This is a genomic window from Propioniciclava sp. LT432, from assembly GCF_059515965.1.
In genome coordinates this window covers 1-54,949 of the sequence record NZ_JCAKNE010000006.1, presented here as the reverse complement: position 1 = coordinate 54,949, position 54,949 = coordinate 1, and the positions used below count along the sequence as shown (strand labels likewise).

Below are 54,949 nucleotides of genomic sequence, written 5' to 3'. Positions count from 1 at the left end.
GATCGTCGGTGCTAATCGGCACGAGACCGAGCACCTCGCGCGAGCGGTAAGCGCCGAGCGGACCGTCTACATCCTGCACAGTCAGGCGTGCCGGGACGCGAACTCGGACCTCCGAGAGTGTGCCTTCTCGGTCGCCCTCGACCGGGGGATTGATCACCACATCCCATGGTCTGGCTGGCGCCGAGTCCCGGACCTTCCTGTGCGGGTCCAGATCTTCCGCGGCTGGCTCGTCCCGGACTTGCTCGCGGTCCGCCAGGCGGGAGGCGAGTCGTGATCCGCATCCCCCCGCAGACCCCAACCGAACCGACGTTCAAGGCGGAGGGCACCGTCGTGGGCATGGACTTCGAACCCGACGGCACCGTCCTCCGGGTCCGCGTCGACGGGCAGGTACGCGTCGACCGGGCGTGCCAGGTCACGATCGCTGAGGTGCAGCGGTGAGCAGTCGTCTGTACGTAGCGTTCGCCCAGTGGCGCCACCCGCAGGGCTACGACCACGGCTGGTGGGAAGGCGTCACCAAGCGCGAAGGCAACAAGCGCCGCACTGACATCTGCCGACACCGGCACGACACCCGTGAGGCCGCCCAGGAGTGCGGAAGCATGATGGCCATCCTCCGTAACATGAAGGCTGCGTGATGCAGCCGTGACGGCCATGGGATCGCCAGACTTCTTTGGCGCCAGACGGCCGCGACGGTGGCTGGTCGTCTACCTCGACGGGAGCGAGGTCATCGAGGCCGACACCTACAGCTGGAACGAGGACGGCAGCGCCACCTTCCGGTCCGGATACACTGAGCAGGTCGTGACCGGATGGCGGCGCCTCGTCATCCTGGGCAAGCCGATGAGCCAGGCCGACGCCGCCCACCTCCTCGGCGTGACATCGCGCACGATCCGCCGGTGGGCGAACGCTGGCCGCGTCCAGACGACCGACGGCGGCAAGGTGTGGCTGGAGCAGTGCGAGGTCGCAGCGAACCGGGCGCGCGTGAGCGTCGGACCAGAAATTCGTTCTGCCGGGAGCGTCGCAAGCGAACGGCTGGACGGTTTGTCCTAGCCTGTTCGGTAAGTGGCCAGCCCTGTCGAGAGATCGGCGGGGCTGGTCCCATGTCCGGGGCCTCCTCCTCGCGCGAGCACCAGCCCAGCGCACACAACCAGACGCTGAGCGTCATCCATGGGAAGAACGGCTGGCACGGCCGCGGCGAGGGGGCCCCTCCGACCTGGGGGAGCGTGATGGCGAACCAGTACCGCGGGAAGGGCAGCAGCGCCTACCAGCGACAACAGCAGGCGCTCAAGAAGCTGTGCAAGGCGAAGGGCATCGGCTGCAGCAACTGCGGCAAGCCGTTCGACTTCGAGGACCACAACAGCAAGCGCGGGTTCACCGCCGACCATCCCGAAGCGATCGCCAACGGCGGCCGGCTCCTGGGCCAGAAGCTCGTCCCGCTCTGCCGCGAGTGCAACGGCCGCAAGGGCAAGACCGTCGATCCGATCCTCCGGCCCGCGACCTGACAGGGGGGCCTCAAAGACCCGGGGGTCGAGGCCAGGTCAGTCCCTACGCCGACTCTGAGGATTCTCTCTCACGGTCCCACCATGTGGTGGAATTGGGGAGCATTACCCCTAGTCAGGAGGGGTTAGAGCATGGGCCGAGCGCCGTCACCGTGTGGCACCCCAGCCGCCTACCGTCGCCACCTGCGACACAAGGAAGATCCCTGCACTGCGTGCAAGAAGGCCAAGCGTGACGAGGCCCGCGGACAACGTGACGAGGCCCGCAAGATCGAGGCCCTCACCGTCCCGACCCAACCGCCCCTGGTCGCCGCACCTCCGCCGGCCCCGCCACTCCCCGGCCCCGATTCGTCGGAGAAGAGCGACCTGGAGATGATCCGCGACTCACTGGTCGAAGCGATCGACGTGGTCCGCCTCGACGACCCGACCCGCCTGCCCGGCCTGGTCCGCGAGCTCCGCGAAACGTGGAAGGCGCTCCGCGACCTGAAGGCCAAGGGCGCCGACGAGGAAGCCGTCGACGAGTTCGCGAAGGCCCGCGCCGCCCGTGAAGCCCGCAAGGCGGCCGGCGGATGACGACCGTCGCTCCCGACAAGCTGATGGGACGGCAGCAACCGCGGGTCTTCCGGATCCCGTCCTCAGCGACCGACAGCCTGGTCGAGGACGCGCTCACCCTGTGGGAACTCACCGGCCGCGAGCTCGACCCGTGGCAGGAGACCACCTGCGAGGCCCTGTTCGCCGTCGACGCACTCGGCAGCTGGGCGGCCTCCGAGGTCGGCCTGCTGGTGTCCCGCCAGCAGGGCAAGGGCGAAGTCCTCCAGGTGTACGACCTCGCCCACCTGTTCCTGTGGCCCAAGCCGAACGGTGAGCGGAAGATCATCGTCCACACCGCGCACGAGTTCGCGACCGTGGACATGCACTACCTGAAGCTCAAGGACCGCGTCCTCGGATCGCCGTGGATGCGCCGGCAACTCAAGGGCGGCGGCGTCCGGCACGCGCGCGGCATCTCCGGGATCTCCACCGGCATGGGCCGCCGCGTCTTCGAGCTGCAGAACGGCAACCTGCTGATCCTCCAGTCCCGCACCGGCGGGGCCGGCATCGGGTTCACCGCCGACGTCCTGGTCATCGATGAGGCGCAGCACTCGCCGTCGGAGACGATGGAAGCGCTGCTATTCACCCAGGACGGCGTCGCGAACACGCAGGTGTTCTACACCGGCACCGTCCCCACCGACACCCAGGACGGCTCCCACTTCGAAGCCGTCCGCGACCGCGGACGACACGGCGGCTACCCGCGCACCGCATGGGTCGAGTTCTCCCCCGACGGCTCGGACGACCCCGACACTGCCGCGGCCATCCGCATGGACGACCGCGAGGTGTGGGCCCAGTCCAGCCCAGCCCTGGGCCGGCGCACCACCGAGGCAGACATCGCCGACAAGTACGCCGCGTTCAAGGACACCAACCCGGACGCGTTCATCAAGCAACGCCTCAGCATCTGGCCGAACAAGCGCCCCGAAGTGGAACGCGCCGCCAACGACCTCGACCTCCGCGCCTGGAACAACAACACCACCGACCTCCGCGCCGGTGCGGGGCTCGTCCTCGCCGTCGCCCTGGGCCGCGGTGGTGGCTACTCCTCCATCGGAGCCGCCTGGCGTGCCCCAGACGGCCGGATCCTCGTCGAGCACATGGACACCCGCGCCAAGACCCTGTGGGTGCCCGCCCGGCTCAAGGAACTCGCCGGCCAGCACAAGTCCAGCCTGATCGTCGTCGACGAACGCAACGCCGCCCCGATCATGACCGACCTCGAGAAGAACGGACTCAAGCCGTTCAAGATGAACACCGGCGAGGTCGGCGCCGCCTACGAGCTGTTCATCGAGTCCGTCAACGCCGGCGACGTGATCCACCCCGACCAGAACGAGCTCACGCTCTCGCTCAAGCACGCCGTGCCGCGCACCATGGGCCGCGGCCTGTCGACCTGGGAGCAGGGGACCTCGACCGAACCCGTCACCCTCACCCAGGCCGTCACCCTCGCCCTGTGGGGCCTCAAGAAGGACGAGGCCCGGCCCAAGGCCCACTCGCACGTGCCCATCACGCCCGGCGTCCTGGGCGGCGACACGGACAGCAGCGACGGCTACACCCTGACCACGACGACGTCCGCGCTGGACTTCCTCCGGCGCTGAGAGGAGTGACCCCGTGGCTGAGACTCCTCCCGTCGACGAGAAGGGCTACGTCATCCCCGCCACCACTTGGGCGGGATGGTGGCCCGACCTCGACGTCGTCGAGACCATCCCCGAACTGCGGTACCCCGAAAGCCTCACCAGCTTCGAGCAGATGCAGATCGACCCGCAGGTGTCCTCCACCGTGTCCGCGGTCACCCTGCCGCTGCGGTCCACCGGCTGGTGGGTCGAACCCAACGGCGCCGACGCCGAAGTAGTCCAGTACGTGTGCGACAACCTTGGCCTCGGCGTCCGCGGCGTCGACTCCACCACCCCGGTCCGGACCCGCGACCGCTTCAGCTTCGCCGAGCACCTCGACCTCGCCCTGGAGTCCATCACCTACGGCCACTCCGTCTTCGAGCAGGTCGCCCGCTGGGACGGCTCCCGCTTCCAACTCCGCAAGCTCGGCTGGCGTCCGCCCCGCACGATCAGCAAGTGGAACGTCGCCCGCGACGGCGGCCTGGAGTCCATCGAGCAGCACGACATGAAGCAGCCCCTGCCCATCAACAACCTCGTCGTCTACTCCCACCGCCGCCGCGGTGGCGCCTGGTCGGGCCGTAGCGTCCTGCGGACGTCGTGGAAGTTCTGGCTGCTGAAGGACCGCATGCTGCGCGTGCAGGCCACCAGCGTCGACCGCACCGGCGTCGGCACGCCCGTCTACGAAGCCGCACCCGCACCCGAAACGATGGACGCCGACGAGGCCTACGCGTACGCCGAGGCCCAACGCAAGGCCGGCCTCGCGATCGCCAAGCAGTACCGGTCCGGTGAGGAGTCCGGGGCGAGCATCCCCGCCGGCTCCAAGCTGTCCGTCATCGGCGTCAGCGGCAACCTGCCCGACCCCGACAAGGTCATCCGCTACTACGACGAGCAGATCGGCAAGAGCGTCCTGGCGAACTTCCTGAGCTTGGGCGGGGAGAACTCGCGCGGCTCCTACGCACTCGGCTCGACGTTCGCCGACTTCTTCGTCCAGTCACTGCAAGCTGAGGCCAAGTGGCTCTCCGACGTCCTCACCCAGCACGTCGTGGAGGACCTCGTCGACTGGAACTGGGGACCCGACACCCGCGCACCCCGGATCGTCTGCGACGACATCGGCAGCAAGCACCCCGTCACCGCCGAGGCGATCGCCGCCCTCGTCAACTCCGGCGTCCTCCAGCCCGACCCCGGCCTGGAGCAGTTCATGCGCTCCACCTACGGGATCACCCAGCGCGACACCTCCTGGGGCAAGGGTGACCTCGCCAACCAGAAGACGCGCGCCGACATGTTCAAGCAACTCATCGACGCCGGCGCCAGCTTCGAAACCGCCAAGGCCGCCAGCGGCCTCACCAACCTGGAGCCCGCACCCAAGGAGGACCAGTGACCTACCGCTTCCGAGGCGACACCCCGCCCACCGCAAGCTCTCGCGCATCGATCCTCACCCCCGAGACCAGCAGCGACGGCCTCGTCGACCTGTACCTGTACGACCCCATCGACAGCTGGGGCGGCTACTGGGGCGTCAGCGCCAAGGAGTTCGGCGAGGCCCTCGCCTCGCTCCCGGACGACACCACCGAGATCCGGCTCCACATCAACTCCCCCGGCGGCGAGGTGTGGGACGCGATGGCCATCGTCAACCAACTGCGCCGCCACCCGGCCCGCACCGTCGCGGTCGTCGACGGCATCGCGGCGTCCGCGGCGTCCGTGATCGCAGTCACCTGCGACGAGACCGTGATGGGCGTCGGCGCCCAGCTGATGATCCACGACGCCTGGAACATCGCGATCGGCAACGAGGCCGACATGCTCGCCATGGCCGACCGGCTCGCGAAGTCGTCCAACACCCTCGCCGGCATCTACGCCCAAAAGGCCGGCGGTGACGTCGAGGACTGGCGCGAACTCATGCGCGCGGAGACTTGGTACACCGCCGCCGAGGCAGTCCGCGACGGCCTCGCCGACCGGGCCGAGGGCGGCACCGACACCGACGACGCCAAGGCGCTGTTCGACCTGTCCCTGTTCCGGTACGCGGGCCGCGCCCAGGCGCCCGCCCCGCGGCGTCCAGGAGAGGCCCTGCGTCCGGTGGCAGCGATGCCGCCGACCGGAGCACGCGAGGCCGGCCTGCCCGCCGACCTCCCCCAAGCCCCCGTCTCGTCCGAGCCGGGTAACACCAACCGAAAGGAGTCGGTCATGGCCGACACCCTGAAGGCGGACATCTTGCAGCGGCTCGGAGTGACCGACGCCAACGCCGACGACGCCACCATCCTGGCCGCCCTCGACGAGGCGCTCGAGGAGCGCGCCGACGAGCCGGCCCCGACCGCCCGCATCCCCGAGGGCACCGTCCTCGTGGACGCCGGCCGCTTCGCCGAGCTGGAGGCCCAGGCCGCAGACGGCGCCCAGGCACGCGCCCAGCAGAACGCCGAGCGCCGCGACCGTCTCGTCGCGACCGCCCTCACCGAGGGGCGCATCTCTGCGGCCAACCGCGCCGTCTGGCGTGAGCGCCTCGACGTCGACGAGGAGGGCACCAGCGCCCTGCTCGCCACCCTCCCGAAGTCGGGCGCCGTCCCGACCGAGGAGATCGGTTACACCGGCGGCGAGGACGAGTCCACCGAGGACGCCCGCAACTTCAAGTCCATCTACAAGACGAAGGAGGCGTGATCATGGCCGATCACCTGCTCAAGTTCAAGCCCGGCCAGGCGGTGACGTTCACCGCGACGTCGGCGATCACCGGCGGCCAGGTCGTCGAGGTCACCGGAAGCCGGAGCGTCGGCGTTGCGGGCGCTGCATCCACCAAGGCCATCGGGACCGCCGGGCACGACGCCGCCATCGGCGACTCGGTCGTCGTCCACCTCAACGGCCCGGTCGACACCGTCACCTCCGCCGCGGCCATCGCCGCCGGCGCGAACGTCGAGTCCGCCGCGGCGGGCAAGGCGCAGACCGCCACCACCGGCCGCGTCCTGGGCATTGCCCTGACCGCCGCGACCGCCGCCGACCAGACCGTCCAGGTCCTCCGGGCCTGAGAGAGGGAACCACTGATGCTCACGTACCCCATCCCGGCCAGCACCCTGACCGGCAACACGACCCTCGCCCAGGCGCTGGCGTTCCTGAAGTCCCCCACGCAGATCGCGATGCGGTTCGCCGAGATCCTCGCCGACCACAACTTCCTCGCGCACTACCTGCTCCGCGGTCGCTACACCATGTCCGGCGGCGCCATCGTCGTGCCGACCGACCCGACCCTCGGCACCGGCCAGTCCGAGACGGTCGCGCCCGGCGGCGAGTACCCGCTCGCGGCCCTGCCCGGCGACGTCGCGGCCATGGTCGCTGCCCTCAAGAAGGGCATCGGCACCGAGGTCGCCGACGAGGCTGTCGGACGGCAGATCATGGACCCGATCGAGCGTGCCATCCAGCTGCTCGCGTACGACCTGGTCTCCAGCTTCGACGGCGGCGCACTCTCCCTCATCCAGTCGGCGATCACGCAGACCGTCGCGGGTGGCGCCTGGACGAGCGGCACGACCATCGTCTCCAACGTCGAGGCCGCCAAGGCGAAGCTGAAGTCCCTCCGCAAGGGATACCAGGCGACGTCGGTGGTCCTGACCGGCACCCAGTGGGCCGCCATCTCGGCACCGCTGCTGTCGGTGCTGCCACGCGAACAGGGCAACCCGGTCCTCGCGGGCGCGAGCGCCAACCTCCTCGGCGTCGACTGGGTGACCAGCGAGGACCTGCCCTCGGGCTGGGTGCCGACCATCGTCGACGCGAACAACCTGGGCGGCATCGGACACGAGGACATCCCGTCCCCGGAGTACGTTGCGCTCTCGACCGTGGCCGACAACCGGTCCAACGTCGAGGTCGCACGCTTCCGCGAGAAGAACGACTCGACGCGCATCCAGGTGCGCAAGGCCGACGTGCCCGTGGTCAGGAACGCGGACGCCGGCGTCGAGATCACCGGGACCGGCCTGTGATGGGCGCCTACCGAGTGACCGCCGCGGCGATCCAGGTGCAGGTCGGGGCGAGGATCTTCATCCTCGATCAGGACTCGACCCTGCCGGAGGGTGTGGCCGAGTCCGACGTCGAACGCCTGCTCGCCAAGCAGATGATCGAGGAGGTCCCGTCCGCGGACGAGGACGCCGCCGCAGTGGACCCCGATCCGGCCAAGCCGGTCGGCGACATGACGGTCGACGAGCTCAAGGCCTACGCCGCCGAGCACGACATCGACCTGACGGGCGCGTCCAAGAAGGACGACATCCTGGCCGCGATCCAGGCCGCCCAAGGCGAGTGAGCAAGGAGGGAGGGGACGGCCATGGCTGATGTGATCTCGGTTCCGGTCGTGGAGCAGGCCGTCCCCGACCTCGCGCCCGACCAAGTCTTCCGGCTCCACCGGGAAGTCAACGCCGCTGTCCGTCGGATCGCCCCCTGCCTGGGCGAGGTCGCACTCGACAGCGACGAGATCGTGGAGGCCGAGGGCATCGTCCTGCGAGCCCTCGGCCGGCACGACGTCGTCGAGGCGTGGGTCGCGTCGGTCACCACCGGAAAGTACAGCGCCACCTACCGGCCCAGCGCCGGCACCACGGCACTGTTCACCGCCGACGACGAGCGAGCCCTCCGCAAGCTGTGCCCGGCCTCCCCGCCCGCTGGGCTGCCCCAGGCCAGCTTCCCGGCGACCACCAGCTACGACCACATGTTCGGTCGCCCGAGGGTCCTGTGATGGCAGGGCACCGGTTCACCGTCACCGTCGAGCGGTACACCAAGGACCGCTACGGCACACGCGTCCTGCCGCCCAGCACCCACCAGGTGCGCGGCTGCTACGACGAGCCCGTCACCGCGTCCGAGGCGGTCGCAGCGTTCGTCCAGACGACCGTCACCCGGTCCCTGTCGGCTCCCCCCGGATCCGACATCCGCCAGGACGACGACATCGTCTACCCCAACGGGCGACGCTGGCACGTCGTGGGAGACCCGTACGACTGGTCCAATCCCCACGTCAAGCACCGGCCGGCCCTCGAGGTCATGCTGGAAGCCACCACCTGATGGCCAAGAAGACCGACCCGAAGGACGTCGTCGCGGCAGTCGTCGCCGATGCCCTCGCCCACCCTGCCGTCGCGGCCGCGATCGCCGCCAAGGCCCGCAGGGTCCTCACCCGCGCCCAGTACGAGGCGTACAAGGCCGGCCGCATCAACTTCGGCGACCAACTGCGCGTCGACAGTGGCGTCCGCCCAGGCACCAAGTCCCCCCTGGGCCTCAAACGGCCCTACGCACGCATCACGTCCACCATCACGCCCGAGCAACACGCGGCCGACAGCCGCAACGCGAAGGCATCCCGAACCAACATCCTGAGGAGGTCGGCCCGATGAGCGACTGGCCCGACATCGAGAAGCCCCTGTGCGAGCACCTCGACACGAACACCACCTTCCCGTGGACGATCGAGGGAGGCCACACGGCCGCCCCACTGGGCATCGTCCAGGTCACCGGCGGCGGCCACGACCTCGACCAGCGCGGCGACTGGACGCCCGACGTCGAGATCACCCTCCGCGGCGCCACCCGGGACGCCATCTGGGCGATGGCCCGCCAGGTCAACGCCGTCCTCGCTGGTCTCAACCCTGGCGGAATCCAGCCCGACGTGGGCGACCCCATCAACGTCGACGAGGTCCGGACCGTGTTCGGGTTCCGCATCGATCCCGACCAAGGCACCGCCGCCTACCGCGTCGCCACCGCGACGTACACCTTCGTCCTGCGCCCGCAGGTCGTCACTACCGAGCCCTGAACGGGCGCCACCGAAAGGAGTTGATCCAATGTCCGAGATGGTCATGGATCTGACCGCCACCCGCGTCCGCAAGTGGGGACGCCTCAAGATGGGTCTGTCCCTGTACGGGGACGCCGCCGTCACCGTCCCCAAGCTCGCCGCCGACCTGTTCGACTCGCTCACCAACAAGCCGAAGGCATGGCCCGCCGGCGTCCGCGAGATGGGCTTCATCACCACCGCCGGCGTCGTCGACGCCAAGAGCCTCAGCTCCAGCAGCACCACCATGCTGCAGTCGCTGACGCCCGTCCGCTCCGACCTCGAAGGCGTCGAGAAGACCATCCAGGCCACGTTCGGCGAGAGCAACGCGTGGACCAACGCGCTCTACCACGGCGCCCTCTGGTCGGCGTGGCCCGCCGACAAGGACGCCGCCTGGCTGTACTCCGACGGCGCCAGCAGCGCGTTCGACGCCGAGTACGTGCTGTGGCTCCAAGGCGTCGACGGTGTCGGCAGCCAGGCCATCTACCGGTCTGAGGTCGGCTACCGCGTGAAGATCGGCGCGATCGAGAACCGCACCATGAACCGCACCGACGCCGAGGGCTTCGGGTTCACGTTCAACCTCTTCGAGGACCCCGTCACCGGCCTGTCCCACGCGCGCGCCGAGGACGGCCCCGGCTACGCCACCCACCTGGCGTAACCCCCTGAGCGGCTGGTGGTGCGGACGCGAGGCAGGGTCGCCCGCACCACCAGCCACAACACCCTGCCCAACCCTGCCGAAGGAGAACCCACACCATGAAGATCACCCTCACCATCGACGAGGACGAGGTCCCCGTCGTGCCCCGCGCCATCACCGTGTCCCTGTTCCCCATGGACACCGACGAAGATCCCAGCGCCATCCCTGCCGTCCGCACCGTCGACCTGACCGTTGACGAAGACGGCTTCCGGGCCCTCGTCGACCCCAAGGGAGTGTGACCATGGCCAAGATCAAGCATCGCAAGGTCAACGCCGTCGCATTCGGCGAGCAGCTCGCCGAAATGGTCATCGCTCCCGACAGCCTCGCCGAGGTGTTCGTCGACCGAGCCGAGACCCAGTCCATCTGGGTGAAGGTGCCGTTCAACCTGGACGAGGACGACGACTACGTCCGCAGGATCTCCGGCATGTCCACCGGCAAGGAGATGGCACTGGAGATGCTGGGGCATCACCCGAGCCTGACCGCCGAGGAGCAGTGGGCGACGTGGGAGGCGGCCGGCCATGACGCGAAGTTGCTGATCAACATCGTCGGCAACCTGCGCCAAGAGGCCGAGGACCGCCAAAAAAACTTCCGGTACCGGGGGTAGCTGCGCTCATCGGGGACGAGCCCGAGGCCGCCGAGGCAGCACTGCTGCAGGCGTACCCCGGGCTCGACCCGATCCGCGATGTACTCACCGGTCAGATGAGCCTGCGTCGCTTTCGGCTGCTCGTCGAGAACCTACCCCCGGGCAACCCGCTGCAGCGGGCCCGCGACGGGTACCCCTGGTCCGATGCGGAGCAGCTGCTGTGGCAGGTCGAGTCCCGGGTCCGGGAGCTGATCATCCTCACCGCGAACATCTACCGCGAGAAGGGCGCTCCCCCGATGGAGCCGACCTACCTCCCGCGGCCCCTGTCGCCTGAAGAGGCCGAGCAGCAAGCCGCCCAGCAGGCCTACGACGACCTGATGCAACGACAACTTGAGGATCTCTGAGGGGGGTGGTCTGGTGGCTGGTGACGCGATCTGGCTCGAGGTGTTGCCCGAGCTCTCCACCTTCGCCTCTGATCTGCTGAAGGGCACCACCAAGGCGTCGGACAAGGCCGGCACCGCGAGCTCTGCGGCGTTCGGGAAGGCGTTCGGGAAGGCCTCAGACGGTCAGGACGCCGTGGTCGCCCAGCTGCAGAAGACGTCGAAGGCCGCCCAGGCGATCGTCGACCGGGAGACCCAGGCGATCGCGAAGGCCCGCGCCGCGCAGCGTGAAGCGGCTGCCAAGGTGATCGATGCCGAGGCCAAGCTCGAGCAGGCCCGCGCCAGCGGGGACGGTGCGAAGGTCGCGGCCGCGGAGGAGCGGCTCGCCGGTGCACGGGAGCGTGCTGCCGGTGCGTCGTCCGGCGTCGAGGCGGCCGAGAAGCGCCTGTCCGCGGCGTCCAAGGCCCGGAACGAGGTCGTGGAGGATCTCACCAAGGCCGAGAAGGAACTGGCGGAGAACACCGGCAAGAGCGCCACCGAGGCCAAGGGGTCAGAGACCGCGTTCGGCCGTCTCAAGGGGTCCCTGGGCGAAGCCGAGAAGGGCGCACATGGCGCGTCCGGCAAAATGGCCCTCCTGGCTGGCGCTGTGGGCAGTACCGCCGCGGCAGCCGCGCTGCTCGGTGACGCATGGGGTCAGAACCTCGACCTGTCCCGTGGCACAGCCAAGGCAACCGCACAGCTCAACCTGACCACCGAGGAGTCCGAGCGGGTCGGCAAGGTGGCCGGCCAGCTGTACTCGGCCGGGTTCGGCGAGTCGGCCTCCGACATGACGGCCGCGACCGCGTCGGTCGTGTCGTCCATCGGCGGGATGCGTGAGGCATCCGCTGAGGAGCTGGCCAAGATGACCGGCCAGATGAAGGGCGTTGCTGACACCTTCGACATGGACGTCTCTCGGGTCGCCCAGGTGACCGGCCAGATGGTCAAGGCTGGGCTCGCCAAGGACGCCCAGGAGGGCGCCGACCTCCTGGCCGCGACCTTCCAGAAGGTGCCCGAGAACGTCCGTGAGGACGTCCTCGACGCCGTCGACGAGTACGCGCCGTTCATGGAGCAGCTTGGCATCGTCGGGACCTCGGCCATGGAGGTGCTCGCCAAGGGCGCCGAGAAGGGCATGTTCGGCATCGACAAGGCCGGCGACGCCGTCAAAGAGTTCACGATCCGCGCCACGGACATGTCGAAGAGCACCAGCGGGGCCTACGACCTGATCGGCCTCAGCCAGAAGGAAATGACCGACGCGCTCCTAGCCGGCGGCGACGAGGCCAACATGGCCTTCAACCAGATCATGGAGGGGCTCCTGGGAGTCGAGGACCCTGCCGCCCAGGCGCAGGCGGCGATCGCCCTGTTCGGCACACCACTGGAGGACCTCAACACCGGCGAGATCCCGCAGTTCCTGGAGGGCCTGTACTACTCGGCGTCCAACATGGACGACGTCGCAGGATCCGCCCAGGGCGTCGCCGACAACGTCTCGTCCGTGTCCGACCCGATGGAGTCCCTCAAGCGGTCCCTGGCGGGGACCGTCTCCGAGGGGCTCCAGCCGTTCGTCGGTCCCGCCCAGCAGATCGCTGAGTGGGCCAAGGAGAATCCGGGCGCCATGCAGGCCGTGGTCATCGTGCTCGGCGTCCTCGCCGGCGCCCTGGGGGTCGCTGCGGTCGCCCAGTGGGCGATGAACTCGGCGATGCTGGCCAGCCCGACGACGTGGATCATCCTCGGAATCGGCCTCCTCATCGGCGCGCTGGTGCTGCTCGTCCAGAACTGGGACACCGTGGTGAAGTTCCTGAAGGACACCTTCGGGCCCATCCTGCGCGACGTCCAGGCATGGTTCGGTGACGTGGGCCGCAAGGCCGGCGAACTGTGGGGCGGACTGGTCAGCGGGGCTGAGGGCATGGCCAAGGGCGTCGGACGCTTCTTCGACGACCTCAAGGCCAAGGCCATGATCCCGGTCAAGTGGGTGGCCGACAACGTCGTCAACCCGCTCCTGGGTGGGGTCGAGAAGGTCGCCGGCTTCTTCGGGATCAAGCTGAGCCTGCCGCGCCTGGCGTTCGCTGAGTCGTCGAGCGCGCCCGCTTCTGCGCCCCGCGGCGCGAACCGGGCCATGGCTGATGGTGGCGTGATGCCGGGCTGGACGCCCGGCCGTGACGTCCACCGCTTCTACAGCCCGACCGGTGGCCTGCTGGACCTGTCCGGCGGGGAGGCCGTCATGCGACCCGAGGTGACCGCCACGCTCGGCACCAGCTGGGTAGACGGCATGAACGCGGCCGCCCGTGCTGGCGGCCAGGCCGGCGTCCGGCAGTTCCTGCACGAGCAAGGCTTCCAGGCCGGAGGAACGGTCGCGCTGCCCTCGATGGCGCAGCGCTTCCAGACCGGCGGCATCGTCGCGAACGCCAGCCAGGGCTTCCGCGGTTACGATCCGAAGGCGCTGGCGATGATCCAGGCGTGGGCCCGGGCAACCGGCCGCACCTGGTCGATGACCGGCATTGGCGGGGCGCGTGACTACCAGACCCAGAAGGCGGCCTACCAGCGCTACCTCGCCGGCACTGGCCCCCTCGCGGCCAACCCGGATCGGGGCGGCCCGCACATGATGCCGGCGATCGCGATGGACCTGTCCCCGCGGCCCGGTGAGATCGCGTCCGCTCGCGCTCTGCTCGGTCGGTTCGGGCTCGGCCTGCCCGTCCGTGGGGAGCCGTGGCACGTCCAGTACCTGGCCGGCCGCAGTGGCGGCGGGCAGACCGGCGGCGGTGGCATCGACATCATCGGGATGCTGACCTCGACCATCGGCAACCTGCTCAAGGTGTCCGGTGCGGGCGGGTTCGGGGACATCCTGAACGCCGTCCCCGGCACGCTCATCAAGGGTGCCGGCGACTGGCTCAAGTCCACGCTCGGGTTTGACTCCGGGGGCATGCTGCCCGCCGGCATGACGGTCGCCGTGAACGCCACCGGCCGTCCGGAGCGGGTCCTCACCGACCCGCAGTGGGATGCCCTGAAGCGGGCCGGTGACATCGGCATGCGGGCAGCCGCGAACCCGACCCGCCCTGAGGACATCCGGCGCGCTCTGGAGGGCATGCGGATGCGTGTCGACCTCGACAACGGTGACGTGTGGTTCGAGGACCAGACGGGCCGGCGTGACCGCCGCGAGTCCCGTCGACGTGACGCACGGCAGGGGGTGACCGTCTGATGCCCAGCAAGTCGTGGGGCAACACCGTCGGATCCGGGTCCGGGGCAACCCTGACGCTCGAGTGGGACGGCGTCACCAACGATGCGGTCAACGGTGGCATCGTCAACCCCCGCATCAAGTGGTCGCAGAACTCGAGCTGGTCCGACTCGAACAACTACGTCGACAGCGGCGGGACGGGCATCAACGGGGCGCGCGTCCACTCCGGGACGCTCAACTCGAACCGGACGTGGAACTGTTCACCCAAGCCGGTCGCGCTCACCTACGGGGCACCCACGCGGGTGACCTTCTCGGCGACGGTGTCCGGGGTGTCGTTCTTCAACGGCGACTCCGCGACGAACACCTACTCGGTCGACATCGACCTGCCGGCCCGCCCCTACTCGGCGCCGCGTCCTCCACTCAACTTTGCCGCATCCTACGTCAACGACAACCGGTTCAACCTGTCGTGGGCGATCAACGGGGACGCACCGTCGGGCGCCCAGCCGTGGCACGGGCTGAGGCTCGACCGGTGGGACAACGTCACGAACGGTTGGTACCGGATCGCGAACCTCGGGCCGGACGGGAACGGGAACTGGCCGACGTCCTACTCGGACACGACCGTCCAGTCGAACCGGCGCTACAACTACGCGCTCTGGGCGTACAACACCGCCGGTGACTCCACCCACGTCCACACCGGCGACCTCTACACGACACCGGCCGCACCAACGATCGGCACCCCGGAGAAGCTGGCGAACGGCAGCATCAACATCCCCTGGGTGAACAACTCGTCGTTCGCGGCCGCGCTCGAGGTGCAGGACTCGCCCGACGGGACGACGTGGACGTCCCTCACGACGACCGCACCCATCACGTCGCCGTACAACCACGCCACCCCGAGCACGTCGGTCACCCACCGGTACCGCATGCGCGTCAAGGGACCAGACGGGAAGTGGTCGGCATGGTCGGCGACCTCGTCGATCGTCCAGTTGCAGGCCCCCCCGAACGCGCCCACCAACCTCGCGCCCACGGTCACCGCGATCGGTGACGACCTGGTCGTCACGTGGCGTCACAACCCGGGTGATTCGTCGCCGCAGCGCGCGTACCAGCTGCGACACCGGGTCAAGGGCACGCCGACGTGGACGACTGTCGGGCAGACCTTGTCGGCCGTGTCGTCGCACACCATCAGCGCCGCCACCTACCCGAACCCGGGCGAGGTCGAGGTCGAGGTGTCGACGTGGGGCGCCCACGCGGACCCGTCCCCGTGGTCGGCGACGCTCACCACCAAGCGCGCCAACCGGCCGACCGTCGGCATCAGCTCGCCGGCATCAGGGACGGTCCTCACCGGCACGGACCTCGTCCTGGACCTGACCTACTTCCACGCGCAGGGGGTGCCGCTCGCCTCGTGGTCGGCGACGCTCAAGCGCGAGGGCACGACCGTCGCCACCCGCAACGGTGGCCCCGCCGACTCACTCACCGGGATCCTGTTCGACGGACTGCTGGACGACGCCACCGCGTACACAGTGGACGTGCAGGCGACCTCCAGCGACGGCCTCGCCTCCACCGTCACGTCCGCGAACTACACCGTCGCCTACGCCGCACCAGCCACGCCCACCATCGTCGTCACCTGGGATCAGACGGCAGCGTCCGCAACCGTCACCATCACCAACCCGGCCGGCGCTCCCGAGGTGATCCTCAACCGTGTCTACGGCAACGGGAAGCTCCTCGGCGAGGTGCCCCCCAACGGTGCGCTCACCTGGCGTGTGCCTCCCTTAGACGGCGCCACGATGATGGTCCGGGCCGTCACTGAGCTGCCCTCCAGCGCGGACAGCCTCACCGTCCCGGTGCCCATCCCGCAGTACGCAGACAAGGGCATCCACCTGAATGCCGGCCCCGGGTACGGCTTCCACGCCGCCGTGTGGGGCGGGTCGCCGTCGGTCAACACGACCCCCGTCATTGACGTCGACGTGCAGACCTGGGAGGGCGACACCCTGCCGTCCTCGACGTACGGCTTCCAAGAGGGGAGCGAGGTCAACGTCTCGGTCCGCGTCCGCTTCGACCTGCCCGATTCGGCGCGCCACACATGGGAGAGAATCCTCCGCGCGCGCACGACCATCTGCTACCGCGACGCCATCCGGACCATCTACGGGACGGTGACCGACTTCGGGTTCTCCAATGAGCGTTACATCGGCTGGGCGGACCTCCAGTTCACGCTGAGGGAAACCATGCACGACGACCGTGACCTGTTCGACTACCAGCCGACCGTCGTCGAGGACCCGCCCGGCAGTGGCCACTACCGCATCATCTCGGTGGTCCGCGACGTGAGCGTGCAAGGGCTGCTCCCCTGATGTTCGACTGGACGCTCCCGAACCGCGCCGAGCGGTTCCTGTTCGAACGCCTCGACCTGAACCTGAACCGGGTCGGTGCGCTGATCGGGGTCGAGTCGTGCCAACTCGACTGGTCGATCTACAACACGATCCGCGGGTCCGGCGACCTGAACGTCCGCACCAGCCGACCGCTCATCTGGGCACAGACCGTCGTCCGCCCGTGGGTGATCGTCGCGAACCGCTCCGGACAGGTCGTCATCCCCCTCATGACCGCCCTGTGCAAGGTGCCCGACGAGGACTGGACACCCGCCGGCGTGAGCGTGTCCGTCCAGCTGCACGACATGAACCGCGCCCTCGACGAGTGGCTCCTCGACGACGCCTACTCGCTCCCGGAAGGGACGAACATCACCGGCGCGATCGCCACCATCTTCGCGACCCTCGGGTTCACACGAGTCAACATCACGCACTCGTCGAAGACCCTGGACTCGCCCAAGACGTGGCTCCCCGGTGACGGCGAGAGCGTGTCGTGGCTGCGCGTCCTCAACGACCTGTGCGACCTCGCCGGCTACTTCGCCGTGTGGGCAGATTCGATGGGCGTCTACCAGGTAGCCCCGTACATGCCGCCCGCCTCCCGGGCTGCGTCGTGGCGCCTCGCCGACGATGGCAAGTCCAACCGGTACCGCGGACTCCGGACGAGCGACGGCCGGCCGATCCCCTACAACACGTGGATCGCATGGACGAAGGGCACCGACGACGTCCCGCCGGTCCCCTACACCGCCGTGAACGACGACCCGACCCATCCGTACTCGACCGTCTCGCTCGGGCGGACGGTGACCGCGCCGCCGAAGTACGACATCGAGGGTGATGCGGCCGCGGTGGTCGCCCGTGAGAAGGCGGAGGGCATGGCGGACCAGCGCACCTTCTCCATCGGGGCGCGCTTCCTGCCGGTGGTCGAGCATGAGGTCGTTGAGCTCGTCAACGGCCGCGCCGAGGTTGATGCCCTCGCGTCGGTATCGGGCCGGTCCCTGCGCTGCACGCCCGGCGCGAGGCTCGACCTCACCCTCCGGAAGGTGGCCTGATGGATATTCGGCGGGGGCGAATCACCAGCGTGAACCCGCCACAGGTGCGCCTGGACGGTACCGCCTCGCCGGTGCCCCTCGACGACTGGACCGACGACCAGGCCCTGTACGTCAACGCCTACGTGCTGGTTGCCATCCGCCCTGTCCCCGGCACACGACGGTCGGAACTGATCCTGCTCGGCACCTCGGGCGGCGGCGTCCCGGCCGGCGTGGTGTGGGAGTTCGACGGCCCGACCGCGAACGTGCCTGCCGGTTGGCTCGTCTGCGACGGTTCGGCGGTCAGCCGGACCACCTACGCGCGCCTGTTCGCGGCGATCGGCACCCTCCACGGCGCCGGCGACGGTTCGACGACGTTCAACTTGCCCGACAGGCGCGGCCGGGTCGGGGTCGGCCTCGAGCCAGGATCGGGGCGGTTCGGCACGCTCGGCGCGCACACCGGCACCAAGGACGAGACCCTCGGCATCGAGCACGTTCCGCCGCACGATCACGGCGGCTACCCGCCTGCCACCGCCGGCTATGCCGCGCACCTGACCGGGTTGGACGGCAGCGAGGTCGGCAACATGCCGACGGCGATCAGCGGGAACATCTTTGGCCGCAAGTCCATCCCGATGCAGGGCGGCGGCCAGGCCCACAACAACGTCCAGCCCAGCATCGTCACCAACTACATCATCAAGACCTGAGGACACCGCATGCTCGCATCCGAACTGCCGATCAACGCCGCCCCCCACCCCACCCTTCCCGGTGTTTGGGACGATCCCACAACCAGGACCCGCTACTACCTCGACCCGCACGACGCCTCCATTGTCGTCGCACGCGAGTGGACCGCCGGTGAGGTGGCCGAGGAGAACCAGCGGGCGGCCGACCGCCAACAGAACGCCGAGCAGGCCCGCCGGCATGCCTCCAGCGGCCTGGACGAGCTGATCGCGCTGATCGGCCCGGCCGCGGCAACCGCACTCCCCGGCGAGGCCACCATCAACGAGTTCCTCGCCATCGACAACCCAACCATGAACGCCAACCCGGCCCGGCACATCAAGATCCTCGCCCGCCTACTCCGTCTCACCATCAAGGCCGTCGTCGTCGCGCTCAGGATCGCCGCGGGCCGCTTCGAGTCGACCAGCACCGGCAACTGAGCGGAGGGGATGCCGTGGACTTCGACATCACCGCCATCGCCACGACCGGGGGCCCGCTTGCCGCGCTCGTCGCTCTCCTGGTGTGGCTGATCCGGGCGATCACCACCGGCCAGCTCGTGTCCGGCACCGAGGCGAAGCGCCTTGCCGACCGCGACCACCAGACCATCACCGAGCAGCAAGCGCAGATCCGCGCCCTGATCGAGGCGCTCCGCCTGCCCCTGGCGGTCATCGAGTCCCTACCCAGGCCCGACGAGCAGAAGAGCGTGCAGCCATGACGACGTCACTGTGGGCGCTGATCGACCGCCTCACCCGCCGCCACCTGTCCGACCAGATCGACCGGGCCGAAGAGTCCGCCCGCCAAGCCGCCCGCCGCCAGCCGCAAGTCGACCGGCTCGCCACCGCCGCGGCAGCCCGCCTCAACACCAACCATCTGGGCGCCGGCGTCGCGCTGGCGTTCGAGAGGAGGGTCGGATGATGGTCACCCTGCTGTCCGGCATCACCGCCGTCCTGTGCCTGGTCGCCACGGTCATCATCGTGGCGGTCTACCGGCGTCGCTTCCCGTGGCGCTCCACTCCGGCCGGCGCGTGGATCGTCTTGGCGTTCAGCTTGCTGTCGGCCCGGCACGCCCTCACTGGCCTCGACGCGTGGGACGCCGTCCACCCGGACGTCGTGAACGCTCTCGTCGCCGGCTGGAACCTCATCGCGCTGGGCCTGTACGTCGGCCTCCTCGCGTGGATGCTCACCGTCCGCGACACACCGCGCCAGTAGACCCGCACCTCACCAAGCCCCCGTCGACCCTCGGCGGGGACCTCCGCACGCCCGCACGAAGGAGTCCTGCCATGCCCCGCACCGTCACCCACGACGACCTCGTCGCCGCACTCGAGTACGCGATCACCAAGACCCGCGCCGACGGCCGCGTCCACGTCGTCGACAGCCTCGTCGACTGGCGCAGCAACTACGGCTCCAGCTCCAACCGCATCACCCGCCTGTACGGCGTGATGATGCACCACACCGGCTCGGAGATCGCGCCCGACCGGATCGTCGGGTACGCCCGCGGGCTGGCCACCGGCAGTATCCGCCCCGACATCGGCCGTGTCCTGTGCAACACCACCACCGTCCGCGCCGGCCAGTGGCCCGGCTCCGCCGGCAAGCCGACCGTCGTCGTGAACGCCGCCGACTACACCAACAACGCCGGCATGATCGACCAGGCGATCCTCGACGAACTCCGCGACGGCGACATCGACACTGTCGGCGAGTTCAAGCCGGTCGGTGATGACCTGTTCGGCAACCGCCACTTCTGGGGCGACGAGGCGATCGGCGCCTACGCCGACCCCGGCCAGCAGCTGGCGTTCGTCGTCTTCTGGGCGCACGCCTTGGCCTACCTCGGCCTGCATGTCGACACTGACGACGATGGCCGCCGCGCGCCCGTCGTTGGCCACCGCGAGGGCACCAGCCGCAAGGTCGACCCGGCCCGCGCCAACATGGTCGAGGTGCGCCGCCGCTTCGAGGAGTTGTGGGCCGCCGAGTACGGCATCGACCTGCCCGACGATCGACCCGTCGACCCGCTCGTCGTGACCCGGCCCCTGCCCATCGACGGCGAGCAGCTGGTCGTCGACGGAGTCCTCGGCCGCGCCACCATCGCCGCACTCCAGCGCAGGGTCGGCGCGAAGGTCGACGGCATCGTCGGCCCGGCCACCCGCCGCGCCGTCCAAGCGTGGCTCGGCGTCACCGTCGACGGAATCTGGGGACGCCGCACCATCCGAGCCCTGCAGGGTCGCGTCGGCGCCACCGAGGACGGCATCTGGGGACGCCAGACCACCATGGCCTTGCAGCGCTACCTCAACGGTCCGGACGCCGCACCCCAAGCCCCGGCCGCACGCCCCCGCCTCGACGTGAACGGCACCCTCGACCGCCCGACCATCGCCGCCATGCAGAAGTGGATCGGCACCACCCCGGACGGCGTCTGGGGGCGGGCGACGACCCGCGCCCTGCAGGCCAAGGTGGGCGCCAGCGTCGACGGCATCCGCGGCCCCGAGACCACCCGGAAGACCCAGGCCACCGTCGGCGCGAAGCAAGACGGCATCTGGGGGCCCGCCACCACCCGCGCACTCCAGACCTACCTCAACCAGCTCTGAGAGGAGCCCCCACACCATGACCGAACGCCTCCGCCTCACCCTGTACGCGATCGCCGCGGGTGCCCTGGGGATCCTCGCCATCCTCGGCACGATCACCGGCGCCCAGCACGACCTCATGCTCGACGCCGTGACGGCGCTCATCAACGTGGCCTCCGCCGTGCTCCTGGTCGTCGCCGCGCGCAACGTGACCGCCGACTCGTGGTCAACCATCCGACGCAGCCTCTACATCGCCGCCGGCGCGGCGTTCGCCGCCTTGGGAGCCTTCGGGCTCATCGCGCCCGAGGCAGCCGCCACCAGCCTCGACGTCCTCACCGAGGTCCTCAACATCGTCGGTGTCCTGCTGCTCGGAACCGCGGCCGCGAAGGTGCCCGCGGAGAAGACCCGCATCGAAGGAGCCGCCCGATGACCGTGCAGATACCCTGGGCGCCCGGAGCCCTCTTCCTGCACCTGGTGTGCAGGCTTGGTGAGCCTCGACCCGACGGGTCCGACGTCGACGTCCAGCCTGATCTGATGTCGCAGGCCGGCACCGTCACCCTCACCTGCAACACCGACCGCATCCGCTTCCCGGAGTCCGACGGCCGCAAGCGCATGCTCAGCATGAACGAGTGGTCCTTCTCGATCCGGGCATCCGACGGTGAGCTCTTCACCCAGTCCGGCGAGGTCGGCGTCGAGGTCCTGTCCGCACTCACGCCCGGCATCGACCCGATGCAGTTCACGTGGACGGCGAAGGTCAAGCCGACCTCGGGCAAGCCGTGGTCGGTGGTCATCCCGGCGACCGCGTCCGGGACGGTCGACCTGGTCGAACTCGCCGAGGGTGGTGCGCCGTCGTCCGGCGTGCCGTCGCTGGTGGGCCGTGTGGACGCGCTCGAGGCACGACCGTCCGCCTACCCGGTGCAGCAGGTGGCCCTCACCGGCAACCTCGCGTACACGCTGCCTCCGGACGCACCGACCGACCAGGTCGTCTCCGTCGTCTTCACCCAGGATGGGGTCGGCGGACGTACGGTCACGTTCGCCGGTTCGCCCCTCACCATCGCGGCGTCCGGCTCGACCGTGGTCCAATTCACGCCTGACGGCTCGACATTCCTCGTGTCCTACGCGGGCGGCGGGGCGACCCTCTCGCCGAACATCGCCTGGTGGGGCGACTCCATGACGGCGGGCCTCTCGTCGCCCTTCCCGCCCGCCCTGCTCGCAGGCATTACGGGCCGCACGGTCTACAACGGCGGTGTCGGTGGGGAGACGTCGCAGGCCATCGCGGCACGGCAGGGTGGACAGCCCTACGTCCTGACCGTCGCGGGCGGCAGTATCCCGGCGACCACCGACCCGGTTGAGGTGACCATCACGAGCCCCGCCGCGAACGCTTGGCCGCTCCTCCAGGGGCCGCCTGCGAACAGCTCGCCGGGCACCCTCACCGGCACGCTGGCGGGCGTCCACGGGACGCTGACGCTGACGAAGGCCACCCCGGGCACCTATACGCACGAGGCGGGAGACAAGTACTACTTCACCCGCACCACTGCGGGGACGGCAGCTACCGTCGCCCGACCCACCCCGTTCATCACCGACATCGGCGTCGAGCACAAGGGCGACATCACCGTCATCTGGGCGGGTAAGAACGACTACACCCTGCCCGACCAGGTCGTCGCCAGCGTGGCCGCCATGGCGCTACACGCCGGCGACCGTTTCATCGTGCTCGGCGTGACGACCAGCGCGGGACAGGGTACCGGCACGGCAGCCAACGACAGCATCACCGCCATCAATGACAGGCTGTCCGCCGCCTACGGCGGTCGGTTCCTCGACATCAACGCGTGGCTGGTGGACTGGGGGCTGGCCGACGCTGGGATAACGCCCACCCCCGCCGACTCCAGCGACATGGCCTCGGGAGTCGTGCCGGCCTCGCTCCGCGTGGATACCACGCACCTGACTGCCGCCGGTAAGACCGTCGTCGCACGACAGGTGGCCAAGCGCCTCGCCGAACTGGGGTGGGTCACCATCGAAACGCCGTGGGAAGAGCCCGCACCCAGCACACCCATCGTCAACCTGGTGCCGAACCCGAGCTTCGACACCGATGCGTCCGGTTGGTCGGCGGCGGCCGGTGCCACTATCACACACGATACGGCGGAGTTCTACTCGTCGCCCGCCTCACTCAGGGTGGACCACGGCACGACGACGGCGGCCGGCGCAACCCAGACGCCGGTGGTGCCCATCACCGGCGGTCAGCCCATCCACGCGGCAGCGAAGATCAAGTCCACGAACGGGATCACCGCGCGCATCCTCATCCACTTCTACGACCCGACGAACTACCTGACGGCCACCGTGGAGGACAAGGGGATGGATGGGACATGGCTCGACCTGACTCTCGACACGACGGCCCCCGCCAACGCCACCCGGGCGCAGGTGCAGATCCTCCGTATGGGCACGACGGCGGCCATCTCCAACGTGGATGACGTCGCCATGTGGCAGTGACCTGACCAACGAGCCCGTAGGCCCGCCAGCCTTGTCGGCACGATTCGGCCCCCGTCTCCCTCGTGGAGGCGGGGGCCGCTTCTTGCGTTTCCCGACGGCGTCACGCATGCTGGGCGGACCACAACAGAAGACGGCCCCCACCCCGCGCCAACGGGATGAGGGCCTGGATCACAAGGGAGTACAGCCCTCATGTCCGACACCAGCATGCACTACCTGCACGCCTACTGCGACTACCTCCGCGCGTGCGGACGATCACCCCACACCATCGCCCTGCGCAAGATGCAGGTCCGCGCCCTCCTCGAGGACCACCCCGACCCGTGGCGCACCACCACCGAGGACCTCACCGACTGGCTCGCCGGCCACCGCCGCTGGTCCCGCGCCACCAGGAGCAGCTACCGCGACGGCCTGCGCGGCTTCTTCGGCTGGCTCGTCCAGACCAACCGGATGGGCCGCTCGCCGGCCGACGGGATCCCCAAGGTGACCGTCCCCCCGCGCGTCGCCCGTCCGGCACCCCTGGACGCCATCCGCGCCGGCCTGGCGTGCGCCGACGAGCGGGTCCGGCTCATGGTCGAGCTCGCCGTCCGGTGCGGCCTGCGCCGTGCCGAGGTCGCCGCCGTCCACTCCCGCGACATCCAGCAGGACGCGTCCGGCTGGTCACTGGTCGTGCACGGCAAGGGCGACCGCGAGCGGGTGATCCCTCTGGACGCCGAGTTCGCCGACCGCCTCCGGGCCCGCGGCCGCGGCTGGCTGTTCCCGCGCTCGGACGACCCGACACGGCACCTCCACCCCAAGTACGTCGGCGAGCTCGTCGCCGCGGCCCTGCCGGACGCCTGGACGGCCCATACCCTCCGGCACCACTTCGCAACGTCGGCCTACGCCGGCACCGGTGACCTGCTGGCCGTCCAGCAGCTGCTCGGCCACTCGTCGGTGTCGACAACCCAGCGGTACGTTGCCGTCCCCAGGGACAGCCTCCGCGCTGCGACGGCGGCCGTCCGGATGCCCGAGGCGGCATAGCCAGAAGGCCCGACGGCCGCGCGGCCTGATCTGATCTCAAGTTGGATCACAAGATGGATCACAAACCGCCCCCGCGGCCCCCGAAAACGAACACGGCCGGTGACTAGTTACCTAGTCACCGGCCTGTTCTGCTGGTGGAGCTAAGGGGATTCGAACCCCTGACCTTCTCATTGCGAACGAGACGCGCTACCAACTGCGCCATAGCCCCAAGTGCCCGAGAGCGAGGATCACTCTATCACGCAGCCCGGCAGCACCGAAATTCTCGCCTCGGCGCCAGGGCGAAAAGCCTCACTCGCCGACCGCCCGTGGGAACTCCTCAGCGTCCGGCGCCGCAGGGGCGTCCGTCGCCGCCGACAAGGCGGGCAGGTCGGCTGTGACCGGCACGGACACCGCGACCACGGGAGCCGACAGGTCGATGGTGCGCACCGTGCGCGGCGCGAGCGGACGGCTCACGTAGGTGGGCGCGGTGATCGGGATCGGGTCCCAGAGGGAGCCGCTGCGCTCGACCGGGGCGGTGATCTCGATGGAACGCTCGTGCTCGTCCTCCTGGGCCACGTCCAGCACCGCGATCGCGACGGTCTCCTCGTCCACGCACTCACCCCCGCGGATGAGTCGGGCGCGGGCGTCCAACTCTCGGCGCATGCGCGCCACGGAGAAGCGCGCCACGACGAGGAAGGCGGCGATCAATCCGACGGGCGCGGCCATGATCCACCACGACACGAGCCCGAACCCCGCCAACGCCCCGACCACGCAGGTCACGACGGCGAGGAACACCAGGACGATCCGCCGACGGCGTGCCGCCTCGCGGTCCTGGTCTGCCAGTTCACGGAGTGCTGCGCGACGGTTGAGGGGCGTGGAGATCACGGCCGTGCCGTTCTCCGCCGTCTCCAAGGGTGTGCCACGGCGGACGATCGTCACGGAAGCCGAGAACGGCTCACCCGGCTCGACCTCGTCGAGCATGCCGTTTTCCTTGCGGTTGAGGATCAGGGGAACCAGGTAGACCAACCAGAACGCCGCGAGGGCGCCGAAGATCAAGCCTGTGAACGTCATGCCTCAAGACCTTACGGTTGTGCGGTTGCCAACCGGCGGGGGACGCGCCGCCCCCGTCCAGAACGCCCACCCAGACGCCCCCGGGACGTCACCCCAGGCGTCCGATGAGGCCCCCGGGCCCGACCTCCTCGGCGTGCAGCGCGAACATCCGGTGGTCGCGCCACGCACCGTCGACGTGCATGTAGGCCGGGCGCTCCCCCTCGAACCGGAAGCCAAGCTTCTCCACCACGCGCAACGACTTGCCGTTCTCGGGGCGGATCGCCACCTCGAGGCGGTGCAGGCCCATCGTCCCGAACATGTGGTCACCGGCGAGGGCGAGCGCGGTCGGGGCGATGCCGCGCCCGGCGAGGGCCTGGTCCACCCAGTAGCCGGCCATGCCCCAGCGCGCGGATCCCCAGGCGATGCCCGAGATCGTCATCTGGCCCGCCAGCACCGGAGCGGCACCGGGATCGGTCCACGTGATCAGCCAAGGCAGGGCACGCCCGGCTCGGGCGTCCGCGTTGAAGCGCGACACCATCTGCTCGAACGAGACCGCCTCCTCGGACGCCTCGGGCGGGCGCGTGCCGTCCCACGGCGTCGTCCAGCCCCCGTTGCGAGCGCGGGCGGCGAACCACGCCCGGGCGTCCCGGCGACGCAGCGGACGCAGGCCCACCGGGCCGTGCTGGAGCGTGACGGGCCAAGGATGCGGCCCGATGCGCCTCACGAGTGGGACGCCGCCACGTGTGCGTCGTCCAGCTCGATGCACTCCACCGTGCTACCGGCGTCCGCGCCATTCCACGCCTCCGGGATGACCACGAGGACGTTGGCCCGCGCGAGGTCCCACGCGAGTTCGGAGTCGGCACCGGCCACGACCCGCACCGTGCCGTGCTCGTCGCGGATCGCCGGGACGAACTGGGTCGCCCCAGCCGGGGCTGCGAGCCTCTCGGCGAGGCGGCCCTCGACCCGGCGGGACTGCAGAGGATCGACCTCGTTGAGCTTGTTGATCACCGGGCGCACCAGCGCGTGGTAGGCCACGTAGGAGCTGACGACGCCCGACGGCAGGATGATCAGGGGCGTCTTGTTGTCGCCCAGGCCCGCGTACGCGATCCGCGCCTCACGGTTGATCGCCACCACGGCCTCGTCGAGGTCGTCGATGGCCTCGCGGACGAGCTCGCCCCCGCCCACGACGACGATGAGGTCGGCGCGGATCTGCTGGTCCGCCACGGCCTGCTTCACCTTGGCGACGTCGGACGCCACGATGCCGAGCGGGTACACGGTGGCCCCGTCGTTGCGGGCCGCGGCCGTGATCATGGCTGTCGCGGCGTCGTAGCGCTGCTGCGGCTTCGTCAGCGGCTGGCCGGGCGCGACCAGGGTCTCGCCGACGGTGAAGACGACGACACGCGGACGCGGTCGGACGAGCACCTTGTCCAGGCCCACCTCGGCGAGCACGGCCACGGAACGGGGCGTCAGAACCTCCCCCGCCCGCAGCAACGCCGTGCCGTCCGCCAGCTCGGACCCGGCCCGGCGCAGGTTCTGGTACAGCCGCGCCTCCTCGGCGATCTCGACGTAGCCGTCGTTCGCCAGCCGGCCCGCGGCGGCGGGAACCACGGCGTCCACGCCCTCGGGGATGATCGCGCCCTCCTCGATCTCCACCGCGGCGCCGGACACCAGCGGGCGGCCCGGCCCGTCGGAGACGCTCAGGTGGCCGACCACGTACAGGCGCTTGGGCGCGGCCCTGGTGGCCCCCACCAGGTCGGAGCCACGGACGCCCCACCCGGAGACCCGGGCCGTGGTGACGAGCGGCAGGTCGAGGTCGGAGTTGATGTCCTCACAGAGCACCAGCCCCGGAACGTCCCAAATCTGCATGCCGAACGGACGCATGGCTCCCACCTTGTCGAGCAGGAACGAACGCTGCTCCTCCAAGCTTCGGCGGGGAACCTTGACCGACCGCGACTCACCGCTCTCGCGCTCAGCCACACGGGCGGCAGTGGCGCCGCCACGGGCGTCCGCCGGGGGGACGGTCTCGTCGTCAGTCTTGCGTCCAAAGAGGGCCATGAAACTACAGTAGGCGAATGTCCTCCACCTCCCCGGAAGGGCTCCCGCGAGCCTCGCAAAGTGGCGCGTCGGCGTCCGCCCCGGCCAAGGACATGCGACGTGCGGCCATCCGTGCCGCCCGTTCCTCCGACCCGCACCGCGCCACCGCGGACGCCGCGCGGTTCCCCCGCCTGATGAGCGCCTGCGCCGGACACGACACCGTCGCCTGCTACTTCTCGGTCCCGCCCGAACCGGACACGGTGGCCCTCGTCGGAGCGCTGGCGGACGCCGGCGTCCGCGTGTTGCTGCCGGTCCTGAAGGGGCACCGGACGCCCACGTGGGGCTGGTACGACGGCCCCGGATCGCTCGTGCCCGGCTGGCGAGGGATCCCCGAACCAGCTGGCCAGACGCTGCCCCCGGAGGCCCTGGCCGCGTGCAGCTTCGTGTGGGTGTCGGCGCTGGCGGCCACGCGGGCCGGCCACCGGCTGGGTACCGGGGGCGGTTGGTACGACCGGGCGTTGCTCCACGCCGATCCGGACGCCGTGCGCGCCACCCTGGTCGGTGAGACCGAACTCGTGGACGCCGTCCCCCTCGATCCGTGGGACCTCCCCGTGGACCTCGTCATCACCCCGCGGCAGACGGTGGTGACGGGTGCCCGCGGCGTCCGTGTGCCGCTCGGGGAATAGCACCGCGCCGCTCCGACGTTAGGATGCGTGGCTGAATCATCACGACCTGTACGAGGAGAACCATGCCCACCTACCAGTACCGTTGTGCCGATTGCGGACGCGAACTCGAGGTCGTGCAGAAGTTCACAGATCCGTCCCTCACCGTGTGCCCCGCCTGCACCGGTGACCTGCGCAAGGTCTTCAACGCCGTCGGCGTCGTCTTCAAGGGGTCCGGCTTCTACGCCACCGACAACCGGACGAAGGGCAAGACGGACGCCGCCAAGCCCGCCCCGGTCGCGGCCACCGCTTCCTCCGGTTCGGCTGAGAAGAGCCCCGCCGCCTGAGTGACAGGCGCCGCCTAGTGTCCCCCGCGTGACACCTCGCCCGATCTCAGCGACCCTACGTCGCACCTTGTACCTGCGGCGGCGTCCCCTCGCCGCGCTCTGCTCCTTCGTCGCCGTCCTGGCGGCCGTGCTCGCCCTCACACCTCCGCCCACACCGTCGGAGCTCGTGGTGTCCGCGCGTACCTCCCTGCCCGCCGGCACCCTCCTGACGGCGGATCTCCTGGCCACGGTGAGCCTGCCGACCTCAGCCCTTCCCGAAGGTGCCCTCCGTTCGCAGGCGGACGCCGTGGGCCACACCCTGGCGGGCCCCGTGACGGCCGGGAGTGCCCTGACCTCGGCGTCCGTATCGAACGGCGCACGCATGGCACGGCCCGGCCACGTCGTGGCCGCGCTGCCCCTTCCGGGCGACGGCATCGCCGCCCTGGTCCGTCCGGGTGCACGACTCGACGTGTTGGACGCCGACGGGCAAGTGCTGGCCGCGGACGTGCCCGTCGTGGCCCCTCCCGACACGCCGGACGCCGTGGGTCCGCCCTCCTTGGGTGACAGACGGTCGGCCCTCGTCGAGGTGCCGGCGGAGGTCGCGGCGAAGCTCGCGTCACAAGGCAGTTCATCGACGACGATCGTGGTGCGCTGATCGAGGGGCCCCGAGGTGCAGCCGGGGGCGACGTCGACCCGCGTTTTCTTCGTCGTGGCGGTTTCGTTAGGCTCTGCTGGCCGGACAAGGCACACGCCCCGACCGGGGGCACCGTCCGCCAACATCTGGAGGAACATCCACCATGAAGGGTTTCAAGGAGTTCTTGATGCAGGGCAACCTCATCGAGCTGGCCACGGCCGTCATCCTCGCCGGCGCCTTTGCCAAGGTCGTCGAGAGCTTCACCAAGATCATCATGGACTTCATCGGCCTGCTGGGCGGTACGCCCGATTTCAGCACCGTCACCATCCCCGGTGTCGGCATCAACGTCGGCGTCTTCATCACGAGCCTGATCTCGTTCGTCGCGATCGCGGCGATCGTGTACTTCTTCGTGATCAAGCCGTACCTGCACGTCAAGGAATTGCAGGAGCGCCGCCTGAACGCGCAGACTGCGCCGGAGTCGCCGGCGCCCACGACGGACGAGCTGCTCGCCGAGATCCGGGACCTGCTCAAGAGCCGCGCCGCCTGAGCATCCGCTCACCCCAGGCACGAACGGGGCCCATCCGGTTGGATGGGCCCCGTTCCGCATGTCGGGGTCAGGTGCGACCGAAGTGCGGCGGCACGTCGGTGAGCAGGCGTCGCTCATCGGCGTCCAGCCGGGTCCGCCGCGAGGGGGGCAGGACGACGAGCACCTCGAGTCCGTATGCGGTGCGGGCCCGTCCGATCGCGGCGTGGAGCTGGGCCGCGCCGAGGCCGGCGCGCAGCGCGTCCGGCACCGGGTGGGGCCAGGGCTCGCTCCCCGCTGTGGCGTGCGCGTGCTCGGCTATGCGGTCGGCCGGCCAACCGGCGGCGTCCAACTGCGTCCGGAGTGTGTCGAGGTCGGGGGCGGGCTGGTCACCCAGGTCCAGCGTCTCCCCCGTGAGCGCGTGGGCGATCGCCCGGTGCCAGGGCTGGTTCACACCTGGCCGATCACGTCACCCTCGACCGTGCGAGCTCCACCCCCGTCGCGGAGGACGGCGTCCCCCACGACCGTGACGGGCTCGGCGAACGTCCAGTCACCCTCGACGGTCAGGGAGTGCGCCTCCCGCAGCGACGGGACGTACTCGACCCGGGCGTCGAAGTCGGGCAGTAGGCCGAAGAAGCGCTTGTCCAAGGAGATCCCGGGCAGCCGCTCGGTGGTCGCGACCAGACGGGCGTCGCCGTCGAGCGCGAAGGCGTCCGACCGGACGAGCATGAGCTCGTTGGTGGTCTTGACCGGCAGGAACCGGTCGCGCTCCACCGCGATGGCCTGCGCCCCCGGGAAGACCTCGATGGCGGCCCCCATCGCGGTCTCCATCTGGACGACCGGCGTCGACGTCGGGTCGGACGGGTCGACGGTCTTGATGTTGCGGATCAGCGGCAGTCCCAGGACGTTGTGCCGATCGGCCATGATGCGCTTGAGCGCCGCCAGGTCCACCCACAGGTTGTTGGTGTGGAAGTAGGGGTGCCTGTCCTCGTCGGTGAAGAACTGCATCTCCTCCGGAGCGCACTGGGCGGTGTCGCGCAGGATGAGCTGTCCGTCCGCCTTCCGGATGGCCAGGTGGCCGCCCTTGCGGTCGTTCGGTGTCCGCGGACACAGCTCCGCGGCATAGGGAGCCCCCGACTGGGCGAACCACCCGGCGAGCTCCGCATTGGGGCCGGCGCCGAGGTTGTCGCCGTTGGCGATGCTCACGTAGCGGAATCCCTCGGCGAGCAACTGGTCGAGCAGTCCCGTCCCGACGAGGGCGGTGTAGATGTCACCGTGCCCCGGGGGGCACCACTCGAGCGTCGGGTCGGCCGGCCACTCGACCGGCTCGAACCCGTCGAGGGTCAACTTCGGTTCGAAACCCTGGAGGAAGTCGATCGGCAGGTCCCCCACGGGCAGTTCGTCGAACGTGCTGAGGTGCTCCAGTGTCGCCTCGCGCGTGCGGAAACTGTTCATGAACAGCAGAGGGAGGCGCGCGTCGTACCGCTCGCGGGCACGGAGCACCTGGGCGACGATGATGTCGAGGAAGGTCTTCCGCCCGCGCACCGGGAGGAGCGTCTTCGGGCCGTCCAGACCCATGGACGTGCCGAGCCCACCGTTGAGCTTGATCAGGGCTGTGCGCCTGATCGCCGCTTCCGCGAAATCGGGATCGACGTCCACCGAAGCCAACCGCGGCGGGTCCGTCAGTGGCTCGATGTCGGCTTCGCGGATGAAGCCACCACCCCCGGCGTCCAGCTGCCCGTAGTAGTGGGTGAAGACATCGATCGCTGCCTGGGTCGCACCGGCGTCGACCATCTTCTGGCGGGCTCGCTCCAAGCCTATCGTCATGGCCTCGACTCTAGCCTTGTGCGAGGAGACCCGGAAAAAGTAAAGGAGAGCGACGCCGGTCGAAGGGCTTGAAGCCGTCTACCCACCCCCAGGAGACATCAACTACCTGGCGTCGCTCTCGCGTTGACAACTATAACCCACTTCTGCGGCTTCGCCAGCCCTTGGGGGAAAGCTTCCAAGATGTTCTGCAGGTTATCAGCAGGCTAACTCTTCAACTTTCAGTGAGGCGGCCCATCCCCCGGCGGGCCCCACGGGTGGGGCTGGGCGCTGGGACGCAGCACTCCCCGAGCCCCATTAGACTGGTCGAGTTGGCCTCGTAGCTCAGGGGATAGAGCAGTGGTTTCCTAAACCATGTGTCGGAGGTTCGAATCCTCCCGGGGCCGCCAACGCGTGAGGCCCCCGTCGTGCGACGGGGGCCTCTCGGACTTCTGGTGGAGCCTCGCTCAGGCGAGCATCTCCTTGACCAGCGGAACGACCCGCGTGGCGTACAGCTCGATGGACTGCATGAGCTGGCTGTGGGGCATGGGCCCGTTGGCGTACTTGAGGTCGAACTGGTCGACCTTCAGGTCGCGGATGGTCGAGGCGATCTTGGCCGCCACGGTCTCGGGGGAGCCGACGTAGAGGGCGCCATGCTCGATCTCGTTGACGAACTCCTCGCGCCCCATCGAGCCCCAACCGCGCTCGCGACCGATGCGATCCCGGTTCGCCTTGAAGTGCGGGTAGAGCTGCTCGGCGGCGAGCTCGTCCGTCTCGGCGATGTGGCCGGGGCTGTGCACGGCGATCGGCATCTCGGTGGTCACGCCGAACTCGTCGACGGCGCGGCGGTACAGGTCCGCGAACGGCTTGAAGCGATCCGCGGGGCCGCCGATGATCGCCAACTGCAGGCCGAATCCGTAGTGGGCGGCTCGCACGACCGACTGCGGAGAACCACCGACGGCGACCCAGGAGCGCATGCGTCCGCCCTCGGTCTTGGGGAACACGTCGACCGCGTCCATGGGCGTCCGGTAGCTGCCCGACCACGTGACGGGCTTCTCCTCGCGCAGGAGCGAGAACACCTCGAGCTTCTCCTCGAAGAGCTTCTCGTAGTCGGCGAGGTCGAAGCCGTACAGGCCGAACGACTCGATGAACGATCCGCGGCCCAGCACGGGCTCGGCGCGGCCGCCGCTCAGCGCGTCGATCGTCGCGAAGCGCTCGTAGACGCGGATCGGGTCGTCCGAGCTCAGGACGACGACCGCCGAACCGAGGCGAATCCGCTCGGTGGCCGTCGCCAGGCCGGCGAGCACCGTGTCCGGAGCGCTGACCGCGAAGTCGGGACGGTGGTGCTCGCCGACGGCGAAGTAGTCGACGCCAAGGTCGTCGGCGAGGACTCCCTGCGCGACGACGTCGCGGATCACCTGGGCCTGTGAGACCGGTTTCCCGCCGTCGTCGACCGAGGTGTCACCGAAGGTGTCGAGGCCGAACTGGAGCTCCACGCGACTCAGTGGTGGTGGTCGTGATCGGGGTCGTGGTCATGGTCGTGGTCGTGATCATGACCCGCCTCGTGCGCGGCCTGCGCGGCAGCGGCCTGCTGGCGGACGTCCTCGATGTCGAGGGCCTTCACGGCCTCGACGAGCTGGTCGAAGCTGGAGGCGTTCATGGCGCCCGCCTCGCGGTAGACGAGCACGCCGTCACGGAAGGCCATCAGGGTGGGGATGGACTGGATCTCGAGCGCGGCGGCGATCTCCTGCTGCGCCTCGGTGTCCAGCTTCGCGAAGGTGGCGTCCTCGTGCTTGTCGGAAGCGCCCTCGAAGACGGGGGCGAACATGCGGCACGGGCCACACCAGGCAGCCCAGAAGTCGATGAAGAGCGTGTCGGAGTTCTCGATCGTGCTGGCGAAGTTCTCAGCAGTCAGCTCGACGGTGGCCATGGGGTCTTCCTCTCGTAGGTACGGCCTCCTCAACGCAGGACCCCGCCCACGCATTCCCGGCCGCCCTCAGGCCCCCGGCAACTCCTCCCGCCACTCGGCGCGCGGGAACGCGTCGGCGATCGAGCCGAAGTCCTCGGCGTCCAGCACCGCGGACAGGGCGTCGTACCAGTGGCCGGCCAACAACGGTCGCAGCAGCGCGGAATCCATCAGGGGACGCGGACGAACAGGTGTTGCGCCACGTCCGCCTCGACCGACGTCGTCCGGTCGGCCGTCGTGAGCAGCAGGCGCCCCCGGGACAGCTCGGCGGTGAGGGTCGCCCCGGGGGCGATGTCCCCGTCCCTGAGCAGTTGGATCAGGGCGGGATCAGCCTGGGCCACCTCGGTCAGGCGCTCCACGACGACGGTGACGGACGCCTGGGTCCCCAACGCCGAGGCGAGGCTGCGGACGCCGTCGCGCTCGGGGGTGGCCGGGCCGAGCGAGCCGGGTTGGGGGATGGGGTTGCCGTAGGGCGAGCGTCGGGGCGAGTCGAGGATGGCCTCGATCCGGTCCTCGACGGCGTCCGAGATGACGTGCTCCCACCGACAGGCCTCGTCGTGGACGAGTTCCAGGGGGAGCCCGATCACTTCCGTGAGCAACACCTCGGCGAGGCGGTGCTTGCGCATCACGCTGGTGGCCTTGGCACGCCCCTGCGGCGTGAGTTGGATGGTGCGGTCGTCGAGGACGTGCAGGAGGCCGTCGCGCTCCATGCGCTGCACGGTCTGGCTGACCGTCGGGCCGCTCTGAGCCAGTCGCTCTGCGATGCGCGCGCGGAGCGGGGGGACGCCCTCCTCCTCGAGCTCGTACACGGTCCGAAGGTACATCTCGGTGGTGTCGATCAGGTCGCTCACATCGCCTCCTCGGGCCTCGTCGCCAACACCCTAGCGCCGGAGCAGGACCACCAGCCCCGCGAGGGCGGCCACGACACCGGCCGTGACGAGGGCCCCCGTCGTCCCGGTCTGGGGGATCGTGCGGGTGCCGTCCGCCTGGTTGCTCGTGACGGGCTGGGGCGCGGCGGCACGGGTGCGGGCCGGCGCCGGGGACGCTGTCGGCGCAGGACCGGGGACGGGCGTGCTGGTGACGACCCCTTGGGGGCCGGTCGCGGTGAGCACCACGTCCTTGTTGAGCCCCTGGGTGATCGCCTGGCCTCGTTCCGCGACGCCGATCTCGGCCTCCCCCAGCACCGCGCGGGTCCGCGGGTCGAGGGTGAGCACGGTGCTGGACGTGCGCAGCACCCAGCGACCGTCGGCCAGGACGGTGCCGCCGGTGACGCCCTCGGGGGCGTCCGCGAGGCGCTCGAGCGCGTTGGGGGCTGTGCTGGACGGCCCCACCGGGGCTGCATAGATGCCGGGGGACGCACCCGAGGTGACCACGTGGAGGCGTCCGTCGTGGTTGAGCAGGAGGGCGCTGCCCTCGTGCGCACCGTCCGGGTAGGTCATCACGAACGGGACGGCCTTCAGGATGTCGGTGCCCGGCCAGGGCTCCATGATCTGCAGGATCGTGAACTGCGCGCGCTTGGCACCCATGTCGGCGACGTACAACTCGCCGGCGTCGTAGGCGATCCCCGACGCGTCCACGAGCGTGTCGCGGGAGGTCATGTGGCCCTGGACCTTGCCGTCCGCGCCCAACCCGGTGAGGGAGAGCCGCCCGGACGCCTTGTCGAGGAGCCAGTAGCGAGCACGCTCATGGTCGGTCGCCATCGCGACGGGCGACGACTTCACATCGAGCCGGAAGACCTCGTCCGCACGCGCGGGGGGAGCCCCTGAGAGCAGCGCCCCGACGACGACGAGCAGCAGCAGCACCACCAGTGCTCCGGTCACGATGCGGTTCTGCGCCCTCAACCTCACCGGCCCAGTCTACCGGTCCGCCCGCTCGGCTCTGGGCCCCCCTAGGCTGTGGCCATGGGCACCGTCAGCCTCCACGCGATCAGCATCGACGAGTTGCGTGACGCCTTCTCCGGCACCTCAGCCGCCCTCGAGCGACTGCGGGCCGTGGCGCTCGCGACGTGGCCGCCCGTCCCGCCCCCCGACCCCCGCCACGGCGGCCTGCTCAGCAAGCTCGGACCCTTCTCGCGGCACGCGGTCGGCGCGCCCGTCGTTCGCCCCGACGTGCCGACCGGGCGCGACCTGGCCGATGTCGCCCACGGCCGTGATGTACCCCCCGACCGACGCGAAGCCGCTTGGGCGCTCGTGGACGCCTTCGTGGTGGCGACGTCTTGGGCGACCCTGCGCTTCGAGGCCGACGACAGGACCATCGACGACCTGGACTTCGCGATGGCCTCGCTGGGCCTGCCCAGCAGGTACGGCCTGCGACAGCTCTTCTCCGGCGACGTCGCGATCCCCGTGAAGCTCCTGCCGGGCATGGCGGACGGCTACGCCCGGGGCGCCCAGGCCGTGGCCATGGCGTCCGCGTGGGGTGAGGCCGTGGCCAACCTGGGCGAGGCGACTCCCCTGGCGCACCGGGTGGCGGACTGGCTGGCCGGGTTCCCCGGCTGGACGGCGGAAGCGAACGAGGCCGGACGCCCTGCGCCCGACCTCGTCACGTGGTACCGCTCCTGAGCGTCAGCCCAGCGCTGCCCCGATGAGCCCCTGGGCGAAGTACACGAGGAACGCGGCGGCGACGATCCACAGCAGCGGATGCACCTCGCGCCCCTTGCCCCGCACCAGCTTGATGAGCGCGTACAGGATGAAGCCCGCGCCGATGCCGGTGGTGATCGAGTAGGCGAACGGCATGGCGACCATCGTCGCGAAGGCCGGGAGGCCCTCGTCCGGGTCGCTCCAGTCGACGTGGATGACCTGGCTCAGCATGAGGAACCCGACGAACACCAGCGCCGGGGCGGCCGCTTCGGAGGGGACCAGCTGGACGAGCGGGGCCAGGAACAGGCTGACCAGGAAGGCGAGGCCGGTCACGACCGAGGCGAGGCCCGTACGGGCACCCTCGCCGACGCCGGCCGCCGACTCGATGTAGGAGGTGTTCGAGGACGCCGAACCGAGGCCGCCGGCGACCGCCGCGAGCGAGTCCACGATGAGGATCTCGCGGGTGCGCTCCGGGTTGCCGTCGGAGTCCAGCAGGTCTCCCTCGGCACCCACCGCCACGATGGTGCCCATCGTGTCGAAGAAGTCCGCCAGCAGCAGCGCGAACACCGTCATCAGCATGGCGACCGTGGCCCGCGGGCCGCCGCTGAAGGCGCCGAACAGGTCCACGCGCCCGAGGAGGCCGAGGTCGGGGAAGCTGATGAGCGAACCGGCCACGGCGGGGACGTTGAGCATCCAGCCGGTCGGGTTCTCCCCGCCGGCGGCGCTGCCGATGTGGAGCACCGCTTCGAGGACGATCGAGACGACCGTCATGGTCAGGATGGTGATGAGCATCGCGCCGCGGACCCGACGCACGTACAGGACGACGAGGAGGAGGAAGCCCGCGGTGAACACCGCGACGGGCCACCCCAGGAGCGCGCCGTCGACCCCGAGGGTGAGTGGGGTGCCGGCCCCCTTGCGGATGAAGCCGGCGTCGACGAGGCCGACGAGCGTGATGAACAGGCCGATGCCGACGGCGATGCCGGTGCGCAGCGGGCGGGGGACGGCCTTGAAGACCGCCTCGCGGAAGCCCGTCAGGACCAGCACCAGGATGATGATGCCCTCCCAGACGATCAGGCCCATCGCCTGCGGCCAGGTGACCTGCGGGGCCACCACGTAGGCGAGCATGGCGTTCAGGCCGAGGCCGGCGGCCAGCGCGAGCGGATAGCGGCCGATGACGCCCATGAGGATGGTCATGACGCCCGCGACCAGCGCCGTGACTGCGGCGACCATGGCGATGCTCGGCCCGACGTTCGCGGGGTCGGACGCCGACATGCCGCTGATGAGGTTGCCGTTGACGTCGGGGGTCGTGCCGATGATCAACGGGTTGAGGGCAATGATGTAGGCCATCGTGAAGAAGGTCACGAGGCCGCCGCGAACCTCTTGGGCGACGCTCGACCCGCGACGGGAGATCCCGAAGTAGCGGTCGAGCCCGGACGCCGCGGGTGCGGGCGCAGTGGTACTGGATGACATGACCGAAAGCCTAGGGCCCATCGCTACCGATGAATCGGCGTGTCTCGCGCCGTCCGTCGTGGATCGGCGTCCGGCCCGGGTGTGCTCAGTCGAACTCAGGTGTGCTCAGTCGAAGAGGAGGGCGTCGGTCGAGATCGTGTCCCAGACCGGACGCGGCAGGTCCACACCCCGCTCGGCCTCGACCACGTCGGAGTGCGCACCACAGCCGTGGTCGACGGCCACGACGTGGGCGTCCTGCGGCGAGAACTCGTTCGCGCAGACACCGAACGTACGGCCGAGCGAGCCCGACAGCCGGACGAAGTACGCGCACCCCTGGCAGAGCCCGGGCGCCTGCTTGGTCATCGCGTTGAACGGGCCGCCCTCACCGTCGATCCAGCGGTCCGCGGCCTCGTCCCGTCCGTACTGGCTCAGGACGCGCTCGCGGCCCAGGCCGAGTTCGGCCACGAGCGCACGGGTGGCGGCCCACTCCGCGGGGTCGGCGTCCCGGGCCGTGTCGCCGCCGGTGAAGCCGGCCTCCACGCGCGGGTCGTCGTCGGCCGTCGGCATGAGGACGCCGGGGGTCACGTCACCGGCCTGGATGCGGTCCGACCACGGCACCCACGCGGGGGCCAGCAGGGCTCCGTCGCCGGGGAGCATGACGACCTCGCTGACCGTCACCACCTTCGCGCGGGATGCGCGCGCCACGGTGACGGCCCAGCGCCAGCCGATGTACCCGGGGTGGAGGACCTCGAAGTAGTGGGTGGCGACCCGGGAACCCTCACCGATGACGCCCAGGTGCTCGCCCACACCGGCCACGTCCGACCGTGACTCGGCCGCCTCACGCGCCAGGTCGACGGCCGCGGCACACGCGGCGTCCAGTTCGATCGCCTTCGTCGCCACCCTCACAGCTCCAACTCGTCGGCCACGGCGCGGAGCACCTGGGCGGTCTTCTGGGCGTGCTTCCCGTCCGGGTGGCGGTTGTGCCGGTACCCGTTGCCGATGGAGTCCAGCATCTTGATCAGGTCCTCCACGATGACGGCCATGGTCTCCGGGGACTTGCGCTGCGCCTTGGACAACGACACCGGGGCGTCCAGCAGGCGCACCGAGATGGCCTGCTCACCCCGACGCCCCTCGATCACGCCGAACTCGACGTGTTGGCCCTTCTTGAGGGTCGGCGTCCCCGCGGGCAGCGCGGAGGCATGCACGTAAACCTCGTCGCTCCCGCCATCCTTGGCGATGAACCCGAAGCCCTTGTCGGCATCGAAGAACCGCACGCGGCCGGTCGGCATGGCACACACTCCTGTTTGTCACACTGGGGACCGCGCCATCGTACCGGAAAGCCCCGGGGGGCACAGGCGGGCGCCCCCGGCCCGCCCACACGGCCTCGGGTAGCCTGATCACCACGACGCGGAAGGAGTCACCGTGGCCAACTGGACCGACGGTCCCGAGTACGCGCCCATCGAGCGTCCCGAGGTCTTCGTCGAGCCGGACCTCACCGGAATCCCGGCTCCGGCGACTCCGGACAACTCCCCCGCGCCCCAGGTCGCCCCCGAGGCCCCCAGCGTCGGGGCGCCGGCCGCACATCCCCAGTTCGTGGGTCCGGACAGCACGCCCCTGGCCGACCTGGAACCCCCGGCCGCGCCGTCCCGGGACCCGCACGAGGCCTACGACGTCGCCACCACGCCCATGACGTCCGGCTCGGCGCGGCTGCTGCCCCCGCCGGACGGGGCGCCCGTACCCCTGCCGCCACCCGAGGGCTCACCGTCGGCCTGGGGGCACGCGCACGCCCCCGTCGGTCCCGGACTCCCCGCGGGCCAGTCCCCGGCCACCGTCTGGGCCTCCCAGGAGCCCTTCCCGGCGGGTGGCCCGCACGCGCCCCACCACGTCCCCGGGCCACTCCCCTCGTGGCCACCCGGGCAGGTGAACCCGGGCGGCTTCCCCGAACCGGGACCGCCCCCGTGGCAGCACCCCACGCCGCAGCCCGGGCAGTTCGAGCCCGTCACGCTCGGAGCCATCGCCCGCAACACGACCCCGGGCGTCCTGATCTGCCTCGGCATCGGCGCGCTCGTCAACCCGTTCTCGCTGGCGATGCTCGTCGTGGCGTCCGTGCTCGCCGTCCGGATCAGGTATCGACGACGCCTCATCGGGCGCGCGTTCTCCTGGTCGATGCTGGGCGCCTTCACGCTCGGATTCATCACCCAGTTCACACTCCAGGGCTCGTTCGACCCCGTCGCCTGGTACGACCTCGCCAGCGGCTGGGCGCAACTGGCGGACCTGGCGCTCTTCGTGGTCGTGCCCCTCATCGTGGGCGACGCGATGCGTCGGGGCGAGCGCCCCGAGGCGGGGCTGTGAACACGCCGTTCCGATCCCGGGACTTCACTCCGGTGCCGCCGGAGTCGCGACCGGTCAAGAGCCGTCGGGGCGTCCGCGTCGTCGTCACGGACGGGACCCACGTCCTGCTGTTCGCCGACACGGACCCGGGCGTTCCGGGGTCCCGGTGGTGGGTGACGCCCGGCGGCGGGATGGATGCCGGTGAGACGGAGGAGGAGACGGCGCTGCGCGAACTGGCGGAGGAGACCGGGCTGACGGCCAGCGCGTCCGACCTCGTGGGGCCGGTGATGCGCAGGGTCGCCGCGCACGGCTACTCCGACCAGGTCTGCGTGCAGTCCGAGTCGTTCTACGTGCTGCGGACGTCGCGCTTCGAGGTGGACACCGCGGGCCACACGGCGGACGAGCAGCTCACCCTCGCCGGCCACGCCTGGCTGCCCCTCGCGTTCTTGGGCGACCTGCCCGACCCCGTGTGGCCGGACGTCCTGGCCGACCTGGTGGCCTGTGTCGACGACCCCGACGCGTGGCCCGGGGACGTCGGTCACGTGGAGGAGTCGACGGTCCCCATCTGACGGCCCGGCCGATGCCTCCATCCGGTGGCAACCGGTTGGCCGGGGTCGCATGGCCCGACTAGCCTTCGCTTGGCGACGAAAGGAACTCCATGCAAAGCAACGTCTCCACGGCCGAGGAGACCGCGTCCACCTCCTTCCTGATCAAGTTCATGATGCTGTCGGTGGCGGCTGCACTCCTGACCGTCGGCATCAAGTTCGGCGCCGCGGTGATCACGGGGTCGGTGGGGTTCCTGTCCGACGCCCTGGAGTCGATCGTCAACCTCGTCGCCGCCCTCGTGGCGCTCTGGGCGCTCGCACTGTCGGGCAAGCCGGCCGACCACAACCACGACTTCGGGCACGGCAAGGCCGAGTACATGTCCTCCCTCACCGAGGGCGTCCTGATCTTCGTCGCCGCGACCGCGATCATCGTGTCCGCCGTCCAGCGCTTCCTGAACCCGCGCCCCCTGGAGGAGATCGGCATCGGCCTGCTCCTGTCGGTGCTCGCCACGCTGGTCAACCTCGTCGTGGGGCTGATCCTGATCCGTCAGGGCCGCAAGCACCGGTCGATCACGTTGGAGGCGGACGGCCACCACCTCCTCACCGACGTGTGGACCACCGCCGGCGTCATCGTCGGCATCGGGCTGCTCCTGCTCTTCCCCGAGCAGCTCTGGATCGACCCGCTGGTCGCCATGCTCGTGGGCTTCAACATCCTGTGGACCGGCTCCAAGCTCGTCCGCCGCTCCGCCGTCGGCCTGCTGGACGCCGCCCTGCCCCCGGACGAGGTGATCCAGATCCGTCAGGCGATGGACGGTGTCATCGGCGACAGCCGGGTGACCGTGAGTGAACTCCGCACCCGCGAATCGGGGCGCCAGCGGTTCGTGCAGACCACCGTGATCGTTCCGGGGCACTGGACCGTCGCCCATTCCCACGACCTGGCCGACGACATCGAGTCGGCCGTCGCCGCGGTCTTCCCCGAGTGCCAGACGGTCGTCCACATCGAGCCGGGGCCGTCCGACCACCCCGAGCCGCGGCCGACCCCGGCGGATTCCGAGCCTGGAGCCCATCCCGCCTGATTCCGAGGCTCAGACCCGTCCGGCGCCCCGCGCGTGCTTGACCTCCGTGTCCACCAGCGTCCGCCACGACCGGACGAGGGCCTCGTCGACGTAGGCCTTGCGCGAGCCGCCGGGGCGGACCTGGTCGTCCAGGTGGAACTGCCGGACGCCGGCGCGCGCCAACCACGGGACGTGGTCGGGGTGCAGGTGACCGTCCGCGACGACGAGGGACGCCACGCGCGGATTCGACCGGGCGCGACGCAGCAGTCCGTCCAGACCGTGCTCGAGCGTGCGGGCTGACCCCGCCGTCCGCACGCCGTCCAGCCCCGGCAGGCGGAGCACCGCCGCCCAGGCGTCATCCTCGTCGAGGACCGTGTCGAAGGCGCGCGAGAACGTCCAGGGGCAGTGGTAGCCGTCGAGGAGGGCGCCGATGACCTCGACGTCCACCTCGCCCAAGCCGTTCAGGAAGCCCAGCACGAGGCCGTCGGCGCCGGCGTCCAGGTAGGACGCGACCAGGCCGCGCAACCGCACCAACTCGCCACCGTCCGTCGAGAACCCCTCGCGCAGCCGGACGACGGGCCGCAGGTGGACGTGCGTCCGGGAGCGGATGGCCGAGACGACCCTGGGCTCGGGCGAGCGGGCGTCGTCGACGGGCTCCCCCACGATCTCCAGACGATCGGCGCCGCCGGCCTCGGCCGGCACGGCGTCGTGCGCCGTCAGGACCCGGACCTCCAGCGTCGCGCTCATGGCCCCATGATGCCGGACGCCGTTGGATTCGACCGGTTGCAGCGCCGTGCGGGGCCCGCAGGCACCATGCGGTAGAATCCATCGGTGGCGATACATCGGCACCGCTGAAAACTAGGAGGAGCCACCCCGTGACCCAGCTCCGCGCGCACCTCGCGCCGCCCGCCCGCACGCTCGTGGACATCTTCCGTTCCACCGTGGACGCCGTCGGCGACGCCCACGCCCTCGACAACGGCGTGGAGGTGCTGACGTACGAGGAGTTCGCCGGGGCGGCCGAGGAGGTGGCCACCGACCTCGCCGCCGCCGGTATCGGCCGGGGCGACCGCGTCGGCGTCCGCATCGCGTCGGGCACGACCGACCTCTACGTCGCCATCATGGGCATCCTGCTGGCCGGCTCCGCCTACGTCCCCGTCGACGCCGACGACCCCGACGAGCGTGCACGCACCGTCTTCGACGAGGCCGACGTCGCCGGCGTGCTCGGCAATGGGCTCTTGCTGACGACCCGCGGCCCACGGCGTCCGGCACGGGAGGCGCTTCCCGAGGTCCAGCTCGACGACGACGCCTGGATCATCTTCACCTCCGGCTCCACCGGCAAGCCCAAGGGCGTGGCCGTGCAGCACCGCTCGGCCGCCGCCTTCGTGGACGCCGAGTCGCGCCTCTTCCTGCAGGACGACCCGATCAACGAGACCGACCGCGTGATGGCGGGGCTCTCGGTCTCCTTCGACGCCTCGTGCGAGGAGATGTGGCTCGCGTGGCGCTACGGCGCCTGCCTGGTCCCGGCCCCGCGCTCGCTGGTGAAGTCCGGCATGGACCTCGGCCCCTGGCTCGTCGCGCACCGCCTCACGATCGTCTCCACCGTCCCGACCCTCGTCCTGCTGTGGCCGCCGGACGCGCTGGCGAAGGTCCGGCTGCTCATCCTGGGTGGCGAGGCCTGCCCACCCGAGATCGGGATCCGCTTCGCCACCGAGCACCGCGAGGTCTGGAACACCTACGGCCCCACCGAGGCCACCGTCGTCGCGTGCGGAGCGCGGGTGTACCCCTACGAGACGGTCCGCATCGGCTGGGCCCTGGACGGCTGGGACCTCGCCGTCGTGGACCCCGACGGCAACCCCGTCCCGGACGGCGAGCACGGTGAGCTCATCATCGGCGGCGTCGGCCTGGCCCGCTACCTGGACCCCGAGAAGGACGCCGAGAAGTACGCCCCCATGCCCTCGCTGGGCTGGGACCGGGCGTACCGGTCCGGCGACCTCGTCGTGGACGACCCCGAGGGGATCCTGTTCCTCGGCCGTGCCGACGACCAGGTCAAGGTCGGCGGACGCCGCATCGAACTCGGCGAGTTGGACGCCGCCCTCTCGGCCCTGCCCGGGGTGAGGGGTGGGGCCGCCGCCGTGCAGAAGACCGCGTCCGGTACGCAGGTGCTCGTCGGCTACCTCGCCGCCGATCCCGACTTCGACACCCACGGCGCGACGGCTCTCCTGCGCGAGCAGCTGCCGGCCGCGCTGGTCCCCCGCCTGGCCGTCGTGGACGACCTGCCGACGCGCACGTCCGGGAAGATCGACCGCAACGCCCTGCCGTGGCCGCTGGCCAGCGCGTCCGACACGCCGGAGGCCGGGGCCACGCCCCTCACCCAGGACGAGGCCTGGCTGGCCGGCCTGTGGGCCGACACGCTGGGCACGGTCGTGACCGACCCGGCGTCGGACTTCTTCGACCTCGGCGGCACGTCGCTGGCGGTCGCCCACCTGCTGGCCGGCATCCGGCGGCGATTCCCGGAGGCCGGGGTCACCGACATCTACGAACACCCGCGCCTGGCCGCGATGGCAGCGCACCTCACCGCCATGGAGGCCCCCGAGTCCCGCCGCAACGAGCGGGTCTCCCCCGTCCGCCGCCGGACCCGGGTCGCCCAGCTGCTGGCCATCGTGCCGCTGCGCACCATCGGCGCCCTCCGCTGGGTCACGCTCCTGGCCACCGGCGTCAACCTGGCGGGGTGGCTGGCCCTGCCCGTGGCGCCCGTTCCCTGGTGGATCGTCGCCCTGGGCTGGCTGCTGCTCGTCCTCCCGCCCGGCCGGATGGTCCTCTCCGCCCTCTTCGCGCGGGTCCTCCTGGCCCCGGTCGTCCCGGGCTCCTACCCGCGGGGCGGCCGGGCACACCTGCGCATCTGGCTGGCCGAGCGCCTCGCGGAGGAGCTCATGGCGACCAGCAACGCGTCCGCCCCGGGCATGATCTGGTACGCACGCCTCCTCGGCGCCACCATCGGCCCCAACGTCGACCTCCACACGATGCCGCCCGTCACCGGGCTGCTCACCGTCGGCGAGGGCGCCAGTGTCGAGATCGAGGTCGACCTGGCCGGCTACTGGATCGACGGCGACACCCTGCACGTCGGCCGCGTGGTGATCGGGCCGGACGCCCGCATCGGCATGCGCTCCACCCTGGGCCCCGACACGGTGGTCGGCGCGGGCGCCGAGGTCGGCCCCGGCTCCGCCGTGGTCACCGACGTCCCCGCCGGCGAGTACTGGACGGGTTCCCCCGCGGTCAAGGCCAAGCGCCACGCCCGCGGCCCGTGGGAGGCCCCGCCGCCGCGGCGTCCGCTCTGGTGGCTGGGCTACCTGGCCGCCTCGCTCGTCATCGCCGGCATCCCGGTGGCGGGGCTCGCCGCCGGCACGGCCCTCGTCCTGGCCACCGCGCCCTCGGGCGCCGGCATCCCCGCCCTGGTCGGCCACGCCCTGGCCTGGCTGCCCGTGGCCGTGCTGGTCGGCTTCACGCTCGTGGCGTTGCTCGTGCTGGTCCACGTCCGATTCCTGGGCCTGTTCGTGGTCGAGGGGCACGTCCCCGTCCACTCCGGGCGCGGGCTCGCGGCGTGGGCGACCGTCCGCGTGCTCGACGAGGCCCGGACGTGGCTCTACCCGCTCTACGCCGGGTGGTTCACCACCGTGTGGCTACGCCTGCTCGGTGCCGAGATGGGCAAGGACGCCGAGGCGTCCACCGTGCTGATGATCCCGAAGCTGGCCAGCGTCGGCGAGCAGTCGTTCCTGGCCGACGACACGCTCGTGGGTGGCTACGAGCTCGGCGGGGGCTGGCTCCGCACCGCGCGGACGCGCGTGGGCAAGGACGCGTTCCTCGGCAACTCCGGCATGGCCGCCCCCGGCCGGAAGGTGCCGGCCCGCGGGCTGGTCGCGGTGCTGTCGTCGGCCCCGCCCCGCGCGAAGGCCCGCAAGACCACGTCGTGGATCGGCTCCCCGCCCGCCCCCCTCCGCCGGGCGGCCCAAGAGGTCGACACCTCGTTGACCTACGACCCGCCGCGCAGGCTCCGCGTGCAGCGCGGAATCGTCGAACTGTTCCGGATCGTCGCGGTGATGGTCTCGATGGCGCTCGGGGTCCTCGTGGCCGCAGCGCTGGTGGCGCTGGCGTCCGTGTCGTGGTGGCTGGCCGTCGCCCTGGGCGGTGTGGTCCTCGTCGCAGCCGGCTACCTGTCGACGTGGCTGTCGGTCCTCCCCAAGCGCCTGCTCGTCGGGCGCGTCGAGCCGGGCGAGCACCCGCTGTGGAGTTCGTTCGTGTGGCGCAACGAGCTCGCCGACCAGTTCATGGAGGTCGTCACGGCACCGTGGTTCGTCCGTTGGGCCACCGGGACGCCGCTGCTCAACGTCTGGCTGCGGACCATGGGGGCCACGATCGGCGCCGGCGTGTGGAACGAGACCTACTGGCTGCCCGAGCCCGACCTGGTCGAGATCGGGGACGGCGCGACCATCTCCAGGGGGGTCGTCGTGCAGACCCACCTGTTCCACGACCGCGTCCTCGCCCTGGACAAGGTGGTCATCAAGGCCGGCGGGACGCTGTGCCCCAACAGCGTCGTCCTGCCGGGCGCGACCGTCGGACGCCACTCCACCATCGGGCCGGCGTCATTGGTGATGCGCGGGGAGTCCGTCCCGCGTCGGACGCGCTGGATCGGCAACCCGATCGGCCCGTGGGTCGAGTGAGGCGGGCGACACGTCCGGGTGACGCACGGAGTGTGGCAGTATCGACAGGTGCGCGCTGTGCCTGATCCCTACCTTCCCAGTCACGGCGACACCTCCTTCTCCGTCAGCCACTACGACCTCGCGCTCGACTACCGCGTCCCCACCAACCGGCTGGACGCCACGGCGACGCTGACCGTCCGTGCCCTCGAGGACCTGACGTCGATCCAGCTCGACCTCAGCGGTCTCCACGTCGACAAGGTGCGGGTCGACGGCGCCAAGGTCAAGAAGTACGCCCACAAGGCGCGCAAGCTGACCATCGGGTTGGCCGCGCCCCTCCGCGCCGGCGCGATCGCCACGGTGCAGGTCACCTACAGCGGCAAGCCGGGCCCGGTCCCGGGTGCGCACGGTCCCGCGGGCTGGGAGGAGCTCACCGACGGCATCCTGGTGGCCTCGCAGCCGTACGGCGCCCCCTCGCTGTACCCGTGCAACGACCGGGCCGACGACCGCGCCACCTATCGGATCGCGGTGACCACCGAGGCGGAGTACGCCACCGCGGCAACGGGCCGCCCGGTCGAGGCGAGCACGAAGGGCGGACGCACCACGTCCGTCTTCATCGAGGACGCCCCCACATCGCCCTACCTCGTCAGCCTCACCATCGGACGCCTGGTGAGCGAGTCACTGCCCGGCTCTGGCGGCAGGGTGACGATCCTGCGACCCCGGACGCGCTCCGTCCCGGCATCCTCCCCGATGCTGCGCCTGCCCGCGATGCTCGATGCCCTGGAGGGCTGGTTCGGGCCCTACCCGTTCCACTCCTACCGGGCGGTCGTCGTGGACGAGCCGCTGGAGATCCCCCTCGAGGCCCAGGCCATGGCGAACTTCGGCACCAACCACCTCGACGACGACTGGGACAACGAGCGCCTGGTCGTCCACGAGCTGGCGCACCAGTGGTTCGGCAACGCGGTCACGGCCGCGCTGCTGAAGGGCATCTGGCTGCACGAGGGGTTCGCCTGCTACACGGAGTGGCTCTGGTCGGAGCACCGCGGCCTCGGGACGGCCGACGAGCGCGCCGAGCGCCACTGGCGGGCGCTCCCCAGCGAGGGCCAGGACACCCCGCTCTCCGATCCCGGTATGCCCGCCATGTTCGACGACTGGGTGTACAAGCGCGGCGCCCTCACGCTGCACGCACTGCGTGCCGCCGTCGGCGATGAGGCCTTCTTCTCGCTGTGCCGCACCTGGGTCGCCGCGCGCGCCATCGTGACCACCGAGGACTTCATCGAGCACGTGAACCGCTCGACCGGGACCGACCAGTCGGCCCTGCTGGCCGCCTGGTTGGACGAGGTCCCCCTGCCGCCCTGCCCGCGGCTGCGCTGAGGCCCACCGGCCGCCTCACTCCGGCTCGTTGCCGGACGCGGAGCCCAGGAGGAACGGCGTGTCCACCCCCTCGTACATGAGGTGGGTCATCAGGCCCTCCGTGGCATGGGGCAGGTTGTGGCAGTGGTCCATCCAGATGCCCGGGTTGTCGGCCACGAACGCCACGTCGTAGGTCTCCCCGTGCCGGACGTCGAGCGAGTCGACCCACCACGGGCTGCCGGACGCCGCGACGCCGTTGCGGGAGAGCACCACGGCGTGGTGCCCGTGGAGGTGCATGGGGTGCACCTCGCCACTGTTGTTGGTGATGCGCATCGTGACGACGTCGCCCTCGCGGACCATGTACATCGGCACGTGCGGCACGATGCCTCCGTTGATGGTCCACCAGTATCCGGGACGCCCGGCGAGGAACCCGGGACGGCGTCCGATGTCGTAGGTGAAGCGCCGGTCAGCGTCGGTGGGGTCGAACGGCAGTGCCGCGGGCGTCCCGTACGACAGCGGATCGAACTCGGCGGCGGGAGTCGGGACGCCCGGCGGCGAGGCGTCCGCGGGGCCGAGCACGAGAGAGGTCCCCGTGACCTGCACGCGGGCGCCGCCGGCGTCCGGCACGCGCACGGCCAGGTCGACCCGCGCGCCGGCGCCGAGCAGGACCCGCAGCCTGCTGGCCCACCACTGGACGCCGAGGACGACCACCACGGCGAACGTGAGGGCCCCGGCCACCCAGCCCAGGAGCACACGCCAGTGGCCCGGACGCCCGCCGGGGGTGCGGCGGGGCGTCCGGGCCGGGGCCGTGACGGCGAGGTCGGCGGTGTCAGCGGACACCGGCGGACTCGGCACGCGCGGCGGGGGTGGGGGTGGTGACGGGACGGTGTGCCAGGCGGGCTGCCATGAAGGCGCCGGCGAAGAGGAGCAGGGCGTTGACGCCGTGCAGGAAGGCGAGGGCGGACATGCCGTGACCGAGGAAACCGAGGGTGACCTGGACCGCGACCAGTACGACGACGACGGCCGCCCAGGGCACGGCCCCCGGAATGCGGGAGGCGAAGGCGACGCCGAGCATGACGAGGGCGACGGCCGGGATCACGTACATGCCGTTCATGCCGTGGATCATCAGGCCGAGGAACTCGGGCACGGGGGGCGGGGAATCGGACGTGAAGTCGATCACGCCACCCTCGCTGAGGTACCTGACGAGCCCGGACGAGGCCCAGGCGTGGGAGGCGGCCTGGAGGGCCACGAGGCCGCAGATGACGTACGCGAGGGCGCGGTAGGTGGTGCGCATGGGTGCTGCTCCGTTCAACTGGGGTTGTGCCTCCAGCCTCGGCCTCGGCCAACCCGGGCGTCACGGGAACGGATCGGGACGAATCCGGGAAGATTCCGGGACGAGCGGCGAACGGGGACGCGCCGTCAGACGAGTCCCGCGGCCCGCGCCTTCGCCACGGCCTGCCGACGGTCGTTCACCTGGAGCTTGGTCAGCACGTTCGACACCACATTGCGCACCGTCTTCGGGCTGACGTCCAGGGCCGCGGCGATCGCCTCGGTGTCCAGGCCGCGGGCCATGAACGCGAGTACCTCCCTCTCGCGGGGCGTCAGCTGGTCCACCAGTCCGGTGCCCCCGCCGAGCCCCGAGAACCAGGCCGCCATGCGTCCGGCCAGGACCGGCGAGAAGACAGCCTCGCCCTGGGCCACCGACCGGATGGCGTGGAGCACGCTGGCCGGAGGGTCGGTCTTGACGACATAGCCCCGCACCCCCGCCTCGAGCGCCCGGAAGACCGTCGTGTCCTCGTGGTCCATCGTGAGGACGATGACGCCGGTACCGGGACTCACCTCACGGACGCGACGGGCGGCGTCCAGCCCGTGCAGCCGGGGCATGTTCAGGTCCAGGACCGCCACGTCCGGCTGCAGGCGCCCCACGAGTTCCACGGCCTCGATGCCGTCGGACGCCTCCCCCACGATGGCGAGGTCCTCGGACACCGAGACCAATCCCGCCAGCCCCGACCGGTACAGGGGATGGTCGTCGGCCAGCACGATCGTGGTGCGCTCAGTCATGGTTCCCCTCGAGTGGTAGGTCCAGGCGGACACGGGTGCCGCGCCCGTCGCGCGGCTCGACGCGGACCGTTCCCCCGAGCTCGGCCGCCCGTTCGCGCATCGCGGCGATGCCGACCCCGGGCCGGACCCCCTCGGCCAGCCCCACCCCATCGTCCAGCACCTCGCAGACCAGGACGCCGGCCGTCCGGCGCAGCACGACGCGACAGTGCTGCGCAGCGGAATGGTGCTGCACGTTCGCCAGCGCGGCGAGCACGATGCGGAACGCCGCGACCTCCACCGCGGCCGAGAGGGGATCACGCTCCAGGTCGCCCAGCTCGGAGCTGTCGACCTCGAGGATGACGGGGAGGAGCTTGACCTGACAGTCGACCAGCGCCCCGACCAGTCCCCGCTCGTCCAGGGCGGGCGGGCGCAGGTCGTAGGCCAGCGCGCGAAGTTGCCGCGAGGCGGTCGCGGCCTCGCGACCGATGTCCGCCAGGACGCCGGTCGCGAGCTCCCCCGTTCCGCGCTGGGCGACGAGCTGTCGCGCGGTCTCGGCGCGCAGGCCGATGCCCGCGACCGTCGGGGCGAGGTCGTCGTGGAGGACGCGACGCAGGGCCCTCCGTTCCTCCTCGCGGGCCAGGACGAGTCGTTCGCGGGCGCTCTGGAGGGCGTCGGCGAGTTCCACCTGGCGGGCGGCGACCCCGACCTGGCCCGCGAGGTCCTGGAGCAGGTCGCGCTCCTTGCGGGACAACCGGTCGCGCCCGCCGCGCGTCCAGGCGACCAGGACGCCGACCGGCTGGCTTCCGACGTCCACGGCGAAGGGGACCGGGACCGAGCCCTCGACCGGCTCCGGCCCGGGGGCGCCGGACGCGTGGGCCTGGATGTCGAGCCCACCGACGCGGATCGCCAACCGCGGCAGCCGCAGCGCCCGGCGGATGTCGTCCGCCACCCCGTGGAAGTCGACGTTCCGCCGGGCGAGGTCGCCGGCGACCCGGCTCAGGATCCGGTAGCGGTCCTCGGGGTCCCGGTAGACCGCCCAGTTGACCGCCCGCTCCAGCCGCTCGTGCAGGACCGGCACCAGGACCGCCAGCACCACGACGCTCACCGGCCCCGCCGCCTCCGGCGACACGTCGGGGGCCACCCACCTCAGCAGCAGCTCCACGAGGGGGAGGAGCACGAGCGCCATGAGCACCAATCCGGTCGCCACCATCACCTTGACCAGCACCCACTCCAGGTCGAACAGGTGGAACCGGGCGAGACCGATCCCGAGACCGACGACGAAGAGCAGCCCCGGCAGGCCGATCAAGGAGCCGTTCAGCACTCCGGCGCCGCCGAACATCTGGGGTCCGATCGCCAGCACGAGGGTCAGGGCGATGGAGCACAGGGCCGTCCCGCCCACCCACAACAGCTGCTGGCGGGCCACGGCATCCCGCCCGTCCTCGCGCAACCGGATCATGCGACCGATGACCACGCTGACCACGCAGACCAGGGTGAACACGGTCACCGTGGTCTGGGCCCGGATCACGGCGTGCACCCACCCCACCTCACCCGGCTCCGCCCAGCGCGACAGGCCGATGCAGGCGACGAGGAAGGCGGCCAACGGCAGCTGGGCAATCAGCGCGTGGTGCCACCACCGGGTGACGCCGCGCAGGGGCGTCGGGAAGAGGATGCCGAAGAGCAGCGCCGCCCCCCACACGAGGGAGAACACGATTTGGGTGGCGGTGAGGAAGAGCCATCGCTCCCAGCCCTCGAACGCGGAGGAGGCGGGCAGTCCGAGGTGGGTCACGAGCGTGCTGCCGAAGAGCCCGGCGGACATCACGAGCGCCGCCCCGCCGGCACGGTCCCGCGGGTCGCGCCACATCATCGCCAGGCACACCCCGAACAGGGAGGTGGTGAACAACGACGTCCACGCCCCTTCAAGGAGCCGGCGCCCGATGTCGGCCGGATGGTCGGCGGGAGCGATGGTCACGGTCTCGCCCCCGGCCATCCGGTAGTGGGTGGACGTGGGTCCAGGCACGGCGTCCACGACGAGCGTGCCGTCGGGGAGCGGGCAATCCGGCGTGGCGTGCACGCGGAGGCCGTCGGGCCGCCAGGCCAGCGCGTCCGGGGTCACGAACGCGCAGTCGGCGGGCCGGGCCAGCAGCACGACCACGTAGGCGATCGAGACGGCGAGCACGAACGTGCTCACCGCCAGGCTGTCCCACTGGACGCCACCCCCGCGCCGCGTGGCCATCTTCCCCTCCTGGCGGCAGGATGACAGGAGGGTCGGGGAGCGTCAATGGTGCCCTCTCCCCGGACGAGCACGGGCGCCCCTGCTGTGCAGGAGCGCCCGTGGCGTTCGGGGAACGGCTGGACTCAGAAGTCCATGCCGCCCATGCCGCCGTCGCCGGCCGGCATGGCCGGAGCCTTCTCCGGCTTGTCGGCGATGACGGCCTCGGTGGTGAGGAACAGCCCCGCGATGGACGCCGCGTTCTGCAGCGCCGAGCGGGTCACCTTGGCCGGGTCGGGGATGCCCGCCGCCAGCATGTCGACGTACTCGCCGGTGGCCGCGTTGAGGCCCTTGCCCGGCTCGAGGCCGGCGACCTTCTCAGCGATGACGCCGCCCTCGAGGCCGGCGTTGATGGCGATCTGCTTCAGCGGGGCCGAGGCCGCGGTGAAGACGATGGCTGCGCCGACCTTCTCGTCGCCCTCGAGGGCATCCGAGACCTTCTGCTTGACCGCGGCAGCGGCCTGGAGCAGCGCGACGCCGCCACCGGCGAGGATGCCCTCCTCGACGGCCGCCTTGGCGTTGCGCACGGCGTCCTCGATGCGGTGCTTGCGCTCCTTGAGCTCGACCTCGGTGGCCGCGCCGACCTTGATGACGGCCACGCCGCCGGCCAGCTTGGCGAGGCGCTCCTGCAGCTTCTCGCGGTCGTAGTCGGAGTCGGAGTTCTCGATCTCGCGGCGGATCTGGGCCACGCGGCCCTCGATCTGCGCGGAGTCGCCGGCACCGTCGACGATGGTGGTCTCGTCCTTGGTGACGATGACCTGGCGCGCGCGGCCGAGCAGCTCGACGGTCACGGCGTCCAGCTTGAGGCCGACCTCCTCGGAGATGACCTGGCCACCGGTCAGGATCGCGATGTCACCCAGCATGGCCTTGCGGCGGTCGCCGAAGCCCGGGGCCTTGACGGCGACGGACTTGAAGGTGCCACGGATCTTGTTGACGATCAGGCCGGCGAGGGCCTCACCGTCGACGTCCTCGGCGATGACGAGCAGCGGACGCCCGGCCTGCATGACCTTCTCCAGCACCGGCAGGAGGTCCTTCAGGTTCGAGACCTTGCTGTTGGCGACGAGGATGTAGGGGTCGTCCAGGACGGCCTCCATGCGCTCGGCGTCGGTCACGAAGTACGGGGAGATGTAGCCCTTGTCGAAGCGCATGCCCTCGGTGAGCTCGAGGTCGAGCCCGAAGGTGTTGGACTCCTCGACGGTGATGACACCCTCCTTGCCGACCTTGTCCATGGCCTCGGCGATGATCTCGCCCACGGTCGGGTCAGCGGCGGAGATGGACGCCGTGGCGGCGATCTGCTCCTTGGTGTCGACGGGCTTGGCCTGGGCGGCCAGCTCCTCGATGATGGCGGCGACAGCCTTCTCGATGCCCTTCTTCAGGCTCATCGGGTTGGCCCCGGCGGTGACGTTGCGGAGGCCCTCACGGACCATCGCCTGCGCGATCACGGTGGCGGTGGTGGTGCCGTCACCCGCGACGTCGTCGGTCTTCTTGGCGACCTCCTTGACCAGCTCGGCGCCGATCTTCTCGAAGGGATCCTCGAGCTCGATCTCCTTGGCGATGGAGACGCCGTCGTTGGTGATCGTGGGGGCGCCCCACTTCTTCTCGAGGACGACGTTGCGACCCTTGGGGCCGAGCGTCACCTTCACCGCGTCGGCGAGGGTGTTCATGCCCCGCTCGAGCCCACGGCGGGCCTCGACGTTGAATTCAATCAGCTTTGCCACTGCGGCAGCCCTTTCGAATGTCTTGACGTGCTCCGGACGGTGCCCGCGACGGACGACCTGATCGGCAGGTCTCACACGGCCGGTGCTGGTGGCACTCTCGTGTCGAGAGTGCCAGCTCCATGTTTACCAGCCTGTTAGCACTCGACACAAGCGAGTGCTACGTCGGATCTGACACGGACGCCCTAGGCTTCCCTCAGTGTCAGGGTGGTGGTACCGCGGTTGCGGTGGTTGGATCCTGACCATCAGTCGGCTGGTTCTTAGGCTTCGTGCCGGGAGTCCTTTTTGTGGGGATGTGGCGTCCATGCGTTTTGCCGTCGGCTGGTGGGAAGGAACCGGCCGGCGTGACTTGATAGGAGCGTGGCATCGCCCCCACTGAGATGTGTCCGCCGACCGGTTCCGACCGTCCTCCACTGATCAGGTGAAAGGAGGCAACCACCATGGTTGTCGTTGGTGTGGATGTTCACAAGCAGGCCCACACGTTCGTTGCGGTCGACGAGGTCGGCCGCAAGCTGGGCCAGTTCACGGTGAAAGCGACCAGCGAGGGGCACGCGAAGGCGTGGGCCTGGGCCACCGGCGAGTTCGGGGCCGAGTTGGTGTGGGCCATCGAGGACTGCCGGCACCTGTCGGCCCGCTTGGAACGTGACCTGCTCACGGTCGGGCAGAAGGTGGTGCGGGTGCCGCCGAAGATGATGGCCGAGCAGCGTCGGGTCGCACGGACGCGGGGGAAGTCTGATCCGATCGACGCGTTGGCGGTGGCGCGGGCGTTCTTGCGGGAACCCGATCTGCCGGTTGCGTCGCACGATGAGGGGTCACGGGAGTTGAAACTGCTGGTTGACTACCGGGAATCGTTGGTGTCGACCAGGACCAGGATCATCAACAGCTTGTTGTGGCGGATCCATGAACTCGACCCCGAGCGTGTGCCGGCGCCCCGGTCGCTTGACCGTCAGGCCACCCAACAGGCCTTGCGTGGGTGGCTGGTGGGTTTGCCGGGGATCGTGGCCGAGTTGGCCTTGGCGGAGCTCGACGACGTCGTTGCGCTCACGCGTCGGGTCAACGAGCTGGAGCGCAGGATTGCCGCCTCGGTGGTCAGGGTGGCCCCTTCGTTGGTGGCCATGCCTGGCTGCGGGGTGTTGACCGCGGCCAAGCTGGTCGGCGAGACAGCAGGTGTCACGCGGTTCGCGACCGAGGCCAAGTTCGCCCGGCATGCCGGGATCGCACCGATCCCGGTGTGGTCTGGCCGGACCGAAGGACGGGTCCGGTTGACCAGGTCCGGCAACCGGCAGCTGAACGTGGCGATCCATCGGATCGCCCTCACCCAGATCCGGCTGGCAGGCGGCCTCGGGAAGGTGTACTACGAACGGAAGAAGGCCGAGGGCATGTCCACCCCCGAAGCCCTGCGCTGCCTCAAACGACGCCTCGCCCGCATCGTCTACAACACCCTGAAGACCGACCACGAAGCGACCCTCGGGACCTGCATCCCGGCAGCCGCTTGACATAGGAGAAACGCATG

General features: G+C 70.5%; 62 protein-coding genes and 2 tRNA genes (1 of these 64 cut by a window edge). 44 read left to right on the top strand and 20 right to left on the bottom strand.

The genetic code is table 11. From position 1 onward, the window contains the following. The 32 genes from AC5YDV_RS04425 to AC5YDV_RS04270 all read left to right on the top strand — a co-directional run. Nucleotides 1–274, top strand: partial view of a hypothetical protein gene (locus AC5YDV_RS04425; protein WP_496192370.1) — the 3' portion only. 35 nt of this gene lie to the left of the window's left edge; only the last 274 of its 309 coding nucleotides appear in the window; its start codon lies beyond the left edge, outside the window; the stop codon is at nt 272–274. Beyond that, entirely contained in the window at nt 271–438 is a 168-nt protein-coding gene (locus tag AC5YDV_RS04420; RefSeq protein ID WP_496192369.1) for a hypothetical protein, read from the top strand. The genes AC5YDV_RS04425 and AC5YDV_RS04420 overlap by 4 nt, the downstream gene beginning before the upstream one ends. Continuing rightward, on the top strand, nt 435–632 hold the full coding sequence (locus tag AC5YDV_RS04415) for a hypothetical protein (protein ID WP_496192368.1): 198 nt from the start codon (nt 435–437) through the stop codon (nt 630–632). Before AC5YDV_RS04420 ends, AC5YDV_RS04415 begins: the two co-directional genes overlap by 4 nt. Nucleotides 633–648: 16 nt before the next feature. Further along, on the top strand, nt 649–1,044 hold the full coding sequence (locus AC5YDV_RS04410; protein WP_496192367.1) for a MerR family transcriptional regulator: 396 nt from the start codon (nt 649–651) through the stop codon (nt 1,042–1,044). Between the two features lie 50 nt (nt 1,045–1,094). Continuing rightward, a complete protein-coding gene (locus AC5YDV_RS04405; protein WP_496192366.1) occupies nt 1,095–1,496 on the top strand; it encodes an HNH endonuclease in 402 nt (133 codons plus the stop codon). 129 nt (nt 1,497–1,625) lie between these two features. Next, nucleotides 1,626–2,063 (top strand): hypothetical protein, encoded by a 438-nt coding sequence (locus AC5YDV_RS04400; RefSeq protein ID WP_496192365.1) that lies wholly within the window; start codon nt 1,626–1,628, stop codon nt 2,061–2,063. Continuing rightward, complete coding sequence (locus AC5YDV_RS04395; RefSeq protein ID WP_496192364.1) at nt 2,060–3,664, top strand: hypothetical protein; 1,605 nt, start codon at nt 2,060–2,062, stop codon at nt 3,662–3,664. Before AC5YDV_RS04400 ends, AC5YDV_RS04395 begins: the two co-directional genes overlap by 4 nt. A gap of 13 nt (nt 3,665–3,677) precedes the next feature. Further along, on the top strand, nt 3,678–5,057 hold the full coding sequence (locus tag AC5YDV_RS04390; protein ID WP_496192363.1) for a phage portal protein family protein: 1,380 nt from the start codon (nt 3,678–3,680) through the stop codon (nt 5,055–5,057). Next, entirely contained in the window at nt 5,054–6,322 is a 1,269-nt protein-coding gene (locus AC5YDV_RS04385) for a head maturation protease, ClpP-related (protein WP_496192362.1), read from the top strand. The genes AC5YDV_RS04390 and AC5YDV_RS04385 overlap by 4 nt, the downstream gene beginning before the upstream one ends. Before the next feature lie 2 nt (nt 6,323–6,324). Further along, complete coding sequence (locus tag AC5YDV_RS04380) at nt 6,325–6,684, top strand: capsid cement protein (protein ID WP_496192361.1); 360 nt, start codon at nt 6,325–6,327, stop codon at nt 6,682–6,684. A gap of 15 nt (nt 6,685–6,699) precedes the next feature. Next, nucleotides 6,700–7,623, top strand: a complete 924-nt coding sequence (locus AC5YDV_RS04375; protein ID WP_496192360.1) for a phage major capsid protein — start codon at nt 6,700–6,702, stop codon at nt 7,621–7,623. Then, nucleotides 7,623–7,940, top strand: coding sequence for a Rho termination factor N-terminal domain-containing protein (locus AC5YDV_RS04370; protein WP_496192359.1), 318 nt, complete (start codon nt 7,623–7,625; stop codon nt 7,938–7,940). Before AC5YDV_RS04375 ends, AC5YDV_RS04370 begins: the two co-directional genes overlap by 1 nt. Before the next feature lie 21 nt (nt 7,941–7,961). Next, nucleotides 7,962–8,366 carry a hypothetical protein gene (locus tag AC5YDV_RS04365; protein WP_496192358.1) on the top strand — a complete coding sequence of 135 codons (405 nt, stop codon included), beginning with the start codon at nt 7,962–7,964 and terminating at the stop codon, nt 8,364–8,366. Continuing rightward, nucleotides 8,366–8,686 carry a hypothetical protein gene (locus tag AC5YDV_RS04360; protein ID WP_496192357.1) on the top strand — a complete coding sequence of 107 codons (321 nt, stop codon included), beginning with the start codon at nt 8,366–8,368 and terminating at the stop codon, nt 8,684–8,686. The genes AC5YDV_RS04365 and AC5YDV_RS04360 overlap by 1 nt, the downstream gene beginning before the upstream one ends. After that, nucleotides 8,686–9,009 carry a hypothetical protein gene (locus tag AC5YDV_RS04355; RefSeq protein WP_496192356.1) on the top strand — a complete coding sequence of 108 codons (324 nt, stop codon included), beginning with the start codon at nt 8,686–8,688 and terminating at the stop codon, nt 9,007–9,009. Before AC5YDV_RS04360 ends, AC5YDV_RS04355 begins: the two co-directional genes overlap by 1 nt. Continuing rightward, nucleotides 9,006–9,419 (top strand): hypothetical protein, encoded by a 414-nt coding sequence (locus AC5YDV_RS04350; RefSeq protein WP_496192355.1) that lies wholly within the window; start codon nt 9,006–9,008, stop codon nt 9,417–9,419. Before AC5YDV_RS04355 ends, AC5YDV_RS04350 begins: the two co-directional genes overlap by 4 nt. Before the next feature lie 28 nt (nt 9,420–9,447). Then, complete coding sequence (locus AC5YDV_RS04345; RefSeq protein WP_496192354.1) at nt 9,448–10,092, top strand: hypothetical protein; 645 nt, start codon at nt 9,448–9,450, stop codon at nt 10,090–10,092. Between the two features lie 95 nt (nt 10,093–10,187). Further along, nucleotides 10,188–10,367 carry a hypothetical protein gene (locus AC5YDV_RS04340; RefSeq protein WP_496192353.1) on the top strand — a complete coding sequence of 60 codons (180 nt, stop codon included), beginning with the start codon at nt 10,188–10,190 and terminating at the stop codon, nt 10,365–10,367. A 2-nt stretch (nt 10,368–10,369) separates the two neighbouring features. Continuing rightward, nucleotides 10,370–10,732 (top strand): hypothetical protein, encoded by a 363-nt coding sequence (locus tag AC5YDV_RS04335; RefSeq protein WP_496192352.1) that lies wholly within the window; start codon nt 10,370–10,372, stop codon nt 10,730–10,732. 95 nt (nt 10,733–10,827) lie between these two features. After that, complete coding sequence (locus AC5YDV_RS04330) at nt 10,828–11,115, top strand: hypothetical protein (protein ID WP_496192351.1); 288 nt, start codon at nt 10,828–10,830, stop codon at nt 11,113–11,115. Nucleotides 11,116–11,128: 13 nt separating this feature from the next. Then, the gene (locus AC5YDV_RS04325; RefSeq protein ID WP_496192350.1) at nt 11,129–14,320 is read left to right on the top strand and encodes a phage tail tape measure protein; all 3,192 of its coding nucleotides are present in this window, start codon (nt 11,129–11,131) and stop codon (nt 14,318–14,320) included. Next, entirely contained in the window at nt 14,320–16,638 is a 2,319-nt protein-coding gene (locus AC5YDV_RS04320) for a fibronectin type III domain-containing protein (protein ID WP_496192349.1), read from the top strand. The genes AC5YDV_RS04325 and AC5YDV_RS04320 overlap by 1 nt, the downstream gene beginning before the upstream one ends. Then, nucleotides 16,638–17,696 carry a hypothetical protein gene (locus AC5YDV_RS04315; RefSeq protein WP_496192348.1) on the top strand — a complete coding sequence of 353 codons (1,059 nt, stop codon included), beginning with the start codon at nt 16,638–16,640 and terminating at the stop codon, nt 17,694–17,696. The genes AC5YDV_RS04320 and AC5YDV_RS04315 overlap by 1 nt, the downstream gene beginning before the upstream one ends. Beyond that, on the top strand, nt 17,696–18,376 hold the full coding sequence (locus tag AC5YDV_RS04310; RefSeq protein WP_496192347.1) for a phage tail protein: 681 nt from the start codon (nt 17,696–17,698) through the stop codon (nt 18,374–18,376). Before AC5YDV_RS04315 ends, AC5YDV_RS04310 begins: the two co-directional genes overlap by 1 nt. A 9-nt stretch (nt 18,377–18,385) precedes the next feature. Continuing rightward, nucleotides 18,386–18,826, top strand: a complete 441-nt coding sequence (locus tag AC5YDV_RS04305) for a hypothetical protein (RefSeq protein ID WP_496192346.1) — start codon at nt 18,386–18,388, stop codon at nt 18,824–18,826. Between the two features lie 14 nt (nt 18,827–18,840). Beyond that, the gene (locus tag AC5YDV_RS04300) at nt 18,841–19,101 is read left to right on the top strand and encodes a hypothetical protein (RefSeq protein ID WP_496192345.1); all 261 of its coding nucleotides are present in this window, start codon (nt 18,841–18,843) and stop codon (nt 19,099–19,101) included. Next, nucleotides 19,098–19,301 carry a hypothetical protein gene (locus AC5YDV_RS04295; protein ID WP_496192344.1) on the top strand — a complete coding sequence of 68 codons (204 nt, stop codon included), beginning with the start codon at nt 19,098–19,100 and terminating at the stop codon, nt 19,299–19,301. The genes AC5YDV_RS04300 and AC5YDV_RS04295 overlap by 4 nt, the downstream gene beginning before the upstream one ends. After that, nucleotides 19,298–19,594 (top strand): hypothetical protein, encoded by a 297-nt coding sequence (locus tag AC5YDV_RS04290; protein ID WP_496192343.1) that lies wholly within the window; start codon nt 19,298–19,300, stop codon nt 19,592–19,594. Before AC5YDV_RS04295 ends, AC5YDV_RS04290 begins: the two co-directional genes overlap by 4 nt. A gap of 71 nt (nt 19,595–19,665) precedes the next feature. Further along, the gene (locus AC5YDV_RS04285) at nt 19,666–20,961 is read left to right on the top strand and encodes a peptidoglycan-binding domain-containing protein (RefSeq protein WP_496192342.1); all 1,296 of its coding nucleotides are present in this window, start codon (nt 19,666–19,668) and stop codon (nt 20,959–20,961) included. Between the two features lie 16 nt (nt 20,962–20,977). Continuing rightward, entirely contained in the window at nt 20,978–21,367 is a 390-nt protein-coding gene (locus tag AC5YDV_RS04280; protein ID WP_496192341.1) for a hypothetical protein, read from the top strand. Next, entirely contained in the window at nt 21,364–23,421 is a 2,058-nt protein-coding gene (locus AC5YDV_RS04275) for an SGNH/GDSL hydrolase family protein (RefSeq protein ID WP_496192340.1), read from the top strand. The genes AC5YDV_RS04280 and AC5YDV_RS04275 overlap by 4 nt, the downstream gene beginning before the upstream one ends. A 189-nt stretch (nt 23,422–23,610) precedes the next feature. After that, nucleotides 23,611–24,435, top strand: a complete 825-nt coding sequence (locus AC5YDV_RS04270; protein ID WP_496192339.1) for a tyrosine-type recombinase/integrase — start codon at nt 23,611–23,613, stop codon at nt 24,433–24,435. A 132-nt stretch (nt 24,436–24,567) separates the two neighbouring features. On the opposite strand, the gene AC5YDV_RS04265 is transcribed toward AC5YDV_RS04270, so the two are convergent. The 4 genes from AC5YDV_RS04265 to AC5YDV_RS04250 form a co-directional block, all read right to left on the bottom strand. Beyond that, nucleotides 24,568–24,643: transfer RNA gene (locus tag AC5YDV_RS04265), tRNA-Ala, on the bottom strand. Between the two features lie 80 nt (nt 24,644–24,723). Beyond that, nucleotides 24,724–25,485, bottom strand: coding sequence for a hypothetical protein (locus AC5YDV_RS04260; RefSeq protein ID WP_496183161.1), 762 nt, complete (start codon nt 25,483–25,485; stop codon nt 24,724–24,726). A gap of 88 nt (nt 25,486–25,573) precedes the next feature. Then, nucleotides 25,574–26,188: a GNAT family N-acetyltransferase gene (locus AC5YDV_RS04255; RefSeq protein WP_496192338.1), complete on the bottom strand. Its 615-nt coding sequence runs from the start codon at nt 26,186–26,188 to the stop codon at nt 25,574–25,576. Beyond that, complete coding sequence (locus tag AC5YDV_RS04250) at nt 26,185–27,519, bottom strand: molybdopterin molybdotransferase MoeA (protein ID WP_496183159.1); 1,335 nt, start codon at nt 27,517–27,519, stop codon at nt 26,185–26,187. Before AC5YDV_RS04250 ends, AC5YDV_RS04255 begins: the two co-directional genes overlap by 4 nt. Nucleotides 27,520–27,536: 17 nt before the next feature. On the opposite strand from AC5YDV_RS04250, the gene AC5YDV_RS04245 reads away from it, so the two are divergent. The 4 genes from AC5YDV_RS04245 to mscL all read left to right on the top strand — a co-directional run bounded on the left by AC5YDV_RS04245 (nt 27,537) and on the right by mscL (nt 29,667). Beyond that, a complete protein-coding gene (locus tag AC5YDV_RS04245) occupies nt 27,537–28,184 on the top strand; it encodes a 5-formyltetrahydrofolate cyclo-ligase (protein ID WP_496183158.1) in 648 nt (215 codons plus the stop codon). A gap of 62 nt (nt 28,185–28,246) precedes the next feature. Continuing rightward, nucleotides 28,247–28,507, top strand: coding sequence for an FmdB family zinc ribbon protein (locus AC5YDV_RS04240; protein WP_496183157.1), 261 nt, complete (start codon nt 28,247–28,249; stop codon nt 28,505–28,507). Nucleotides 28,508–28,535: 28 nt separating this feature from the next. Further along, on the top strand, nt 28,536–29,141 hold the full coding sequence (locus AC5YDV_RS04235) for an SAF domain-containing protein (protein ID WP_496183156.1): 606 nt from the start codon (nt 28,536–28,538) through the stop codon (nt 29,139–29,141). 142 nt (nt 29,142–29,283) lie between these two features. Then, nucleotides 29,284–29,667 (top strand): large conductance mechanosensitive channel protein MscL, encoded by a 384-nt coding sequence (gene mscL, locus AC5YDV_RS04230; protein ID WP_496183155.1) that lies wholly within the window; start codon nt 29,284–29,286, stop codon nt 29,665–29,667. 67 nt (nt 29,668–29,734) lie between these two features. On the opposite strand, the gene AC5YDV_RS04225 is transcribed toward mscL, so the two are convergent. After that, nucleotides 29,735–30,097 carry a hypothetical protein gene (locus AC5YDV_RS04225; protein WP_496183154.1) on the bottom strand — a complete coding sequence of 121 codons (363 nt, stop codon included), beginning with the start codon at nt 30,095–30,097 and terminating at the stop codon, nt 29,735–29,737. Then, the gene (locus tag AC5YDV_RS04220; RefSeq protein ID WP_496183153.1) at nt 30,094–31,470 is read right to left on the bottom strand and encodes a UTP--glucose-1-phosphate uridylyltransferase; all 1,377 of its coding nucleotides are present in this window, start codon (nt 31,468–31,470) and stop codon (nt 30,094–30,096) included. Before AC5YDV_RS04220 ends, AC5YDV_RS04225 begins: the two co-directional genes overlap by 4 nt. A gap of 310 nt (nt 31,471–31,780) precedes the next feature. Between AC5YDV_RS04220 and AC5YDV_RS04215 the strand changes: the two genes are divergently transcribed. Further along, nucleotides 31,781–31,856 (top strand) — tRNA-Arg (locus AC5YDV_RS04215). A gap of 57 nt (nt 31,857–31,913) precedes the next feature. Here AC5YDV_RS04215 and AC5YDV_RS04210 read toward each other — a convergent pair. The 5 genes from AC5YDV_RS04210 to AC5YDV_RS04190 all read right to left on the bottom strand — a co-directional run bounded on the left by AC5YDV_RS04210 (nt 31,914) and on the right by AC5YDV_RS04190 (nt 35,232). Beyond that, nucleotides 31,914–32,942, bottom strand: a complete 1,029-nt coding sequence (locus AC5YDV_RS04210) for an LLM class flavin-dependent oxidoreductase (RefSeq protein WP_496183152.1) — start codon at nt 32,940–32,942, stop codon at nt 31,914–31,916. Nucleotides 32,943–32,947: 5 nt separating this feature from the next. After that, on the bottom strand, nt 32,948–33,376 hold the full coding sequence (gene trxA / locus AC5YDV_RS04205; RefSeq protein WP_496183151.1) for a thioredoxin: 429 nt from the start codon (nt 33,374–33,376) through the stop codon (nt 32,948–32,950). Between the two features lie 66 nt (nt 33,377–33,442). Beyond that, nucleotides 33,443–33,583: a hypothetical protein gene (locus tag AC5YDV_RS04200; protein ID WP_496183150.1), complete on the bottom strand. Its 141-nt coding sequence runs from the start codon at nt 33,581–33,583 to the stop codon at nt 33,443–33,445. Continuing rightward, nucleotides 33,583–34,263 (bottom strand): metal-dependent transcriptional regulator, encoded by a 681-nt coding sequence (locus AC5YDV_RS04195; protein ID WP_496183149.1) that lies wholly within the window; start codon nt 34,261–34,263, stop codon nt 33,583–33,585. Before AC5YDV_RS04195 ends, AC5YDV_RS04200 begins: the two co-directional genes overlap by 1 nt. Nucleotides 34,264–34,293: 30 nt before the next feature. Next, nucleotides 34,294–35,232 carry a hypothetical protein gene (locus AC5YDV_RS04190; RefSeq protein WP_496192337.1) on the bottom strand — a complete coding sequence of 313 codons (939 nt, stop codon included), beginning with the start codon at nt 35,230–35,232 and terminating at the stop codon, nt 34,294–34,296. An 81-nt stretch (nt 35,233–35,313) separates the two neighbouring features. On the opposite strand from AC5YDV_RS04190, the gene AC5YDV_RS04185 reads away from it, so the two are divergent. Next, complete coding sequence (locus AC5YDV_RS04185; protein WP_496183147.1) at nt 35,314–35,970, top strand: hypothetical protein; 657 nt, start codon at nt 35,314–35,316, stop codon at nt 35,968–35,970. A 3-nt stretch (nt 35,971–35,973) separates the two neighbouring features. On the opposite strand, the gene AC5YDV_RS04180 is transcribed toward AC5YDV_RS04185, so the two are convergent. The 3 genes from AC5YDV_RS04180 to AC5YDV_RS04170 all read right to left on the bottom strand — a co-directional run bounded on the left by AC5YDV_RS04180 (nt 35,974) and on the right by AC5YDV_RS04170 (nt 38,726). Further along, nucleotides 35,974–37,458 (bottom strand): NCS2 family permease, encoded by a 1,485-nt coding sequence (locus tag AC5YDV_RS04180; protein WP_496183146.1) that lies wholly within the window; start codon nt 37,456–37,458, stop codon nt 35,974–35,976. A 105-nt stretch (nt 37,459–37,563) separates the two neighbouring features. Next, nucleotides 37,564–38,343, bottom strand: coding sequence for a DUF3027 domain-containing protein (locus AC5YDV_RS04175; RefSeq protein WP_496183145.1), 780 nt, complete (start codon nt 38,341–38,343; stop codon nt 37,564–37,566). Beyond that, nucleotides 38,340–38,726 carry a cold-shock protein gene (locus AC5YDV_RS04170; RefSeq protein ID WP_496183144.1) on the bottom strand — a complete coding sequence of 129 codons (387 nt, stop codon included), beginning with the start codon at nt 38,724–38,726 and terminating at the stop codon, nt 38,340–38,342. The genes AC5YDV_RS04175 and AC5YDV_RS04170 overlap by 4 nt, the downstream gene beginning before the upstream one ends. A gap of 133 nt (nt 38,727–38,859) precedes the next feature. Between AC5YDV_RS04170 and AC5YDV_RS04165 the strand changes: the two genes are divergently transcribed. From AC5YDV_RS04165 to AC5YDV_RS04155, 3 genes are all read left to right on the top strand, one after another. Further along, a complete protein-coding gene (locus tag AC5YDV_RS04165; RefSeq protein ID WP_496183143.1) occupies nt 38,860–39,789 on the top strand; it encodes a hypothetical protein in 930 nt (309 codons plus the stop codon). Next, nucleotides 39,786–40,337 carry an NUDIX hydrolase gene (locus AC5YDV_RS04160; protein ID WP_496183142.1) on the top strand — a complete coding sequence of 184 codons (552 nt, stop codon included), beginning with the start codon at nt 39,786–39,788 and terminating at the stop codon, nt 40,335–40,337. The genes AC5YDV_RS04165 and AC5YDV_RS04160 overlap by 4 nt, the downstream gene beginning before the upstream one ends. Nucleotides 40,338–40,426: 89 nt before the next feature. Then, entirely contained in the window at nt 40,427–41,389 is a 963-nt protein-coding gene (locus tag AC5YDV_RS04155; RefSeq protein ID WP_496183141.1) for a cation diffusion facilitator family transporter, read from the top strand. A 9-nt stretch (nt 41,390–41,398) separates the two neighbouring features. On the opposite strand, the gene AC5YDV_RS04150 is transcribed toward AC5YDV_RS04155, so the two are convergent. Further along, nucleotides 41,399–42,115, bottom strand: coding sequence for a copper homeostasis protein CutC (locus AC5YDV_RS04150; protein WP_496183140.1), 717 nt, complete (start codon nt 42,113–42,115; stop codon nt 41,399–41,401). A gap of 128 nt (nt 42,116–42,243) precedes the next feature. On the opposite strand from AC5YDV_RS04150, the gene AC5YDV_RS04145 reads away from it, so the two are divergent. Continuing rightward, complete coding sequence (locus AC5YDV_RS04145) at nt 42,244–46,083, top strand: Pls/PosA family non-ribosomal peptide synthetase (RefSeq protein ID WP_496183139.1); 3,840 nt, start codon at nt 42,244–42,246, stop codon at nt 46,081–46,083. Between the two features lie 48 nt (nt 46,084–46,131). Beyond that, nucleotides 46,132–47,433: a M1 family metallopeptidase gene (locus tag AC5YDV_RS04140; RefSeq protein WP_496183138.1), complete on the top strand. Its 1,302-nt coding sequence runs from the start codon at nt 46,132–46,134 to the stop codon at nt 47,431–47,433. Nucleotides 47,434–47,448: 15 nt separating this feature from the next. Here the strand turns inward: AC5YDV_RS04140 and AC5YDV_RS04135 are convergent, their stop codons facing one another. The 5 genes from AC5YDV_RS04135 to groL all read right to left on the bottom strand — a co-directional run bounded on the left by AC5YDV_RS04135 (nt 47,449) and on the right by groL (nt 53,439). Then, a complete protein-coding gene (locus AC5YDV_RS04135; RefSeq protein WP_496183137.1) occupies nt 47,449–48,252 on the bottom strand; it encodes a multicopper oxidase domain-containing protein in 804 nt (267 codons plus the stop codon). After that, nucleotides 48,242–48,706 carry a hypothetical protein gene (locus AC5YDV_RS04130; protein WP_496183136.1) on the bottom strand — a complete coding sequence of 155 codons (465 nt, stop codon included), beginning with the start codon at nt 48,704–48,706 and terminating at the stop codon, nt 48,242–48,244. The genes AC5YDV_RS04135 and AC5YDV_RS04130 overlap by 11 nt, the downstream gene beginning before the upstream one ends. 125 nt (nt 48,707–48,831) lie before the next feature. Next, complete coding sequence (locus AC5YDV_RS04125; protein ID WP_496183135.1) at nt 48,832–49,473, bottom strand: response regulator; 642 nt, start codon at nt 49,471–49,473, stop codon at nt 48,832–48,834. Continuing rightward, nucleotides 49,466–51,685, bottom strand: coding sequence for an ATP-binding protein (locus AC5YDV_RS04120; RefSeq protein WP_496183134.1), 2,220 nt, complete (start codon nt 51,683–51,685; stop codon nt 49,466–49,468). The genes AC5YDV_RS04125 and AC5YDV_RS04120 overlap by 8 nt, the downstream gene beginning before the upstream one ends. Before the next feature lie 122 nt (nt 51,686–51,807). Next, nucleotides 51,808–53,439 carry a chaperonin GroEL gene (gene groL, locus AC5YDV_RS04115; RefSeq protein WP_496183133.1) on the bottom strand — a complete coding sequence of 544 codons (1,632 nt, stop codon included), beginning with the start codon at nt 53,437–53,439 and terminating at the stop codon, nt 51,808–51,810. Nucleotides 53,440–53,876: 437 nt separating this feature from the next. Between groL and AC5YDV_RS04110 the strand changes: the two genes are divergently transcribed. Then, complete coding sequence (locus AC5YDV_RS04110; RefSeq protein ID WP_496182335.1) at nt 53,877–54,932, top strand: IS110 family RNA-guided transposase; 1,056 nt, start codon at nt 53,877–53,879, stop codon at nt 54,930–54,932. Nucleotides 54,933–54,949: the final 17 nt, after the last annotated feature.

Coding starts and splice junctions, on each gene's coding strand:
- AC5YDV_RS04130 (WP_496183136.1), bottom strand. CDS start 48,706: ATGCGCACCACCTACCGCGCCCTCGCGTACGTCATCTGCGGCCTCGTG.
- AC5YDV_RS04110 (WP_496182335.1), top strand. CDS start 53,877: ATGGTTGTCGTTGGTGTGGATGTTCACAAGCAGGCCCACACGTTCGTT.
- AC5YDV_RS04125 (WP_496183135.1), bottom strand. CDS start 49,473: ATGACTGAGCGCACCACGATCGTGCTGGCCGACGACCATCCCCTGTAC.
- AC5YDV_RS04185 (WP_496183147.1), top strand. CDS start 35,314: ATGGGCACCGTCAGCCTCCACGCGATCAGCATCGACGAGTTGCGTGAC.
- AC5YDV_RS04250 (WP_496183159.1), bottom strand. CDS start 27,519: ATGGCCCTCTTTGGACGCAAGACTGACGACGAGACCGTCCCCCCGGCG.
- AC5YDV_RS04270 (WP_496192339.1), top strand. CDS start 23,611: ATGTCCGACACCAGCATGCACTACCTGCACGCCTACTGCGACTACCTC.
- AC5YDV_RS04285 (WP_496192342.1), top strand. CDS start 19,666: ATGCCCCGCACCGTCACCCACGACGACCTCGTCGCCGCACTCGAGTAC.
- AC5YDV_RS04405 (WP_496192366.1), top strand. CDS start 1,095: ATGTCCGGGGCCTCCTCCTCGCGCGAGCACCAGCCCAGCGCACACAAC.
- AC5YDV_RS04305 (WP_496192346.1), top strand. CDS start 18,386: ATGCTCGCATCCGAACTGCCGATCAACGCCGCCCCCCACCCCACCCTT.
- AC5YDV_RS04240 (WP_496183157.1), top strand. CDS start 28,247: ATGCCCACCTACCAGTACCGTTGTGCCGATTGCGGACGCGAACTCGAG.
- AC5YDV_RS04365 (WP_496192358.1), top strand. CDS start 7,962: ATGGCTGATGTGATCTCGGTTCCGGTCGTGGAGCAGGCCGTCCCCGAC.
- AC5YDV_RS04310 (WP_496192347.1), top strand. CDS start 17,696: ATGGATATTCGGCGGGGGCGAATCACCAGCGTGAACCCGCCACAGGTG.
- AC5YDV_RS04295 (WP_496192344.1), top strand. CDS start 19,098: ATGACGACGTCACTGTGGGCGCTGATCGACCGCCTCACCCGCCGCCAC.
- AC5YDV_RS04290 (WP_496192343.1), top strand. CDS start 19,298: ATGATGGTCACCCTGCTGTCCGGCATCACCGCCGTCCTGTGCCTGGTC.
- AC5YDV_RS04260 (WP_496183161.1), bottom strand. CDS start 25,485: ATGACGTTCACAGGCTTGATCTTCGGCGCCCTCGCGGCGTTCTGGTTG.
- AC5YDV_RS04375 (WP_496192360.1), top strand. CDS start 6,700: ATGCTCACGTACCCCATCCCGGCCAGCACCCTGACCGGCAACACGACC.
- AC5YDV_RS04320 (WP_496192349.1), top strand. CDS start 14,320: ATGCCCAGCAAGTCGTGGGGCAACACCGTCGGATCCGGGTCCGGGGCA.
- AC5YDV_RS04245 (WP_496183158.1), top strand. CDS start 27,537: ATGTCCTCCACCTCCCCGGAAGGGCTCCCGCGAGCCTCGCAAAGTGGC.
- AC5YDV_RS04330 (WP_496192351.1), top strand. CDS start 10,828: ATGAGCCTGCGTCGCTTTCGGCTGCTCGTCGAGAACCTACCCCCGGGC.
- AC5YDV_RS04395 (WP_496192364.1), top strand. CDS start 2,060: ATGACGACCGTCGCTCCCGACAAGCTGATGGGACGGCAGCAACCGCGG.
- AC5YDV_RS04335 (WP_496192352.1), top strand. CDS start 10,370: ATGGCCAAGATCAAGCATCGCAAGGTCAACGCCGTCGCATTCGGCGAG.
- AC5YDV_RS04410 (WP_496192367.1), top strand. CDS start 649: ATGGGATCGCCAGACTTCTTTGGCGCCAGACGGCCGCGACGGTGGCTG.
- AC5YDV_RS04360 (WP_496192357.1), top strand. CDS start 8,366: ATGGCAGGGCACCGGTTCACCGTCACCGTCGAGCGGTACACCAAGGAC.
- AC5YDV_RS04275 (WP_496192340.1), top strand. CDS start 21,364: ATGACCGTGCAGATACCCTGGGCGCCCGGAGCCCTCTTCCTGCACCTG.
- AC5YDV_RS04120 (WP_496183134.1), bottom strand. CDS start 51,685: ATGGCCACGCGGCGCGGGGGTGGCGTCCAGTGGGACAGCCTGGCGGTG.
- AC5YDV_RS04200 (WP_496183150.1), bottom strand. CDS start 33,583: ATGGATTCCGCGCTGCTGCGACCGTTGTTGGCCGGCCACTGGTACGAC.
- AC5YDV_RS04350 (WP_496192355.1), top strand. CDS start 9,006: ATGAGCGACTGGCCCGACATCGAGAAGCCCCTGTGCGAGCACCTCGAC.
- AC5YDV_RS04380 (WP_496192361.1), top strand. CDS start 6,325: ATGGCCGATCACCTGCTCAAGTTCAAGCCCGGCCAGGCGGTGACGTTC.
- AC5YDV_RS04280 (WP_496192341.1), top strand. CDS start 20,978: ATGACCGAACGCCTCCGCCTCACCCTGTACGCGATCGCCGCGGGTGCC.
- AC5YDV_RS04315 (WP_496192348.1), top strand. CDS start 16,638: ATGTTCGACTGGACGCTCCCGAACCGCGCCGAGCGGTTCCTGTTCGAA.
- AC5YDV_RS04355 (WP_496192356.1), top strand. CDS start 8,686: ATGGCCAAGAAGACCGACCCGAAGGACGTCGTCGCGGCAGTCGTCGCC.
- AC5YDV_RS04345 (WP_496192354.1), top strand. CDS start 9,448: ATGTCCGAGATGGTCATGGATCTGACCGCCACCCGCGTCCGCAAGTGG.
- AC5YDV_RS04180 (WP_496183146.1), bottom strand. CDS start 37,458: ATGTCATCCAGTACCACTGCGCCCGCACCCGCGGCGTCCGGGCTCGAC.
- AC5YDV_RS04170 (WP_496183144.1), bottom strand. CDS start 38,726: ATGCCGACCGGCCGCGTGCGGTTCTTCGATGCCGACAAGGGCTTCGGG.
- AC5YDV_RS04155 (WP_496183141.1), top strand. CDS start 40,427: ATGCAAAGCAACGTCTCCACGGCCGAGGAGACCGCGTCCACCTCCTTC.
- mscL (WP_496183155.1), top strand. CDS start 29,284: ATGAAGGGTTTCAAGGAGTTCTTGATGCAGGGCAACCTCATCGAGCTG.
- AC5YDV_RS04340 (WP_496192353.1), top strand. CDS start 10,188: ATGAAGATCACCCTCACCATCGACGAGGACGAGGTCCCCGTCGTGCCC.
- trxA (WP_496183151.1), bottom strand. CDS start 33,376: ATGGCCACCGTCGAGCTGACTGCTGAGAACTTCGCCAGCACGATCGAG.
- AC5YDV_RS04400 (WP_496192365.1), top strand. CDS start 1,626: ATGGGCCGAGCGCCGTCACCGTGTGGCACCCCAGCCGCCTACCGTCGC.
- AC5YDV_RS04370 (WP_496192359.1), top strand. CDS start 7,623: ATGGGCGCCTACCGAGTGACCGCCGCGGCGATCCAGGTGCAGGTCGGG.
- AC5YDV_RS04220 (WP_496183153.1), bottom strand. CDS start 31,470: ATGACGATAGGCTTGGAGCGAGCCCGCCAGAAGATGGTCGACGCCGGT.
- AC5YDV_RS04150 (WP_496183140.1), bottom strand. CDS start 42,115: ATGAGCGCGACGCTGGAGGTCCGGGTCCTGACGGCGCACGACGCCGTG.